Genomic DNA, 55340 nt, shown 5'->3' with positions numbered 1-55340 from the left:
GATGCCCGGCGGCTCCAGCGGCATCGGCACGACGGCGATCATGATCGCCAGGGCCATCGGCGCGGACGTCTTCGCAACCGCTGGCACTGACGAGAAATGCGCCGCCATCGCCGACCTCGGCGCGACCCGCGTCTTCAACTACAAGACGCAGGACTGGGAGAAAGAGATAAAGGACGCAGGCGGCGTCGACGTCGTGCTCGACATGGTCGGCGGCGAGAACGTCAACAGGCACCTCAACTGCCTGCGCCCCCATGGCCGCCATGTCTCCATCGCCTTTCTCGGCGGCATGCAGGCGACCATCGATATCGTCAGTATCATGAGGAAGCGGCTGACCCTCACCGGATCGACCCTGCGGGCACGCACCGCCGATGAAAAGGCAGAGGTCATCGACGGCCTGCGCGACCATGTCTGGCCGCTGACCGGCGAGCACAATCTCAAGCCGGTCATCGACAGCACCTTCCCGCTGGAGGATGCAGCAAAGGCCCATGCTCGCATGGACGAGGGCAGCCATATCGGCAAGATCGTGCTGACGGTAGACCACTAAAGTCTGCCGCTCCCCCTCTTGACGGGAGCTGCGGCGAGGCCAAGAACTGGGGACCATGAGCAATTTCATCGCCCCCGGTCTCTTCATCCTCAGCTGGTTCGCCTATGGCTGGCTGGTCGAGCGCAGCCCGTGGCGCAACCGCACCCTGTCCCATTACATGGAGCGGGAGCGCCGGTCCTGGATCGAGACCATGGCGTCGCGCGACCTGCGCATGATCGACACATCGATCATGCTCGGCCTGCAGAACGGCACCGGCTTCTTCGCCTCGACATCCCTGCTCGCCATCGGTGCCGCCTTCACGCTGCTGAACTCGACCGAGCGCTTCCTTGCCCTGTCAGACCACCTGCCCTTCATGATGGCGACGAGCGCAAGCTGGTTCGAGCTGAAAGCCATCGGCCTGTTGCTGATTTACGCCTACGCCTTCCTGAAATTCGGCTGGTCCTATCGACTGTTCAACTACACCTCGATCCTGATCGGGGCCGTGCCGATGAACAATGCCGAGGCGACGCCGGAGGAGCGTCGCCACGCGATCGAGAAATGCGTCGGCATGAACCTCGCCGCTGCGCGCGAATTCACCCGCGGCCAGCGCGCCTTCTTCCTCGCCATCGGCTATCTCGGATGGTTCCTGGGGGATGTCCTGTTCATCGCCTCCAGCCTCGTCATCTACACAATGATGGCCGCCCGTCAGTTCGCCTCCCCGGCCCGCACCGCCCTGATGGCCCCACCGCCGGCCAGCGCCAAACCGCAATCTCCTGAAAAGCCTGACTGAAAACCGCTTGGCATCGCGGCCAAGGCCGATTATATCAGGCTTGCTGCTGTCGCAGCGCTTTCCCCCTGATCGCTGGAGGTAAGCATGGCCGGAGAAAACCCTCCGGCCAGAGCAATTTCTGTTATCTGCGCCGCAGATCATCAACCCGGCGCCCCGACCCTGTAAGGAGACCCGACATGTCCGATACCCCGCTGATGCCGAAAGCGACTGCCGTCTGGCTGATCGATAACACCAGCCTGTCCTTCGATCAGATCGCCGCCTTCTGCGGCCTGCATCCGCTGGAAGTCAAAGGCATCGCCGATGGCGACGTCGCTGGCGGCGTGCGCGGCATCGACCCGGTCTCGGCCAACCAGCTGACCCGCGAGGAAATCGAGAAAGGCGAGGCTGACACCAAATACCGCCTGAAGCTGTCGCGTCCCAAGACGGTCGTGCCGAACAAGAGCAAGAAATCGCCGCGCTATACGCCGGTCTCCAAGCGCCAGAACCGTCCTGACGCCATCGCGTGGATGGTGCGCAACCACCCGGAAGTTTCCGACGCCCAGATCGGCAAGCTGCTCGGCACGACGAAAGCGACGATCCAGTCCGTCCGCGACCGCACCCACTGGAACTCGGCCAACCTGACCCCGCAGGACCCGGTCGGCCTGGGCCTGTGCTCGCAGATCGATCTCGACATGGTCGTGAAGAAAGCCGCCTCGAAGAAAGCCAGGATGGACGAGGCCAATGGTGTCGTGCCAGAAGACGAAACACTGAAACCGGCTGACGAGACCGTTCAGTACGAGCCTGAAGAGCGTGAGAAGAAGATCGACCCGAGCCAGGTCTTCGCCAACTTCACCGGATCGTCGAAGGACGATGACGACGAGGACGACGACAACTACTAGGCCGCCGAATCAGGCTTCAGCCATTGCGGTCGCCGCGGCGATATTGCGCCAGGCGGCCGCCATCCACATAGATCGACTGGCCGGTTATGTAGGACGCCTCGCGCGAGGCGAGGAAGTAGATCGTATTGGCCACCTCCTCCGGCTCGCCCTTTCGCGCCAGTGGCGTCGATGGCGAGGATTTCTCGCGCGACTTGCTTTCCTCGACCTCATCGAGTTCTTCCCGGATCGCGGCGATGCCGACGGCATTGGCGCGGGCGCCATAGGGCGCAAGCGTCATAGAGACGGCCTTGGTAAGCTGCGTCACCGCGCCCTGCGTCGCGGCAAAAACAGCATGGTCGGCGCTCGCCGTCACTGACTCGGTTGTCGTCAGGTTGATGATCGCACTGCCGCGCGCCTGATCGACCCCGCCATCATCCGTCTCGCCTGCCTGCTTTATGATCTGCTTGCAGACGGCCTGGTTCAGCAGGAAGGTCGAGCGCAGGTTTGCATCGATCAGCGCGTCGAACTGGTCCTCGCCGGTCTCAAGGAAAGGTGCAGACTGAAACAGGCCATCGCAATGGGCCAGCACATCAACCCGGCCATAGGCCTCAAGCGCTTCTGCGATGATATTGTGTACGGACAGCTTCCTGGCGGTCTTGGCCTGGATGAATACCGCCTCGCCGCCCTGGCTGCGGATGACTTCCGCCAGCGCACGTCCCTTTTCCTCCGACTTGCAGACGAGGACGACACGCTCGCCCGCCCCGGCGAAGCGCATGGCGGTGGCCCGGCCTATACCTGTAGCGACGCCGGTTACGATCACTGACCTGCCTGCCATGGATGCTCCTTCGCGGCTCAAGTGGCGTTCGTTAGATCATGATATAGGGCAAAAGTAAAAGCGCCCCGTCTCCGGAGCGCTTTGACACTGTTTCGTTGCTGAATGGCTAATGCCGCGTTCGGGACTGGAGCGTTCGTATCTCATCCTTGATCGCGAGCTTTCGTCGCTTCAGCTCATTGATGCGCAGATCGTCGCTTGAGGGCTGCTTCAACTCGGTGGAAAGCGCTGTTTCGAGTTCCTGGTGGCGTTGGTCCAGTTTTTCGAGTCTTGCATCGATCGACATATGTGATCTCCCGGTTTGAGTTGACAACAGTATGGATTGAACATCAAAAGAGGGAGCTTGTCACGACGCCCCGCGCCTTAATTAGCAGTAAGCTTTAAGTTTATGAAAATATTAGCATATAATATCACATTCGCAGGTGATGTGGATAAATGAGCAGCCCGGACAGACTGATTATCGGCATCACCGGCGCTTCCGGTGTCGTTTATGCCCACCGTATGCTGGAGGTCCTGCGGGACACGCCCGTGGAGACCCATCTGGTTGTCTCGAAGGCGGCGGAGATGACCATCTCCTATGAACTGGAAATGAAGGCCGCCGAAATCAAGGCGCAGGCTGACAAGACCTATGCGATTGCCGATGTGGGCGCCGCCATCTCGTCGGGCTCGTTCAAGACGCTTGGCATGGTAATCGTCCCCTGTTCCGTACGAACCATGTCGGAGATCGCGAGCGGCGTTACCTCCAGCCTGCTGACCCGCGCCGCCGACGTCGTTTTGAAGGAAAAGCGCCGCCTGACCCTGATGGTGCGCGAGACGCCGTTTCATCTGGGGCACCTGCGCACCATGACGGCGCTGGCCGAGATGGGCGCGATCATCGCCCCGCCGCTGCCCGCCTTCTATGCCGAGCCGAAAACCATCAGTGAGCTGATTGACCAGTCGGTCGGGCGCGTGCTCGACCTCTATGATATCGAGACCCCGCTGACCAAGCGTTGGGGCGAAGACCTGGAAAAAGGACGCCGCTGAAAATCGTGACTGATGTAGAGACCGACAGGACACCCGCACAAATCCCTACCTTCTGGGACTGGTCGATGGAGGCTTATGGCAGGCCCGGCGCGGCAGAGCGCCTCTTGCGAATGCAGGACGACCACGATCTCGACGTCAATCTCGTGCTCTGGTGCCTGTGGGCTGGCACTCACTTCCCGCCAATATCTGACAAGGAAACCCTATCCCTGTTCCGCCAGACGGCGGAATGGGCAAAACGCGTCACCATTCCCCTGCGCGGCGTGCGGCGTTGGCTGAAGGGGCGCGACCTGCCCGCCTCGACCGAGGCGGTCAATACACTCCGCAACGAGATCAAGTCACAGGAACTGGCCGGCGAACGCATCAGCCAGGAGATGCTGGAGGGGATGACGCGTCTCGCCGCTGGCGATGGCGCCCCCACGCCGGACGGTGCCGACAGCCTTTTCGGTCTCTATTTGGAACATGCACGCTCTCTTGAAAACGGGGCGGAAGTGAGCGAAGATTCTCTCGGCGAAAAACCGGAAAGCCTTTTCCGGGAAGTCACAAAAATCATCGCCGCCGAGGAATAAGCCGCTCCCATGACAGACACGCCGGACCATCCGACAGACACGCCCGCCAATGCGGCGGGCAAACCGCGCTTCAAGGTCATCGACACCGCCGAGGACGCGGCCCGCAAGGCAGCGGCTACCGAGCAGGAAGTCGATGAACTGCTGGAGGACGGCGTCAATGACGAGGCGGTGCAGATGAAACTGCACGAGCTGGAGCAGGAGCATCGCGACCTTGACCACGCCATCGCGACCCTGGAAGAACGCCTGCCATATGACCGGCTGACGCTGCAGCGGATGAAGAAACGCAAACTGATGCTGAAGGACAAGATCTTCCAGCTGAAAGACAAGCTGGAGCCGGACATCATCGCGTGATGCCCGGCTTCCCTGAAGGCGGCTAACGGCATGGGAGGGTGGTCAGTGCCGCGTGCCGGCCTTCAAGCTCTGTTTGTGGTCGTACATTTCCCGGTCGGCCTCCTGCAGCACCGTTTCGGCTTTCTGGCCAGGCTGCAGCTCGAACACGCCCCAGGCGAAGCTGACAGGCAGCTGGTGGCCCTGCCAAAGCAGCGGCACTTTCTCCAGACCGCGTGACAGGCGCTCCATCGCGGCCACTGCCGTTTGCGGGTCGGTATGGGACAGGATAATGCCGAACTCGTCCCCGCCTAGGCGGCCCATCGTGTCGGAATCCCGGATCAGGTGGGACAGTGTATGGGCCAGGTGGCAAAGCACGGCATCGCCCGCCGCATGCCCGAAACTGTCATTGACCGGCTTCAGGCCATTAAGGTCGATATAGGCAAGATGCGCCTCCAGCCCGTAGCGTCCGACCTCGGCTATGGTGCGGGTCAGTTCGCGCATGAAGGCGCGCCGGTTGATCAGGCCGAGCAGCGGGTCTGTATCGGCCAAGTCAGCCAGTTCGCGGATTTTTGCATTGGCCTCCTCCAGCTGCTGCTGCAGGCTCCTGACCTGAGAGGCCAGCACCGCAGCAGGCGGATCGCCAGCTTCGGGCAGTGTTGAATTAAAGTTTATAATATTTTTTCTATAATTTGCATCGCATTGATTTAAAGTTTGCATCTCTACTGACTCCTTTCACTGCACTTGTTACTCACGCTACACAGTAATTATTGATCTAATACTTACGTCTCAAACAATATTTGAGATGAATTTAGTTCAAGTACCTGCTGGAGTCAGCGATATTTTTCCGTTGTATGCCCACCCCGGTTTGCTATAAACCGCGCTTTCCCCGCCTCCCCGAGAGAATGGGGTGAGCGCCGACTTCAAAGGATGAGAGACTATGGCCGGCAGCGCAAAAATCGGGATCATCATGGGCAGCCAGTCCGACTGGCCGACGATGAAGCACGCCGCCTATGTGCTGGCCGAGCTGGGCGTCGAGCATGAGACGAAAATCGTCTCCGCCCACCGCACACCCAAACGGCTCTATGACTATGCAGAGACGGCGCGCGAGCGCGGCCTGAAGGTCATCATTGCCGGTGCCGGTGGCGCAGCCCATCTGCCGGGCATGGTCGCGGCGATGACCTCCCTGCCCGTCTTCGGCGTGCCGGTGAAATCATCTTCCCTGTCCGGGCTCGACAGCCTGCTTTCCATTGTGCAGATGCCTGGCGGCGTGCCCGTCGGCACGCTGGCGATCGGCGACGCCGGTGCGAAAAACGCAGGCCTACTCGCCGCCTCCGTCCTTGCCGCTTTCGATGAAGACCTTGCGAAAAAGCTCGATGACTGGCGCGCCGCGCAGACTGCGAAAATCGACGAAAACCCGAAAGACTGATTCATGAGCACCACGTCCGCGCCCCTGCCCCCCGGATCGACCATCGGCATCCTCGGTGGTGGCCAGCTGGGCAGGATGCTGGCGGTCGCGGCAGCAAAGCTCGGCTTTCACGTACATATCTACTGCCCTGACGAGAAGAGCCCGGCCGCCGAGGTCGCCCGCGATTTCACGAAGGCCGGTTACGACGACGATGCGGCGCTGGAGAGATTCGCGGCCTCGGTCGACGTCGTCACCTATGAGTTCGAAAACGTGCCCGCCTCAGCCGCCGAGGCCATCGCCCGCACTGGCACGCCGCTACGCCCCGGGGCGCGAGCACTGGAAGTCAGCCAGGACCGGTTGACGGAAAAGAAATTTCTCAAGGACCTCGGCATTGACACTGCCCCGTTCATGCCGGTCGCGAGCGAAGCGGCTTTGGGCGTGGCGACAGAAGTCACAGGCATCCCGGCGATCCTGAAGACCCGCCGCTTTGGCTATGACGGAAAAGGCCAGGCTGTCATCCATGACGAGGATGAAGTCGCCGAGGCTTATGCCTCCCTGAAGGGCGCCCCGGCAATCATGGAAGGCTTCGTGCCGTTCGAGCGGGAGATTTCCGTCATCGCCGCCCGCGAGCTTAACGGCACCATGATGGCCTATGACCCGGCAGAGAATGTCCACCGCGACGGCATATTGCGCACGTCCACCGTGCCCGCCGAGATCAGCGAAGAGACATGGGACAGGGCAACCGACATCGCCTGCGATATTCTGACGGAGCTCGACTATGTCGGCGTCATCGGGGTTGAATTTTTCGTGGAAAAATCAGGCCATCTGCGCGTCAACGAGATGGCGCCGCGCGTCCACAATTCGGGTCACTGGACGGTCGAGGCCTGCCATGTCAGCCAGTTCGAGCAGCATATCCGCGCTATCGCCGGCTGGTCGCTTGCCGACCCTGTCCGCCATTCTGACTGCGTGATGGAAAACCTGATCGGCAAGGACGTCGACGACTGGCAGACCATCGGCAGCGAACGCGATGCCTACCTTACCCTCTATGGCAAGAAGGAAGCGCGTAACGGCCGCAAGATGGGCCATGTCACCCGTCTGAAGCCACGCAGTTAGGCTGGCACACCGGATCACTACAAAAAAAAGGGCCGACGCAGTTTGCGTCAGCCCAGTCTCGATACATTGCCGCAGCAAAAACTAGTTGCGCGAGGGATAGACACCATACAGAGCAACACACCATTGCATAGCGATATACGGTCCACGGTGTTTTACTTCCTCATTGCCACCTGTCGGGCTAAGCATGCCTGCAGCCATCGTACGGGTCGGCGGACCATCATGATAGTAATCGTCATCCCCCATCCCGGCGCCGAGATAGCGATCCTGCGGGCCGCCTTTGTCGGCTAGCTGGTTGGTCGCATTTACAGTATGGGTATGGGACGGCAGTTGCGGAATGGTCAGCGTAAAGCCGGTTTGACCACCCTTCTCGCCCAGATTATAGTATTGCAGGCCCGGGCCTTGGCCATAATGTATCGGCGCCCGGCCACGCAGGTCCGGAATGCCAAAAGTCGTCCGACCGTCACCGCCATAAATCGTTCCGTACAGCGAGAATAGCGCTGTGTTCTGCGCAATGGACATCAGCTGCCCTTCCGCGGGAATAAAGTTCCGCGGGCAGAAATTATACCCTGTAAGGATCACCTGGCCGATGAACGGATCGGCTTGAGCCGCTGCCGGCGCTATGGACGACATCGCTCCAGCGACGAGGCCCGAAACAGCCGCAGCTGCAGTTAGTAGTTTACGCATCTTCACTCTCCTTATTCTTATGCGAGACTGTCAGAAAACCACCCTAGTTGCGCGACGGATAGACGCCTTGAAGCGCGACACACCATTGCATGGCGAGATACGGCCCGCGATGATAGACGGGCTGGCTACCACCGGTATGGCTTAGCATGTTCGCAGCCATCGTGCGGGTCGGCGGACCGTCGTGATAGTAATCATCATCCCCCATCCCGGCGCCGAGATAGCGATCCTGCGGGCCACCCTTGTCGGCCAGCTGGTTGGTCGCATTTACCGTGTGCGTATGGGAGGGCATTTGCGGGATGGTCAGCGTGAAGCTGGTATAGCCACCCTTTTCGCCAAGGCTGTAAGCTTGCAAGCCCGGGCCCTGACCGTAGTGAATCGGTGCACGACCGCGAAGATCCGGCAAGGCAAACGTCGTACGCCCGTCCCCACCATAGGTCGTTCCGTACAGGGAAAAGAGTGCCTGGTACTGATTGATGGGAAGAATCTGCCCTTCCGCAGGCGCCCATCCACGCGGACAGAAGTTATAGCCGGTCAGTGTCAGCTGGCCTAGAAATGGGTCCAGCTGCGCCGCAGCCGGCGTCACGGAAGACAGGCCGCCAAGGACCAGCCCTGATACAGCCGCCGTCGCGGCAAGAATTTTACGCATTTTTTATCTCCTTTTACAGTGTCCATCGGTTAGGGACGATTGATTAGTTTCGCGGTGGAAAAATGTCCTGAAGAGAGACGCACCACTGCATGGCAGTATAGGGTCCACGATGATCGACCGGCTCATTGTCACCAGCCTGGCCGACCATGTCGGCTGCCATCTCACGGTTCGGCGGACCATCATGATACATGTCGTCATCGCCGACCCCTCCAGCCAGATAGCGGTTGTCCGGATCTTCCTGATCCGCTGTCTGATTGGTCGTGTTGACCCTGTGATCGTGAGACGGCATTTGCGGAATTGTCAGCGTGAAGCTGGTAGTGCCGCCCGCCTCCCCCAACTGATAGGTCGGCAGGCCTGGCCCGGTACCATAGTGGATCGGCACCCTGCCCCGCAGGTCCGGAAGGCCGAAAGTGGTCTGGCCGTTTCCGCCATAATATGTTCCGTATAGGGAGAACAGTGCCGGATTTTCGCTGATGGCAATCAACTGCCCTTCGGCAGGCGCCCACCCTTGAGGACAGAAATTATATCCCGTGAGCATCAATTGACCGGTAAACGATTCCGGCTGCGCCGCCGCTGGGGCGATGGACGAAAGCCCGCCAATGGCAATAGCCATAGCACCCGTAACGGCTGCGGCTTTAATGCGCATGATTTCTCCCCACTGAACATCGCACAAACGCAATATCCGATTGATGCCCCTGCAGCCAGTGACATTATTAAACGTTTGTTAACACAAAATTTCGGGAGAGTACAGGAAAATAAGGGCTGTAAAATTCAGACTATAACTGTAAATCCGATCAAAAATCAGGGCACGGATTGCAAAACCATCAACAACTTAAAGAGCTTTAAACAAGCTCTTCAAGTTGAATGATTCCTTAATGATACAGGCATTCCAGATGATCAGGCAGTCTGGTCGTCCACCGCCGCGTCAGGGGCGTTCTTCATCACTGACTCGACCCCGCCATCGCGGCTCGATGCAGACGCATAACTTTGGGAAGTACCGACGACCTGGCCGTTGGACGATTTCAGGTTGAACATGAACTTGCCTGCAGCCGTTTCCTTTTTCTCGTAGCGTGCTTCATCTGTGGAGTTCTTCTTCACCGATTCAATGCCGTTCTCGGCACTGGACTTCTGCTTGTAGCCTTCACTGGCGAGGATGTTCTCGCCATTGCCGGCCTTCAGCCGAAAGCGGAACTCGCCTGCGTTGTCCTTATAGAGTTCGAATTTACCAGCCATGATCTCCTCCCTGAGGTTTGCTCTGGTTTAAAATATCTGCCCTCAAAATAAACGGCATTCAGCCCGGATTCGCAAGGTTGTGCGGCAGACCGCTACGATCACTCTTCTCCAACAACTCTGCTGACATCCAGCACGAAAACGACACCGCTCGTATCGTTCACAGCCAACAATGAGCCATCTGCCGAAAGGGCAATATCCACTGCGCCCAAGCCTTCAGGCAGTCGTTGTTCCAGAGGAACGCTGGAAAGCACAGATCCCGTACGCGTTTCATACAGCATCAGCCGGCGGGCATCGTGATCCGCATCGACGGTCCTGTATTCAACGGTTGCCGTTATGCCCGCTTCGCTGGCCGTGGATTTTTGAATGACCCAAGGCTGTTGATTGTTCACTGCCTGCTGCACTCCGTCACCCAACATCCGATAATCGCTTTGAAAATATGAAAGGCAATCAACCGCAAATCGCCTTCCGGCCAGCCTGAGGCTTCGACACTCTACCGGCTCTGATAATGCGGTACCCGTTCGCATATCGAACAACCGCATCTGCCCTTTGTCTCGCAGCGCCAGAACACGATCATCAGGCGTAACAGCCATCGCCCCGATCAATGACTCAATGGAGTGTGGCGCTGCGAGAGCGATCTCTCGAGACCATTCGATGGCCTGCCCCCGAAAGGAAGCCATCCGGAATGCTTCGGGACGCCCCATCACCCAGATAGCCTTACTGCCATCCGATGTGATGGCAACCGGACCAATCCAGACGTCTTCTCCATTGGCCCATGTGCCGAACAGCTTGCTGCCATGAGGCCCGGCGATTTCAAAGTCATCCGCGTCTTGTCTGCGCGACAGAGTTCGCAGCCATTCTGATGTCAATCGCGACGGCACAGGCGTATAACTTGCCGTGGCCGATGTCATTTCAACGACCTTGCCGTCGCGCAGATCCACCATGATATCGTCACGATATCCGTAAGTATCCAGCAACAGATATTTGCCCGTCAGATCGACCTGCCCGGGTATGTACCCCACAGGTAAATCCCCGCGGGAGACTTCCCATATTATTTTGTCCCCTTGCGGATCATATATGTAAACAGACTGCCTATCCTCAAGAAGCAGACCTTTATCGACAAAGTCGATACGTATCTGGCATCTCTCCTCGATAGTGTTACTGCCATCAGGAGAGCCCGGTATGAAGACCTCTTCGCAATACTCATCGAGTGTTACCGACCCGACCGAATAGGGCTCAAATACACTCGCCAAAGGAACCGGCGGGGGCAGCTCGTATCGTGTCGCACACGACGCCAGAAGCATGCTTGCCACAATCGCAACACATCTCATTGCGTCTGCCCCGGCCATATCACTTCACCGCGCGCGCCAAGGCCCGCAGCACTGCTGTCGTTTCCGACCGGCGCGGGATCTGGTCGATATCGGCGCCGGTCTTGACCACGACGACATTGTTCGCCGGGTCGATGAATACGCTCTGGCCGTTATAGCCATTGGCAAAATATTCTCCCGCCGGATCTTCCGGCACCCAGAAATGCAGGCCATAGCCGCGTTCGCCATATTGCGTGCTGCCCGCCTCATGCACTTCTGTTGGCGGCACGCTGACGAGATCGGTCCAGCCGACCGGCAATAGCCGCTGGCCCTGCCACATCCCATCCTGCAGGTAGAGCTGCCCGAAGCGGGCATAATCCTCTGCCCGCGTTTGCAGGCAGCAATAGCCGATCTCCTTGCCGTCCGGCGCATTGCGATCAATCAGCCAGGTGCCATCGGCCATGCCGAGCGGCTTGAAGATTTTCTCCGACGCGATCTCGGCCAGCGGCTTGTCATAGGCCTTGCGCAGCACCATCGACAGAACGTGAGAGTTCGGCGACAGGTAATCGAGGTCCGTCCCCGCCGGGCGGTTGCGGCGATAGGGCTTCACGAATTCATCGACATCGACATTCATGATGAAGACGTCGAAGAAAAGCTTGCGCATGTCCGATCCGCGGCTCTCATAATCCTCGATGAAGTCGATGCCCGACGACATCATCAACAAGTGCCGCAGACTGGTGCTGCCATAATCCGTGCCCTCGAAGTCCGGCACGTATTTCGACACAGGGTCATCAAGCGAGCTTATCGTCCCATCCATCAGGGCCATACCGATCAGTGTCGCAACATAGCTCTTGGCGACAGACCACGACGTGTGACGGCTCTCCGCATCCTCCCCCTGGTAATACCGCTCGAACACAACACGACCGTCCTTGACCACCATCAGCGCCGTCGTGTCGCTTTCCGCTGCATATTCATCGATCGTTTTTCTCTCACCCTGCCAGTCGTAAGATTCATCAATCGCCTTGATCGACCGTGGCAATGGTTCGGCCTTTTCCTCACCTTCAACAATTCGGTGCGGAAAAAGCTCATCCATGCGTCGATAGAGCTCGACCCTATCGCCGGTCTCTCGGTTCCAGATTATATTGAACGGCGAATACTCCGCCCATGGGCGAAAAAACCAGGCGGCAAAAACGACGAGACCCAAAACAGCCGTTCCGCCAGCCAGAAAAGCGACCTTTTTCATCCTAACCTACCCTATCCGTTTATGATTTCAGTATTGCGTAGCTTCGGCACCATTGTTAAGCAAAGTCAACGAGCTGGTGTAGGGACGGTATAACCGCAGGCGTCAATTCCCTCTGCCACAGGACATGTGGAGTGTTTTAATGTCGTTTGATATCGTAACGCTTGTATACTCTAAGGATGTGCCTTTACTCAAATTTCAGGCTCGCTCAACACGAAAATTTCTGCATCATGAAAGCATCAACCGCATCCTGATCATCGCCAATGATCCTGATAATGACGCTGTAGTCAGGGACGTAAGTGAAACGGTCATGCCAGAATATGGCGAGCTCGCTGACAAGGTCCATATACTCACCAGCGACGATTTCGGTATGCCCGGGGATATGGACAAATACCTTACTCAACAGATGCTAAAGCTTTATGTGGCGAAAAGGGTGGAAACCGAAACTTACCTCGTACTCGACGCGAAAAATCACTTCCTTCGCCCACTGACATTCGATGATTTTGTGAGCGCGGAAGGCAAGCCAATGACCTATCTACGCGCCAAGTATCGTCATTTTCTCAAAAGAGTGAAGAAGTCATTTGAATGTTTTGGCATTGACGAACCACCCGAAGAAACCATGCCGACGACAACACCTTTTGTAATGCTGCGCGAGGCCACTTGTGAAATGATCGACGAACTTGACGCGCGCCAGCCTGAAGGGTTTGTCCGGTATTTTGAAAGGACTCATGCTTGGTATACGGAATTCTTTCTTTACCAAGCCTATATTGTAAAGAAGTATGGGTCTTTCCAGGCTGTATATGTTCCCAAGCCGAACAATTGCATCACGCTTTTCACAAACTGGCCAACCGACGAGCAAGCTCTGAAGGGTGAAATGCGCAAGGTGCACTGGAAGATAACCTATATGTTCGGTATACACGCTGCACGTATACCAGAGCTGTCAACCGAGTTGCGCAGGCAGATTATCGATATGTGGGAAACCAAGAAGCTCATCGCTCCGGGCGAAGATATAAGCTGGTTGATGCCGCCTGCAAAATCGCCAGAAAACTGATCAGCCTTTAGCTTTCGAGGGACTCATTTGCCCGGATAGCGCATCCGCCCGAGAAACTCCGTGAAGGCGGTCAGGTCCGGCATGCGTTTCTGCGCCTCGCCTTTGAACTTCTCGAACTGCATCACGTTCTCGATCCGCTCATCGAGAAACTTCCATGTTTTCTCGTATGTCGGATTGGCGATCTCGTCGTCATCATCGCCGAACCATGCCGCCAGCGTCGACAGATACACGCCGGACAGGGTCGTGCGCTTCGTATAGAAATTGAAATCGGTGGAAGTGTCGCCCAGCGCCCTCCAGACCGCGTCCGCCGTGCGCCATGACAGGCGCGTTGCCAACGGCATGTAATAGGGCAGCGCCAGGGTCGCCGAGGCGCGCCGCGCCGCCTCGCGATGCTCGCTCAGCCCCTCGATGCGCGTACGCACAAGGAACCGCACCTTGTCGCGGATCTTTTCCGGCGCCGGGTCGGCCGCCTCGAACCCCGCGACCATCTTCTCGTCTTCCCGCTCTGACCAGAAATCGAGCACGTCGGCGATGCCTTTCGGAAACGCCCGCTTCAGATCGCCGCGCTCATAAGCTATTGAGTCCATGCCAGCAGCTTTCGCGGCGACCACAAGGGTCGACTCGGTCCAGCCATCGAAGGCCGCCTCGATGAGCATTTCATCGAGGATCGCGAGGCGCATCTCTTCCAGGTCATCCAAGTTACTGTTTTTCCTTGATTTTTCCGTGGCGCTCATGGGCTCTGTCCTTGAAGTATCTCTTTTGCGATCCTATATCTTTCAATGTGGACAAGAAACCGTCCCAATGCTAGAGAGCGCGCTCTGGAAATCCGCAAGAATTCTGCCGGAGCTTCTGGAAGCAACATTCGCCTGCCAGTCAGGCAACCGTTCCTGGCAAACGCCAAGCTAGACTGAACCGAATATAGGAGGGCCCTGGCCATCGTTAATATCGTCGTCCGTGAGAACAATGTGGAACAGGCCCTGCGCGCCCTGAAGAAGAAAATGCAGCGCGAGGGTACGTTTCGTGAAATGAAACGCCGCAAGTTCTATGAAAAACCGTCCGAGAAAAAGGCCCGCCAGAAAGCGGAAGCCGTTCGCCGCGCCCGCAAGCTGCAGCGCAAGCGGATGCAGCGCGAAGGCGTCATCTAGCCTTCTCGTCGACATCGACACCGAATTCAAAAAAGCCGTATCGTCCGATACGGCTTTTTGTTTGCCCGCTCTTCCCTCGCACGCGTTTCCCACTTTGAGACCGGCCCGTTTCGGCATATCTTGGGCCGAGTGGAGACAGAGAGGATTTTCCAATGCTTCGTATTCTTGCCGCCCTCGTGGCCCTGACCATGTTCATGTCTGCCTGCGAAACCGTGAAGGGCGTAGGCCGCGACATCACCAATGCCGGCGAAGCCATCGACGACGCGGTCGATTGATCGGCTTTGTTGCCAAACCGGCAATGATGAGTGCCATTTTCGGCTCTTAATATACGGGCGGCTGCCTCTTACCTTTTGCTCAACAGGGCACGGATCGCGTGCCCGCAATTGGAGGTGAGTTATGTCTACCCAAACCATGACCCCGAACACGCCAACCCCGGTGCCTACAAGCGCACTGCGCTTGCGCCCGGCTGAAGCGCGCGGCAAGGCCGACCATGGCTGGCTGCGGTCTGCCCACACATTCTCGTTCGCCAACTATTACGACCCGCAGCACATGCATTTCGATACGCTGCGCGTCATCAATGACGACTATGTCGCCGGCGGCGGCGGCTTTCCGCCCCACCCGCACCAGGACGCGGAAATCTTCTCCTACGTCCTCGAGGGCGCGCTGGAGCACAAGGACACGATGGGCAATGGCTCCATCGTCAAGGCTGGCGGCGTGCAATATATGAGCGCCGGGTCGGGCGTGCGCCATTCGGAGTTCAACCCGTCCCGCGACGAGGCTGTCCGCTTCCTGCAGATCTGGCTGTTGCCGACAGAGCGCGGCGCCAGACCGCGGTATGAGACGAAGGACATTCCGGCCGCCGACAAGGACGGCAAGCTGGCCCTGTTCCTCTCGCCGGAAGGCCGTGACGGCTCCATGGCGATCCGCTCCAACGCCGACATCTATGCGGCAACGCTGAACGGTGACCAGTCGATAACGTTTGACCTCGCCCCCAACCACAAGGGCTGGGTCCAGGTCGCAAGGGGCTCGCTGACCGTCAACGGCCAGGACCTGCGTCGCGGCGATGGTCTCGCCATCGAAAAAAGCGGTACGCTGACCTTTGAGAAAGGCGACGACGCCGAAATCGTCTTTTTCGATTTTATTCACTAGAGAAAAGCCCCGCGAAAGCGGGGCTTTTTTACTTATCCCCGCTCCTCCGTAGCCGTTTATTCTGCCACCAAGCCCGGTGAGAACCGGGCGGAGGTCTCTGGCCTTGCGGGCGATCTACCCGCCGGTCAGCGGCAACAGGCATCCCTGCCGCCGGGAGGGGCGAGCGCGCGTCGGCGCCCGTGGCAGGGATCGGCATTCCGTCCAGACGGACGGACGCGAGAGCTCCCTCAGGGCCGCGGACCAGAATGCCGCCGTGGAGAGTGAACAGCTTTTCCGAAGCTCAAAGCTCTCAAAGCTACATACGCTCTGGATACTATTCTCCACGGGCCTTCCTTCTGTTTTCAACCACCGCAGCGATAGCTGACGGTGCTTTTAATGCTGCCTCTCTTGTCATCCCGGCCAAGCGCAGCGCGAGCCGGGACCCATTTTCCAGAGGCCTTGCCGCTGCTGTACCAAGCCGCCTCACCGTCTCTGGCAAATGGGTCCCGGGTTGATGCTGACGCATCCCCCGGGATGACAAGAGAGGATGTTAGGAGAAGAATTTCTGGCGTATATCGCGCTGAAGTTTGGCTATTGTGGTCAGCCAAGGCCTTTTAAGGCATTCCTTGCCTTAAAAGGCATGGCTGCTAATCGTTTTACCGATCAGGATTTGTCAAGGACGCGCCAGAGGCGCGCCGGCGAAGCCGGGCTACGCTCCTTGACTAATCATGACCGTTGAAACACCCGGGAGAATTATCGAAATCTACCACGACTATAAAGCGGGTCCGCTACCACAAGCTTGATTTCTCTCAGTTCTTCCGCAGAAATCATGGTCGAGAAGACATCGAAATAACCGTCTTCGTCATAGAAAAAAGCTTCACAGGTACACAGAAAAAAATCTTCATCCTCATCCAGAATGAAGAGCATCTTGCTGCCGACTTCGGGATATATGCCGCAACTGGTTTGAAGCATCGCGAATGCAACGGAGACCACCTGACCTGTCGCAACGCCCTTCACGGCGACATCAACCCTGACATCTGCATGGGCGACCATACCCATAAGATAGTCCCGATCAGGGTCCCGATATTTTTCGCCCAGCTCGGCGGACAGTATCGAGCCAAGAAAAACCTTTGGCGACTTTTCTATGTGTTCCTGCGGAGTGCCATTACTCTGGCAATCACATGCGTGCGCAAAGATACCAAAAGAGAGCGAGGCTATCAAAACCAGAACTGTCGATAGCCACTTGATCACGCCCCTACTCCATCGCCTTGATGATGTCTTCGCACATCTTCTTGGCATCGCCGAACAGCATCATCGTGTTGTCGCGGAAGAACAGCTCGTTCTGTACACCCGCATAACCCGACGACATGCCGCGCTTGACGAACAGCACCGTGCCGGAATTCTCGACGTCGAGGATCGGCATGCCGTAGATCGGCGAGGACTTGTCGGTCTTGGCCGCCGGGTTGGTCACGTCGTTGGCACCGATGACGAAGGCGACGTCGGCGGTGGAGAATTCGGAGTTGATATCCTCCAGCTCGAACACCTCGTCATAAGGCACGCTCGCCTCGGCCAGCAGCACGTTCATGTGCCCTGGCATGCGGCCCGCGACCGGGTGGATGGCGTATTTCACATCGACGCCCTCTTCCTTCAGCATGTCGCACATTTCGCGCAAGGAATGCTGCGCCTGGGCGACTGCCATGCCATAGCCCGGCACGATGATGACCTTGCCGGCGTTCTTCATGATGAAGGCGGCGTCGTCAGGCGAGCCCTGCTTGACCGGGCGTTCCTCGCCGCCATCACCACCGGCGGGGCCTGAATCCTCGCCGCCGAAGCCGCCAAGGATGACCGAGATAAACGAGCGGTTCATGCCCTTGCACATGATGTAGGACAGGATCGCACCGGACGAGCCGACCAGCGCGCCGGTGATGATCAGCGCCATGTTCTCCAGCGTGAAGCCGATGCCAGCTGCCGCCCAGCCTGAATAGGAGTTCAGCATGGAGACGACGACCGGCATGTCGGCCCCGCCGATCGGCACGATCAGCAGGAAACCGAGCGCAAAGGCGACGATTGTCAGCAGGAAGAACAGGAAGGCGCTCTGCACGCCCGTGCACAACAGGATGATCAGCAACAGCGCCACTGCGCCCAGCGCGATGTTGATGATGTGCCGCGCCGGCAGAATGATCGGCTTGCCTGACATGCGCCCGTCGAGCTTGGCGAAGGCGATCAAGGAGCCCGAGAAGGTGATCGCACCGATGGCAACGCCAATCGCCATCTCGATGATCGATTGGACCTTGATCGCACCCGGCTCACCGATGCCATAGGCAACGGGGGCAAGGAACGCCGACCACGCAATCAGCACGGCGGCGAGGCCGACCAGCGCGTGGAAGAACGCGACCAGCTGCGGCATTGATGTCATCGGCACTTTCTTGGCGATTAGCGCACCGGGGATGGCACCGGCGGCGATGGCCAGCACGATCCAGATCCACGAGGTCCACTCGGCCCCTTCGAGGAAGCGGGCTGAGAACAGCGTCGCGGCGACGGCGAGTGCCATGCCGATCATGCCGAACTGGTTGCCCCGGCGCGAGGTCTCTGGCGAGGACAGCCCGCGCAGCGCCATGATGAACAGGATGCCTGCGGCGATGTAGAGGATAGCGGTAAGGTTATTGTTCATGTCGTGCCCCTCTTAGCCCTGCGCCTTCGGCGCCGGCTTTTCCTTCTTCTTGTACATCGCCAGCATGCGCTGGGTGACCATGAAGCCGCCGAAGATATTCACGCTGGCAAGCGCTACGGCGATTACGCCAAGCGCCATGGACCAGCCGCCTGCGGCGGTGTCGGCGACCTCGGCCCCGACGGCGATCAGCGCGCCCACGATGACCACGGAGGAAATCGCATTGGTAACCGACATCAGCGGCGTGTGTAGCGCCGCGGTCACCGACCAGACGACGTAATAGCCAACGAAGATCGCCAGGATGAAAATCGCGAACAGGTAGATGAACTCGTTCACATGGGCCGTGTCGGTCAGCGCCTGCAGCGCGCCGATCTGGCCGTTCAGCGCATCGGCCGACGCATCGAGATTGTCAGCTGCCTGACGGGCGGCTTCCGCCGTCTCGCGGATTTCCTCGACGGTCCGCTCGGCTTCCTCGGCTGTCTGTGCAGCCATTTCCTTGTCGGAGTCCTGCATGAAGAACATCATTGGTTTGTCTCCTTATTGCCGTCTCCATCAGCGTCGATGATGTCGTCGGTGATGGATGTGTCCCCGCTCACCGTCTCAGTATTATCATTCTCGACGATTTCCGGCTCTGCCGGCTGCGATGGCGCGGGTGGTGCCTCGGCGAAATTCGGGTGGATGATCTGGCCGTCGCGGGTCAGGGCCACGCCCTTGACGATATCGTCGTCCCAGTCAATGGCGAGCTTGCCGGTTTCCTTGTCCGTCAGCAGCGTGACGAAGTTCAGGAGGTTCTTGGCATAAAGCGCCGACGCATCGGTCGGCAGGCGGCCCGGCACGTTGCGGTGGCCGATGATCTTCACGCCGTTCTTGTCGACCGTCTCGCCGGGGATGGACCCCTCGACATTGCCACCCTGCTCGACCGCTAGATCGACCAGGATCGAGCCCGGCTTCATCGAGGCGACCATGTCGGCATTGACCAGCAGCGGCGCCGGGCGGCCCGGGATCAGCGCTGTGGTGATGACGATATCCTGCTTGGCGATATGCTTGGCAACGAATTCGGCCTGGCGCTCCTGGAAGTCTTTCGACATTTCCTTGGCATAACCGCCCTCGGTCTCTGATTCCTTCATCGCCTCTTCATCGACGACGACGAATTTCGCGCCAAGGCTTTCGACCTGTTCTTTCGCGGCATAGCGCACATCGGTCGCAGTCACTACACCGCCGAGACGGCGCGCTGTTGCGATCGCCTGCAGCCCGGCAACGCCTGCGCCCATGACGAAGACCTTGGCCGGGGAAACCGTGCCCGCGGCGGTCATCATCATCGGAAGTGCCTTGCCAAAGGCACCGGCGGCATCGACCACGGCCTTGTAGCCGGCAAGGTTCGACTGGGACGAGAGCACGTCCATCGACTGCGCGCGCGTGATCCGCGGCATCAGGTCCATGGCAAAGGCATCAACCCCGGCGCTGGCATAGGCCGACAGGCTGTCCTTGTCGGCGTGCGGCGCGAGGATCGCGGCCAGCTTGGCGCCATTGGCAAAATTGGAAAGCTCGCCCGCATCGGGCTTGCGCACCTTCAGGATCAGCTCGGCATTCTGGCAGGCATCGGATGCGGAATGGGCGATCTGCGCGCCTGCCTCCTCATATTGGGCATCGGTAAAGGAGGCCGTGATACCGGCACCGGTCTCGACGCAGACATCGCAGCCAAGAGCCTTGAATTTCTTGACTGTTTCCGGCGTGGCGGCAACGCGGGTCTCGCCGTCTTGGCGTTCTTTCAGAACGGCTATTTTCATCTTATCCCCCCGTTTCGGGCGTGTGATACGAAAAGGGCGGCATTGGTGCCGCCCCTATGACCTAATGAGACAGGAAGGTTTTGACAAACAAATGGCAGCCGATCAGCACTGCGGGGAAGATGATAAGCAGGGTGAGAAAGAAATTCGCACCGACCAGCAGCGCGGTAAAAAACGTCGCCAGAGCCAGGGAAAACGGGGCGCCCCACTCCATCCCGTACTTCATCACTGCGTGATAGGTGGATTTCTGGTCGCTGACATCCATGCTGCCGCGGACGTAATCATTCTCAGCCATCGGTTTTCACTCCTTTGAGTATCGCTGTCGGTGCGGTCACCCGCAAATTCGGCTTTTCATAGCGTGACTTATCACTTCTGGCCAAGCCAATAAACACCATTCGCCCGAGAATTTCGCAAAAATGCCACCGGGGGCATAACGCGCCTCAAATCGGCACAGCTTAAACCCCCTGTTTACCTGACTTCGCCTATTGTGACGCCATAACACTGTTTCTGAAGGGTGAATGGGCCTGATGGCAAAAACAATCATGATCGTCGATGACGACCCGACCCAGCGCCGGCTGATGCAGGCGGTGTGCGAACGTGCCGGATATTTCGTCATGCATGCCGACGATGGCCAGAAAGCCGTCGATATCCTGCGCTCGCCGGAGGGCCAGGCCGTCTCCCTGATGATGCTCGACCTCATGATGCCCGGCCTCGATGGCATGGACACGCTGGAACAGGTGCGCAAGATCCGCGACAACCTGCCGGTGATCATCCTCACCGCTCGCGGCGGCATCGATACGGTGGTCAAAGCCATGCAGAAGGGCGCGGTCGATTTCTTCGTCAAGCCGGTCTCGCCGGAACGCGTCATCGTCTCGATCAACAACGCGCTGAACATGAAAACGCTTAAGAGCGAGGTCTCCCGCCTCCAGCGCAAGCAGGTCAATGCCCTGTCCTTCGAGGACCTGATCGGCAATGGCGGCACCATGCGCCGGGTCTTCTCCATGGCCGAGCGCGCCGCGAAATCCTCCATCCCGGTGCTGATCACCGGTGAGAGCGGTACGGGCAAGGAAATGATCGCCCGCGCCATCCAGGGCACCTCGGAACGCTCCGGCGCAGCCTTCGTCACCGTCAACTGCGGCGCCCTGCCGGAAAATCTCGTCGAATCCATCCTGTTCGGTCATGAGAAAGGCTCCTTCACCGGGGCCCATGCCAAGCATGTCGGCAAGTTCCAAGAGGCCGATGGCGGCACCATCTTCCTCGACGAGGTAGGCGAGCTGCCGCTCGACGCCCAGGTCAAGCTGCTCCGTGTGCTGCAGGAATCAGAGGTCGACCCGATCGGCTCCAAGGCGCCGGTCAAGGTCGATGTGCGCATCGTTTCCGCCACCAACCGCGACCTGTCGGAAGAAGTCGCCCGCGGCACCTTCCGCGAGGACCTGTTCTATCGCCTCAATGTCTTCCCGATGGAAGTCCCGCCCCTGCGCGAGCGCAAGGAAGACATCCCGGAACTCATCACGCACTTCATCAATCGCTATAATGCCGAGGAAGGCCGTGATGTTCAGGGCGTCCAGCACGAGGTGATGGATGTACTCGTCGAACAGCCATGGCCGGGCAACGTCCGCCAGCTGGAAAACGCGATCTTCCGCGCCGTCGTCCTGTGCGAAGGCAGCTATCTGACCGCCGCCGACTTCCCGTTCCTCGCCCATGAGTTCGAGGCCGCAGACATCCATTCCGGTCCGCCGGTCCATGTCGATGAAAAGGCAAGCGAGCTGCCACGCATCAATACCGGCACGGAAGATATGACCGCCAATGGCGACGCCGCCACGGTAACGCTTGAGGAAGGCGACCTGACGGTCTTCGACCGCGAAGGTCACCTGCGCTCGCTCTACGACATCGAGAAGGACCTGATCACGCTGGCCCTCGATACTTACAATGGTCAGATGTCGGAAGTCGCCCGACGCCTCGGCATCGGTCGCTCGACCCTCTACCGCAAGGTCCGCGAACAGGGGCTGGATGTAAAACGGACGGGGTAAAAACTGTTAAAGCCTCTTTTCCATACAGTATTTGCAAAACGACAGTCTTCACGACACTCTTTGCGCCCGCATCGACCCTGATGCGGGCGTCGACATTATGTGCAAGGCGGTTGTCAACTGTCTTGGTGTTGCGCTTTAATGACTGTAGCGTCATTCGAATTCGAGGTGGCGCTTGAAGTTGACATCAGCTTGGGGGAGCACATGAAACATCTTGTCACCGGACTTTTTGCCGCCATCATGGCGCTGGGCAGCGCGCACGCGCAGGGCACTGTCAAAAACGAATGCCGCAACGTTTTGATGCATCTGGAAGATACGGCGCATAATCCGGACTATTATCGTGAAACGACAGCGAGCGTACAGACACCGTCAATTTGCTCGACTGACAAAGGCGAAACGACGTGTCAGACGGGTCCTGAGTCAGCCGCGGACTTTTTCGATGCAATCGAAAATATGAGAATCCGACGCATTTATGTATCCCGGATTGCGTTCTATCCTCCTGTCCTGGACAATCCCGCGGGTGAGCAGATTGCCCCTGGCTGCTACCGCGATGGCGACAATCGCTATACGGTTGGCCTTGCCCTGGAACGATTTCTCGAGGCGGGGACACAGGTCTTGAATTTGTGGGACATTGGAACGTACACGGTGGAAATCAACCCCCATCCCACAGCACAGACTGTGCCCAATGGCACCATGCGCTATATTGCGAGCAGCTCTGAAAACCTCGTTCCGGCTACGGTCGATCAATACAATCTGTTCTCAAACCCGGCCCTCGTGATCGACCGTCGTGAGCGCCCCCGCTATACCGGTGCGCGCGCGCCGATGGGCGGTAGACCCGAGAACGGCATTACCACGATCTGGGAAGACTATCAGAAAGGCATGAGGCCCGCCGGTAATACCGGGCCCGGCTCGGTTCCCGCGCCCTCGACCTCCGGCGCATCGTCTGCTGCGCAGCCCAATATCGTCACCATCACCCGCAGTGCCACATCGGGCCTCACCGCTTCTGCCTCGTCCGCCTCCAGCCAGGCCCGAAGCGCTGCAGAAGGTGCCGCGCGCACCGCCTGCCAGAACCAGGGTGGCACCGTCGTCGGCCTGACCTCGCGCCCTGACGGGGCAGCCCAAAAAGTCACGGACACGACCTATCGTGCCAGCTATTCGGCGACTGCCCGCTGTCGTATGTGATAAACGGTTTCGGATTCTGGAAAAGGGCAAATAGTGGCGAACAGCAGTCACGATAATCCGGAGACCGACAAAAAAGGCGGGCCGCATCGCGTCTTTAGTGTCGGCGCCTTCCTTCTGGTAACGCTGTTCGTCTGGTTGATCTTCGACAATCTCGCCCTCGGCATCCTTTTCGGGCTCATGGCGGCCGGCGGATTGGAAGTCGCGCAGAGAACAACTGATAAAAAGACTAAATTTTTACTCCGCACACAGATCGGATTTGATTTCGCAGGCCCTCGCCTTAGCCGCAGCCACATTCGCCTCATCAGGCAGCGGGCCGTCCTCGGCGTGCAGGCGGGTCATTGACTGGCAGGCTCCGGCATTACCCAGCCTGCAACCCCAGTCGTAATAGCCTGAGGCCCGCTCGATGCTTTGCGGCGCGAAGTTTCCGTATTCATACATGGCGCCGACATTGGCGCAGCCCGCCGCGCTCGACAGATCGCAAGCCTTCATGAAGGCTGCAAAGGTCAGCATGGGATCAACTTCCATGCCGACGCCCTGGCTCGCATACAGACCATAATAGGTGCACGAGTTTTCATCATCCAGCATGCAACCCTTTTTTGCCATCGATGCCCTGTGCTCTGCCGGAACCCCCAGCGCGGCCCTGTCGCCATAATAGGCGACCGCGCCGCAACCCGCTGCAAAATCGAGATCGCAGGCTTTCTGGTAATAGTCATTGGCGGCCTTGATATCCGGCTGGCGGCCGGCGAGTGGCGGGTCGGTATAGAGTGTACCCAGAAGATAGCAGCTGCGCCCGTCGCCATAATCGCAGGCAGCGGCCCCGCTTAGCAGCGCTGCCATGTCGTACTGCCCGCCGGAGTATAGCCCCGCGCCGCCCCCACTTTCTTCCAGCTGGGTGATCGCGGCCATGAACTGCTCAACGCAGATCTCGACGCTGTTCTCGCTGCACCCTTCTTTCGGCTGGGCCGTTGAAGCATCGGCAGGCACCTTGCCCGCACCGAACACCATGTCGGCCATTTTCGCGCCGAGCTCTTTGGGTGTTGGCTCATCCTGCGCAATGGCAGCAGAAATAACACCTGTCAGCGCAAACGCGCCAAACAGAATGGATCTGATAATTGAATTTTTCACGGCGGCTCCCCTCTTTCTCGAAAAGCCTACCCAGCATCGCTGGCAGGATCAAGAATTCAGGCGTTGCCGCGAGCGAGCCCTCACTCAGGGCAGGAACCTATTCCCCCAGTGCGGAGAGATACAGGTCGAGGATCGCTTCCTGCTCCTGACGCTCGGCCCGGTCCATCTTCCGGATACGGATCACTTGGCGCAGGATCTTGGTGTCATAGCCCTCGCCCTTGGCTTCGGCATAGACTTCCTTGATGTCTTCCATGATCGCGGCCTTGTCTTCTTCAAGGCGCTCGACCCGCTCGATGAAGGAGCGCAGGCGTTCGGCGGCGACCCCGCCGGAGCCCTCAGCCAGTGTTTCCATATTTGCTGAACCGTCGGCCATGGTCTGATCCTCTTCGAGACTGAAACGTGTGGATTTTTCGCGAAGTCCTAATACACCCGCCGCCCCCGCCTTGGACAAGGCGATGTTTTCCACAAGGTGCAGATGGGCGATCCGCCGCAGCGGGGAACCCCTTTATCCTCCCCGCCGTTCGTCAACTGCAATCTCACTGGAGGACATCATGCCAAAGGGAAATCACGGCCCCCAGGTCAAGGATGACGAGCTGTATGACAAGCTGCGCGAGGAAGGCAATTCCAAGGAAAAGGCCGCTCGCATTGCCAATGCACAGGCCAATAACGACCAGCATCCGTCGAAAAAAGGCGGCGAGGCGAACGCTTACGAAGACTGGACCAAGGATGAGCTCTATGACCGGGCCCAGGAGATCGGCATCGATGGCCGCTCCGACATGGACAAGGACGAGCTGATCGAGGCGCTCCGGAATCACTGACGGGCGCAAGAAGAGGGCTCATGACTGAATTTATTGAAGGGCAGGCCGCATGAGCGCGACCGTCGCCCTTTCCATATTTGCATTCGCGACGCTGGTCATTCTCGCTGCCGGGTCCCGCCTCGCCGGTGTCGCCGACAGGCTCGCCGACCGTACGGGTCTCGGCGAGGCGCTGGTCGGTGCCGTGCTTCTCGGCGCGGCAACATCCCTGTCCGGCCTGACGACCTCTGTCGTCGCCGCCTCACGCGGCCTGCCGGAACTTGCCGTCAGCAACGCCGTCGGCGGCATCGCTGCGCAGACGGTGTTTCTCGTTGCGGCGGACTTCTTTCACAAGCGCGTCAATCTCGAGCACGCCGCAGCCTCCATAGAAAACCTGCTCTACGGCATCATGCTGGCCGGCATGCTCGCCGTGCCGCTAATCGCCATGGGCGGGCCCGACTGGACCGTCCATGGCATCCACCCGGCCAGCCTGTTCCTCGTCGGCTTCTACGTCTTGGGCCTGCGACTGTCGCGCAAGACACGGCATTTCCCGCAATGGCAGCCAGAGCAGACACGCGAAACCCGTATGGACGAACCTGACGAGGCCAATGCCGACATGTCCCTGTCGAGCCTGATCATCCAGTTCTGCATTCTTGCCGGCATCACCGGCATCGCAGGCTGGGCCATCGCCCTGAGTGGCGAGACACTGATGACGACCTTCTCGCTGTCCGAGAGCGTTACCGGCGCGCTGTTGACCGCCATCGCCACGTCGACGCCGGAGCTTGTCACCACCATCGCCGCCGTGCGCCGCGGCGCACTGACACTGGCGGTCGGCGGCATCATGGGCGGGAACCTTTTCGACGTGCTGTTCCTCGCCGGTGCCGATGCGGCCTATCGTGAAGGCTCGATCTATCACGCCATTTCCGGCCAGCAATCCTTCCTTCTCGCCCTGACGATCCTGATGACCGCAGTGCTCATCGCCGGGCTGATCGTGCGCGAAAAGCGCGGCTTTGCCCGCATAGGCTTCGAAAGCAGCCTCGTTCTGGTTCTGTATCTCGGCGGGATGGCCCTGCTGGCGGCAGGATAAGGTCTGGATGTCTGCTTAAATCTCTTGCCCGGTAAGGACCTGCCGCAGGCGGGCGGAGGCATCGCGCGCAGGCGCATAATGCGGGTTCCACTGCAACGCCTGCTGGTAGAGATCGAACGCCGCCCGGTCCTCGCCATTGGCATTCAGGATATCGGCCAGCTGGCTGGAGGCGATGAAATGGCGCGGCTCCAGTTCCAGCGCCTCGCGATAGGCATCGAGCGCCCGCTGGCGGTCGTTCAGCGCAATCTTGATATTGGCCTGCAGCACCCAGCCCTGCGCGAAATGCGGCGCCAGCCCGGTGATGTGGTTGGCCAGCTCGTCCGCGAGATCATACTCGTCATTGTACATCGCCTCGGTCGCCCGCTCATACAGGATGTTGACGGTCGGGCTCGGCGCGGTCGCCCATACCTCGACGATGCGATCGGTCGTCGCCTGCGCGTCGATCACCGTGCCGTCGCGCAGTTCGGCGAACAGCGCCTCCAGCGACGGATCGGTCTGGTCAGCGGCGGCTGGCGCAAGACCTGCAGACAGCCCAAAAACCAGGAAGGCAATAGCGGAAAAGTAAAAAGCAAAAAAGCGCATGCCTCGACTGTAGAGGGCGCTGCGCTTTTCGGCAATTGAGGTTTTTGTCAGAATCGTCGCGGTCACGGGACCGAAAGACCCGGCCTTAGCCCTGGCGGGCTTTGTAACGGCGCTGGGTCTTGTTGATCACGTAGATGCGTCCCTTGCGGCGCACGACGCGGCAATCGCGGTGACGGTTCTTCAGGGATTTAAGCGAGCTTCTTACTTTCATGGCCTTGGCGCCCTTGATTAGTGCGTTCGTGTTCAGGAATTCCGTGAGGCTGCGCCGGGGGCGCCGCCGTGAGCGGTGGGAGGTAGCGGACAGCCCCCTGACTGTCAAGGCCCAACTCTACGGGAACAGCTTGTCCCGGTATTACCGGTATCCGCTATCTTAACCTTCCTGTCTGCTTCGTCACTGGACGGGGAAGCGGAATTTTGCCTAGAATCGCGGGTAGTTAACCAGAATAGACGGAGTGCCGACCCATGACGCTACGCCCCCTCGCCTTCCTCGCCGCTGCTGGCGCACTTTCCTTCAGCGGCCTTGCCGCAGCTCAGGATGACGGCGAAACGGGCTTCAACGCCTGGAAAGACGAGTTTCGCGCCACCGCCATCGAGAAAGGCATCCCCGCCAGCATCTATGACGAGGAAATGGAGAGCGTCTCTCGCATCCCCCGAGTTATGGAGCTGAACGCCGACCAGCCTGAATTTACCAAGGCGATCTGGGAATATCTCGACATCGCCGTTTCCGACACCCGCGTCTCCAACGGCCTCAACAACTATAACGCCAACCGCGAACTGCTAGCCGAGATCGAGGCCGCCTATGGCGTCGATGCGGAAATCATCACCGCCATCTGGGGGCTTGAATCCGCCTATGGCGCGATCCTCGGCAATTATGATGTCCTGTCTGCCCTTGCAACCCTTGGCTATGAAGGCCGCCGCACCAGCTTCGGCCGCGAACAGCTGCTCGCTGCGCTGGAGATCATCACCAAGGACTTCGCCGACCGCGACCAGTTGAAAGGCTCCTGGGCCGGCGCCATGGGCCAGACCCAGTTCATCCCGACGACCTATCTCGCCTATGCCGTCGACCAGAATGCCGATGGCCGCCGCAATCTCTGGGCCGACCTGCCGGACGTGTTCGGGTCCACCGCCAACTACCTGCGCAAGTCGGGCTATACCGCCGACCAGCCATGGGGCTTCGAGGTCTCCCTGCCGGACAATTTCGATTATTCCTCCGCTGACCGATCGATCCGCAAGAGCGCCGCGACATGGTCGCAAGCGGGCGTCACGAAAGCTGACGGCACCGCGCTGGGTGATCATATCGACCTGAACGAGGAAGGCTTTATCTTCGTGCCCGCCGGTTCCGCCGGCCCTGCCTTCATCGCCTTTTCCAACTTCAACGCGATCCTGCGCTATAACAACTCCACGTCCTACGCCCTGGGCATCGGCCTCCTCAGCGACCACATCGCCGGTCGCGCGACAGGCTTTTCCAAGGACTGGCCGCGTAATGACCGCCCACTGTCGCTCAGCGAACGCAAGGCACTGCAGCAGGCCCTCGCCGATGCCGGTTTCGATCCGGGCCCGGTCGACGGCATCATCGGTGCCGGCACCCGAGCCGCCCTGCGCAAATGGCAAGAGGCCAACGGCATGGAGCCGGATGGTTACGCTTCCGATGCCGTGCTGGAAGCGCTGAAGGGGTAAATGCCTGCAGTTGCCTGACGCCTGCGACGGGCTTATTCAGCCCTCATGAGCAAGGCCCCCCCCTTTAACGACACCCTTCCCACTGCCGACCTCGACTGGTCGGCGGGCGATTCGGTCCGGTCCACCGCGTTCGGGGACGTCTATTTCTCCGATCTCGGCGGACTGGAGGAAACGCAGCATGTCTTTCTGGCGGGCAATGACCTGCCCACCCGCTTCGCCACCCTTAATGAAGGCAATATCTTCACCATTGCCGAAATGGGCTTCGGCACCGGGCTGAACATTCTCGCTGCATGGCAGGCATGGAACGAGCGAGGCCATGACCAGGGCCACCTCCACATCTTCTCCGTCGAAGGCTTTCCACTAACCCCGAATGACTTCCATGCGGCGCAGGATCATGTGGCCAAACGCTGGCCCGATCTTGCTCCCTATGCGGAGCGCCTCGCCGCCGCCTATCCCGCATTGACCCCCGGCTTCCACACGCTCTATCTGGCACCTGATGTCACGCTGACCCTCGCCCTTGGCGAAGCTGGCAGCATGCTGACGAATGCCGACTTCAAGGCTGATGCCTGGTTTCTCGACGGCTTCTCCCCTGCCCTCAACGAAGGCATGTGGCGCGAGGAGCTCTTCACAGAAATCGGCAGGCTCAGCGCCTCCGGTGCGACAGCTGCCACCTTCACCGTTGCCGGGGCCGTGCGCCGTCGCCTGCAGGCGAACGGCTTTGAAATCGAAAAGACACCTGGCTTCGGCCGCAAGCGGGAGATGCTGATCGCAAGGCGTCAGGTCACTGATGATTTCATGGACGCTCCCCCGAACGACCCCGCCCCATGGTTCAGCCTGTCAAACCTGCACCGGCCATCACGAAATGAGACCATACACATCGCCGGCGCCGGCATCGCCGGGGCCAGCATTGCCTGGGCATTGCGACGCGCAGGCCGCGAAGCCATCGTCCATGATCCCTCCGGCATGGCGGCAGGTGCCTCGGGCAATCCGGCGGGCCTCATCATGCCGCGGCTCGACCTCGGCGATACATCTGCACGGCAATTCTACCGTCAGGCCTGGCTGCACACGGTTCGCCTGATCGAGCAGCTGGAGAAAGAGACGGACACGGAGATCTTCGCTTCCCGCAGCGGGCTCATTCTTGCCCTAACGCTGGAAGATACAGGCCGCCATCGCGCTCTCGCCGAAAGCGGCATCCTGCCGCCTGGCTGGCTTGAGCTGGTCGATAGCGATCGCGCCCGACAGATCGCCGCAACCGATATGATCCTGCCGGACGACGCCTTGCACCTATACCTGCCGCAGGCAGGCACGATCCGCCCCGCCCGTTTCGTCGAAGCTCTGTTGCAGGGCATCATTATCCGTAATGAGCCGGCACCCGAAACAGCTGCGGTCCGCATCGAAGCCACAGGCGCAAATAGCATTGGCCTATTTGGAGACGGTCATCTCTCCGCATCCCTCGGCCAGATCGATATTCTCGACATGGCCCCACCCGCCTGCGCCGTCACCTTCGGCAATTACATAGCCCCGCTGGGCGACAGGCTCGTCACCGGCGCTACCTATGACAAGGCTCCGCAAGGCGCCCTCCCGACCCCGGCGCCGGACGAGGTAAGAAGCCTGCGCAATGTCGATGCCGCATCGGCCGTTCTTCCCGGCCTGTACACGGCACAAGTGAATGCGTCCCGTGCCGCATGGCGGTGCGTTACCGCAGACCGTCACCCGGTCGCAGGGCCGATGCCGGATACGGGCCGGTTCCTGTCTGACTATGATGGTTTGCGCACAGGCGTGAAAGGCCCATACCCACTCGCCACATGGCAAGAAAGTACCTACGCGCTAACCGGCCTCGGCTCGCGCGGACTCGTCACCGCGCCCCTCTGTGCCGCTATCATTACTTCAATGATCACCGGCATCCCCATGCCCGTCAGCCCGGACGTCATGGCGATGCTGTCACCGGCACGGTTCATCGTACGGGACCTGAAAAGAAACGTTCACTGATCGATTGAAGCAAGGCGGGGGCCGGCACCCTAAGGAACCGACCCCCTGATCCTGCCAGCAGGGGGAGAGAGAGCTGACAGGATGTCCACTGGTCCGAAGGACCTGACCAAGAGCCCGCAAGGGCCGAAAACAAAAGGCCCGCTTGGGGCCTGAAAGTAGAGAGGGCGTTGCCGATACGCTGACAACGCCCTCGGATGTTTCGCCGGTCAGGGGGGAGAGAGAGAAACCGACGAAAATCAAATCTGGCTTGCAACGGAACAGTGTTCCTTTGGCTGATCCGGCTCGTACTCAAACTTACGCAACTCTCGAGCCAGACGCCGGAGTCGACGCGCCAAGCACCTCAACTCGTTGCTAGTAGCACACATATATTTTGTAACATCACAAGGGTCAAGAAATTTCATTGCTACTAGCATTGTTTTTTTGTAACGTCCTTCTGCGCCAGCAAAAACAACGTGTTAGCTGGCGTCTCATTTGGGGGAGTGAATGAGCGAGGAAAGAGACATCACACCGGACCGCAAAGCCCGCGGTATAGCGCTCCTGCTGGAACAGACTGCCCGCCTCGTCTACGACGAGAAGCAGCCTAAGGCGCTGCACGCCGTGCAATGGTCGGCCCTGCGCTATCTGGAACGGGCAGGCGCCAACAGCCGTAATGTCGCGGGCCTTGCAAAATATCTCGGTGTTACAAGCGGACCGGCGTCGCGCACGACCGCCTCCCTCGTCAGCCGCGGCCTCGCCGAAGTAACCGACTCACCAACCGACTCTCGCACCAAGATCATCAACCTGACCGAAGCAGGCCATGCCGTCCTGGAACATGATCCGCTCAATCGCTGCGCGCGTATCGTCCATGAACTTGATGAAGACGAATTGTCGACCCTTGCCCTTGCGCTGAACAAGCTGCATTCAAGATTGTCCAAACCGCCGGTCGAGTGACCACCCTCTTCCTGGCGGCATCCGGGACCGCGGAACTAGAGGCAAGTGCAATGGAACCACTCCACAAGGACATTCTGGACGCCATCGACCGGTCCATGATCGGCTACGCGATTTTCGATCGCAACGCCCATATCGTCCATGCCTCCTCCAGCGCCCGGCATCTGCTCGGTTTTTCTGCTCAGGCGGATGTCATCGGAAAGCCGTGGCATATGCTCGATCACGATACGGAGGAAATGCAGGCGCTACGCTGGAAGGAATATGAAGCCTTCCTTGCCTCCAGCAAACCCTGGCAGGGTGTCCTGCGCTGGGTCTGGCCCGATGGCTCAAGGCGTTACTATGACTGCACAGCCAGTTCCTGTTCAGATGACGAGATCATTATCGTCATCAATGACCGTACGGAGCAGGTTCTCTCCCAGCGAAGAATGGCTGAACGCGATCGCCGGACCTCCAATATTCTTGATCGCCTGCCTATGGGGGTCATGGTCCAGGATCGCGAGGGAGCGGTTCTTTATATCAACAGGGAACTGACAGAGAGCTATGGCGTGACGGCGCAAGACGTCATCGGCCAGAAGCAGCAGGCAGTCGAGGGGCTCAGGCACCGCCACCATATCGAGCCTTTGTTGAAAGAGGTGATGGACTGCCCTGAACCGATTATCGGCCGCCCTCTCAGGGTCAATGCCGGGCCGTTGAAAGGTACTCACTGGCTTGTGTACGTCTACCCCCTGACTGGCGACAATGGCGAAATAGATCGTATCCTGACGGTAGAGTTCGACCGCACCGAGCGTGTCAGGCTGTCCGAAGAAAAAGGCGTCTACCAGAAGAAACTCTATGAACTGCAGAAAATCGAAGCCCTGAACCGGTTCGCCGGCGGCCTTGCCCATGAGCTTTCCAACATCCTGCACCCTGCGGGTGTCTATGCCCGTGCCCTCAAGGCACAGCCGGACCAGCCCGACCGGGAGAAGCTGCTGGAGCGCATCAACACCGCCGTATTGCAGGCCGGCGATATATTGCGCCAGACCCTGTCCATGGCACGTGGCGGCACCAGTGGCCTGCAACCACTGGATCTGGGCATGTTCCTGCGCGAACTACTCTCCTATTCCCAGGATGTTGCCCCGACTGGCCTCGTCTACCATCTGGACGCGCCGGGCGCAGGCCTTTTCGCGATGGCAGATGATGTGGAGCTGAGACAGGTGATGCTCAATCTGCTGGTAAACGCATCTGATGCGCAGAAGGCCACAGGGGACATTTTCATATCCGCCGGCCGGGGCGGCATCCCGCCCGCAGACCTCGATGTCGTCCCGTCCTCCTCCGGGCCATTTGTCTGGATCGATGTAATGGACGAAGGCAGTGGCATCTCGCCGGAGACCCGTTCCCATATCTTCGAACCCTTTTTCACCACGAAAAAACGCGGCAAGGGCATCGGTCTCGGGCTTGCCGTGGTACAGGGTATGGTGACAGGATGGGGCGGGATTGTCAGCGTGCGAAACAGTGCGCAGGGTGGCGCAATATTCAGGGTCTGGATACCTGAAAGCAGGACAGCACCAAAAGAAAAGGCCAGGACAGGGCAACATGCCGGGATGGCGAACAATGGGGATGCCAGGTGAAGTCAATCCTGATCATTGAAGACGACGCCACCGTGGCAGAGGCCGTCTCCTTCGTGCTGGAGCGCAATGGCTATGAAACGACCCATGTCGAAACCGGCAGCCGCGCTTCCGAATTGCTGAAAAAACAGCATTTCTGCGGTGCCCTCATCGATGTCTGGCTGGGCAGTGAGGACGGGCTCGATGTCCTCGCCCGCCTGCGGGCCGATGGCAACACGCTGCCGGTGGTCATCATGTCAGGCGGTGGGCCCGGCCACACGCTGGAATCCGTCTCCACGCGCGCCGATGTGCTCGATGCCTGCGCCGTGCTGTTCAAGCCCTTCACCGATGAAGAACTGCTCGACGCAGTTAACCGGTCCTGCCCGGACGACAGCTGTGCCGCGGATTGACCGCACTGCCCTTTCCGCCAAATCGAGCCTCTCTATATCACCGCTCATGAAACGCAACGGTAAGACGGTGAGTAAGGCAGACCTGCCGCAGAAGACCTGCGCAGGCTGTGGCCTGCCGTTCAGCTGGCGCAAGAAATGGGCGCGTGACTGGGACAGTGTGCGCTATTGCTCCCAGCGATGCCGCCAGTCCAGACCAAACGAGGCGAAACCGGATGAGAGGGACTGACATGGCGATCGACCTGTCGAGTTTTGGCGACAATATCACTGCTGTTGTATTCGGTGCCGGTGGCGGCATCGGCTCGGCTTTCGTCAGACATCTCGCAGCAGCCGGGAATGTCGCCACGGTTCACGCCTTTTCGCGTCGCCCGGCCGCCAGCTCGGGCAAGGTCCGCTTTACCGGGTGCGATATCACGGACGAGGAACAGGTCAGCGCGGCGGCGAAGGCAATCGACGGACCGATACAGCTTTGCATCATCGCGACAGGCATTCTTCATGATGACGATATCGCGCCGGAGAAATCCAACAGCGCTCTCGATGCAACCATGATGGCCGAAGTCCTGCGCATCAACACCATCGCCCCGGCCATTGCCGCCAGGCATTTTCTGCCGCTGCTGGACCGTGACCGGAAATCCGCCATCGCTGCGTTGTCGGCGAGGGTCGGGTCCATCGGCGACAACAGGATCGGCGGCTGGCACAGCTATCGAGCCTCGAAAGCCGCGCTGAACCAGGTCATCCGCACAATGTCGATCGAACTGGCGCGCAAGAACAGGAAGGCGCTGATCGTCGGCCTGCATCCCGGCACGGTCGATACCGGACTGTCGGAGCCTTTCCAGAAGAACGTGCCGGAAGGCAAGCTGTTCTCGCCGGACTATTCGACCGGCGAGATGCTCAATGTCCTGAACGGGCTGGGTCCCGATGACAGCGGCTGGTGCTTCGACTATGCCGGCCAGCGCATAGAGCCTTGAAGCCGGATCCGTTTACTGATCTTCGTATTCTGTTTCCTCGGCATAGTCCGGCCAGATATCGGCAACGATGGCGTCTACGGCGGACAGGAAATTATCGTAGTTGATCTTGATGTTTTCCATCGTCTGGCCACCATCGAGGATAAGGTACCGGCTGATGCCGAGCTGGCCTTCCTCCTGCCAGACGCTCGTCACGAAGGTGCGCTTGCTGGCCGTGTTGACGACCATGTCATTTACCCGATCGCTGACGGCATACGTGACTACCATGTGGATGCCCTTGCAGCTGGGAACAGCCTCTTCGGAACAGACCGTGCCGATCATGCGATAGCTGAGCCCTTCCGGGGTTGTGGCATTGACCGAGACGACGCCATTCTCACCCGTGGACACCAGCTGATCGCCCTTGATGGCGACAATCGCCTCCAGCTCTGCCAGCGTAACCGACCGGATCAGGCGCGAATCGTCTGCCAAGGTCAGATCCTGAGCCACCGCCGACCCGGTGACCCCTGTCGCCGCAACCGCGCCGAGCATCAGCATCAAAACACTTTTCTTCATGAAAATCTCCCTCATACTCTCCCTTGGTGCAGCCTAGGCCCGTTGGCATACCCGAATCAAGACGGGTGACAGGCTGGACTATCAAAGCCGCCTCAACTGCACCGCTGGCGCGCCAAAAGGCCTGCTTGACGCGCCCTACGGTCTGCTTACCTTTGCTCACAGGTTTTAACGGGTTGGGTCGAGGAGCCATTAAATGACCAGCAAGGGACAGTCTGAAAATTCGCCAGCAAGGAACGACACTCAGAATGGTGAGCTGCGCCGCGATTTCCTGCGCAAGGCCACGCTGGGTGCCCTGACGGTTCCCCTCGTCAGTGCGTGCTCGCAACAATCATCTCAAGGATCATCACAGGGAGAAACCGGGATGCAGGGTGTACCGCAAGGGCTGACCGGGAACGAGGCAGAGGGTAGCGGACTGACGGTCGATACCCTGTCCGAGGCCGAAAAGATCCTCGGTCTCGATTACACCGGCGCCGAACGCGAACAGATGCTCTCCTTCGTGGAAAGCCAACTGGAATCAATCGCCAGCATCCGCGCCCAGGCGATGCCGAACGATCTCGCCCCCGCCCTGACTTTCGACCCGCGCCTGCCTGAAAGCCCCGAGCCACCTGTACAGGAAGTCTTCGCCCCGTCCGGTGATAGTGGCAGCCTTCCGTCTACGGATACACAGATCGCCTTTTCGTCGGCGGTCTCCTTGGGTCGCTGGCTGCGCGATGGTTCGATCACCTCCCGCCGCCTGACGGAAATCTATCTCGACCGGATCGAGCGCTTCGGTGGCCAGCTGGAATGCTTCGTGACCGTCACACCAGAGCTTGCCCTGCAACAGGCCGACGAAGCGGACCGGCTGCTCGCAGCCGGTACCGACAAGGGGCCGCTCCACGGCATTCCCTACGTGATGAAGGATATTATCGACACAGCCGGCATACGCACCAGCTGGGGCGCTGAACCATACAAGGACCGGATCGCCGAAAACGACGCAACGGTCACCCGCCTGCTCAACGAAGGCGGCGCGGTACATCTGGCAAAATCCACGGCCGGGGCCATCGCCTATGGCGACATCTGGTTCGGCGGCGTGACCCGCAACCCGTGGAACCCGAATGAAGGCTCCTCCGGCTCCTCTGCAGGCTCTGCCTCGGCGACGGCTGCGGGCCTGTGCGCCTTCTCCATCGGTACCGAGACGCTGGGCTCCATCGTCTCCCCGTCGGAGCGCTGCGGCACGACCGGCCTGCGCCCCACCTTCGGGCGCGTCTCGCGCAGCGGTGCCATGGCGCTGTGCTGGTCGCTCGACAAGATCGGCCCGATCTGTCGCTATGCGGAGGATACTGCCGCGGTGATGAGCGTCATCAACGGCTATGACGCATCCGACCCGTCCAGCCTGCGCAGCAATTTCGCCTATGATGGCACGGCTGACCTTGCCGGCATGACCATCGGCTATGTGCCCGGCTGGTATGAAGAGGCCGACGATGTCGACAAGGCAGCACTGGAAGCGGCCCGCAGCCTCGGCGCGACCATGCGCGAGGTCGCCTGGCCCGACCTGCCCTATGGCGACCTGACCACCATCGTGCTTGCCGAAGCCGCCGCCGCCTTCGCCGAGCTGACGCTGGAAAACCGCGACGACGAGCTGACCTGGCAGGACGACAATGCCTGGCCGAACTCTTGGCGCGGTGTGCGCTTCTATTCCGCCGTCGATTACATCCAGCTCGACCGCCTGCGCCGCCGGGTGATGGCCGAGGTTGGCGCGGTGTTTGAGGATATAGACGTGCTGATCGGCCCGAACTTTGCCGGTGGCGCGCTGGTGGCAACGAACTTCACTGGCCATCCCTGCCTGGCGCTGAAAGCCGGCTTTGCCGACCGCCCCACACGGACGATCTTCGGCCAACCAGCCGATGAAAGCGTGGAAACCTTCCGCGTGCCCCGTGCCACCTCCATCTGGGGGCCTCTCTTTGGCGAAAACGCCGTCGTCCGCGTCGGCACAGCTTTGGAACGCGCACTGGGCGTTTCCGACGAGCATCCGTCGGCCTTCAGTCAGTAGCAACGTAAATCTCTGGCATGGCAACCCGGGTTCTGTCCCGGTGGTTGCCAGAGCCGGACACACGGCCTACCTATCCGGCACGAGACGCAACAGCTTCAAGGAGCTCTCATGCCGGAAAAACTCATCATCTCCAGCAATTTCGACGGCGGCAACATCATCTGCAATGCCTGTGACGACGCCAGCGATATTCGCCTTGAAATCCGCAAGGACCATCAGTCCGATTTCTACCAGTGGTTCTATTTCCGGCTGAGCGGCGCCGAGGCCGTACCCGTTACGATGACCATCGAAAATGCGGCGAGCGCCGCCTATCCGCAGGGTTGGCCGGATTACCGCGCCGTCGCTTCTTACGATCGCGAGACGTGGTTCCGCGTCGACACGACGTATAAGGACGGCAAGCTGGTCATCAATCATACGCCGGGCCTGAACTCGGTCTATTATGCTTACTTTGCACCTTATTCCATGGAGCGCCATGCCGACCTCATCGCGTCGGCCGCCCTGTCCGACCGCTGTCATGTCTCCGTCCTCGGCCATACTCTCGACGGGCAGGACATGGACCTGCTCACCATCGGCGAGCCCGGCGAGGGAAAAAAAGTGTTCTGGGTCGATGCCCGCCAGCATCCGGGCGAGACAATGGCCGAATGGTGGATGGAAGGCTTCCTCGACCGTCTGCTCGACGAGGACGATCCCGTCGCCCGCACCCTGCTCGATCAGGTCGTCTTCCATGTGGTGCCGAACATGAACCCGGACGGCTCCCGCCGCGGGCACCTGCGCACCAACGCCGTCGGCACCAATCTCAACCGCGAATGGGACAAGGCGAGTCTCGAGAAAAGCCCCGAAGTCTATCACGTGCTGGAAAAGATGAAGGAAACCGGTGTCGATCTCTCTTTAGATGTCCACGGGGATGAAGCCCTGCCTTATAACTTCATTGCAGGCGCTGAAGGCATCGAGGGCTGGAGCAATCGCGACCAGATGCTGCTCGACCATTTCAAGAACGCCTATGTCGCGGCCAGCCCGGATTTCCAGACGAAGGTCGGCTATCCGGTGGGCGCACCGGGCAGTGCGGACCTGTCGATCTGCACGAATTATATGGCCAGGACCTTCGGCTGCCTCGCCATGACGCTGGAAATGCCGTTCAAGGACACGGTCGAAACGCCGGACACGGAGTATGGCTGGTCCCCGGCCCGTTGCGCCCGCCTCGGCGGCGCGGTCCTCGACGCCATGCTGTCGACCCTGAGGCAAATGTAGGTCGAAAGGGGCTTGCCCTTCCCCGTGGCACTGTTGGCGATGGCGTGATATGTTAGCGCTCACCAAAACATAATAAACTGCCACAGGGAAGGAAAATACAATGACCATCAAGGGGTTACGCCTGTTTGCCTGCGCTGCTGCCTATGCCGCCGCCGGGGTTCTCGCTACCGCCGGCGCGCAGGACATGGAACTGACGGAGGACGGCTATTACGCCAAGCCGGGCGCCAATGTCCTCGTCTTCTCCAACTATTATGACAGCCTGTTTTCCGACTCCAAGATTTCCGGCGTCGAGATCGTGCAGCACGGAATCCGCACCGCGACCAATGGCGATGTGCGCCTGTCGGCGACCCCCGGCCAATGGGACCCGATCGGACTGTTCGTCGAGCGCGAGGTCAGCGAGGAAGACGGCGTCATCACCGCGACCCTGAATTATGACGAGTACGACTTTTCCTACACCATCCGCTCTGAGACGAAGGGCGACCAGGTCGTCGTCAGTGTCAACCTGCCAAAGGCCCTGCCCAGGGAACTGGAAGGCAAGGCCGGGTTCAACCTCGAGTTCATCCCGTCGCAATACTGGGACAAGCCGTATCTCGCCGATGGCAGACCGGGCCTGTTCCCGCCTTATGCGTCGAGCGCCATGGAAATGCCGTATCAGGACGAGGCCTGGGGCACGCGCGCTGAGGCCAAAGCCATCGCAAGCGCCAAGACCTTCGTGCTCGCCCCCGGCGATGACAGCCATCAGATAACCCTCAGTGCCGGGAACACCGACATCTCCCTCTATGACGGCCGCAACCAGGCCCAGAATGGCTGGTATGTGTTCCGCTCCCTCCTGCCCGCTGGCAAGGAAGGCAAGGTCCTCGAATGGACCATCGATGTCGACAGCGACCCGAACTTCGTACGCGAACCGGTCGTCTCCTTCTCGCAGGTCGGCTATACGCCGGAGCGTTCCAAGATTGCCGTCGTCGAGCTTGACGATAACGACACCGCGCCAGCCACCGCGAATATCCTGAAGATGGATGCCGACGGCACCGTCTCCACCGTGCTGGAACCGGCGGTCGAACCGTGGGGCGACTATCTGCGCTATGACTATGCGACCATCGACTTCAGCAGCATCACCGAGCCCGGGCTTTATGCCATCGAGTATGATGGCGAGCGCACGGTCACCTTCCCCATCGCCGAGGATGTCTACGACACGACATGGCACGCGACGCTGGACGTCTTCTTCCCGGCGCAGATGGACCATATGTTCGTCAATGAGGGTTATCGCGTCTGGCATGGGGCCTCCCATCTCGATGATGCGCTGCAGGCACCGGTCGACCATGTCCACCACGATCTCTATGCGCAGGGACCGACCACCGACACGGCGTTCGAGCCGCTGGAACACATCCCCGGCCTGAACATTGGCGGCTGGTACGATGCCGGCGACTATGACATCCGTACACAGAGCCAGTATGGCACGATCCGCACTCTCGTTGCAGCCTGGGACAAGTTCGGGATCACCCGTGACCAGACGCAGGTCCAGCAAGACATCCGCCATGTGGAAATGCATATCCCCGACGGCAAGGCCGACCTGCTGCAACAAATCGAGCACGGCACGCTGCAGCTGGTCGCGCAGTTCGATGCCGTCGGCCACGCCATCCACGGCATCGTCGAGCCCGACCTTGGTCAGTACACCCATCTCGGCGATGGCGTGACCAAGACCGACAATCTCGTCTATGACGCCAGCCTCGGCGAACACGAGGTTGCCGGTGAAGTCGGCAGCGGCCGCTCCGGCAAGCTTGATGACCGCTGGGCGTTCACGTCCAAGTCAAGCGCGCTGAACTATGGCTCCCTCGCCGGGCTCGCCGCCGCTGCACGGGCCCTGGAAGGGTATAATGACGAATTGGCCGACAAGGCCCTCTCCATTGCGGTCGAGACCTTCGCCGAGGAGGAAGGCAAGGAGCCCGATCTCTATCGCCATGGCAACACCACCGGCGGGCCGGTGGAGGTCGAGCGCTTCCGCGCCGCTGCCGAGCTGCTGCTGACGACCGGCGACGACACCTACGCCGAAGCGGCTGGCCGGTACTGGGACGAGGCCAAAGAGCAGTTCTTCCCCTTCATCGGCACATCCGCCCTCGCCATCGTGCCGATGATGCCGCAGGCGTATTCAGAAGAGGTGCGCGCGGCATCCGAAAGCTGGCTTGTCCAGCGCGAGGAGAGCGCGGCCGACAATCCGTTCGGTGTGCTGATCACCCGCGGCGGCTGGGCTGGCAGCGGCACGGTCGTCAATGGTGCGATCCTGCAATATGACATCCACCGCACCTTCCCCGGCTTGGTCGATACCGCCGAGATTTATGATGCCGTCGACTTCATCTTCGGTCGTCACCCGGCGCATAACCTGTCGCTGGTCTCCGGCGTCGGCGCACAGTCGAAGAAGGTCTCCTACGGCACCAACCGGGCTGACTTCTCCTACATTGCCGGCGGCACCGTGCCCGGCATCCTCGTGCTGAAACCGGACCTGCCGGAGAATCGCGAGGACTGGCCGTTCTTCTGGGGACAGAACGAATATGTCATCCCGAACGGCGCGTCGCACATCTATCTGATGAATGCAGTGATGGATCTGTCTGACGACTGATCATTCCAGCCGCATAAAAGTTATACCCGCGCTGTGATGGCGCGGGTATTTTCATGCGACCTTGCTTTTCCCCCGGTCAGCCTGCGTGACCAATGCCCGGTAGTCGTTCAGGTCGCCGTCGTAAACGCGCGCCCTGCCATCCTTGACCAGCCAGAGCTGGTCGGCGGTCGCCTCTGCAAGAAAGACGTCGTGGGTGATCAGCAACACCGCGCCCTTGAAATCGTTGATCGCGTAGATCAGCGCTTCGCGGCTGTCGATGTCGAGGTGGGATGTCGGCTCGTCGAGGATCAGGATATGCGGCTTGTCGAGCGACATCAGGCCCAGCAGCAGGCGCACTTTTTCGCCGCCTGACAGTTTCTCGACTTGCGTGTCTACCTTCTCGTTAGAGAACCCCATCTGCGCCGCCGTCGCACGTTGCTTGGCGCCGGGCGTCCCCTTTGGCAGCGCCTCTGCGACATGCTCGAGCACGGTATAGCCAGGGGTCAGCTCGTCGAGCTGGTCCTGCGAGAAATAGCCGACCCGCAAGGCGCTGGCCGCCGTGCATTCGCCGGCCATCAGCGGCAGGCGCCGGGCGATCGATTTGACGAGGGTCGTCTTGCCCTGCCCGTTCGTGCCAACGATTGCGATGCGATCATCCGGATCGACGCGCAGGTCGACGCCGGACAGGATCTTCGCATCGGCGCCATAGCCAAGATCCGCGTCATGCAGCTGCAGCATGGGCGGCGACATCTGGTCCTTCGGCGCAGGGAAGCTGAACGGCACGGTACGCTCTGCCAGCGGAATGGAAATGTCCTGCATCTTTTCCAGCATCTTGACCCGCGACTGGGCCTGCCGGGCCTTTGAGGCCTGCGCCTTGAACCGGTCGACGAAAGCCTGCAGGTGGGCGCGATCGGCCTCCTGCTTTGCCCGCTGGCTTTCCAGCTGAGCGACTTTCGCCGCGCGCAAATTCAGCCATGCATCATAGCCGCCCGGGCAGATAGACAATTGCCTGTGCTCCAGCGCCATGGTGTGTGTAACGCAGCGGTTCAGCAGGTCGCGGTCGTGGGAAACGATAATGACCGTATACGGATAGCGCTGGATGTAGCCTTCCAGCCATGCCGCCCCTTCCAGATCAAGATAGTTGGTCGGCTCATCAAGCAGCAGCAGGTCTGGCTGGGAAAACAACACCCCCGCCAGCGCGGCGCGCATCCGCCAACCGCCGGAGAACTCGCGCGTCGAACGGTAGAGATCGTCATTGGTGAACCCGAGACCGGTCAGAACCGAGGCGGCGCGCGCCTCCGCCGTCCACGCATCGATATCGAGAAGGCGGGTGTGGATGTCGGAAATCCGGTCGGGATCGGTCGCCGTTTCGACTTCCTGCATCAGCCGGTGGCGCTCTTCATCGGCGGCGAGAACGACGTCGAGAATGGTATCGTCGCTGGCCTCGACCTCCTGCGCGACCCAGCCGAGCCGGGCACGGTTCTGCATCTTGACGGAGCTGTCCGGCGACGGGTTGGCGATCTCCTCGCGGATGATCCTGAGCAGGGTCGACTTGCCGGTGCCGTTGCGGCCGACAAGGCCGACCTTCCAGCCCGGCGCGATATGGGCCGTGGCATTTTCAAACAGCGGGCGGGCATCGATACGATAGTCGAGATTGGTGATTTTCAGCATGGGAGAGCCTTAGACGTTGCAGTGCAACATGGCCATCTGTTTTTGATGACAACAAGAGAATGGCTGCGCCACCCGAAGCCGAAGGCCTACCAGAAGCGCTTGGCGGCAAATGCCTGCCCCGACCCAGACTTCAGATATTTTTCGAATGCCAAGGCTTTCTCCTTGGAGTCGAACGCATGGCAGCTGACAAGCTTCCAGGGGATGTATTTCGCGGTATGTTTGGACTGACCTGCATTATGGGCTTTCAGGCGCTGCTGTAAGTCCTCGGTGAACCCCACATATTTTTGATCAGGGCTCGAAGTACTGCGGATCAGATAAACGTAGTACATTCGGGAAACAGCCCCCCTTCGCCAAGGCTTCGGAGGGTACTCCTTCGCCAATATCGCCTCGGATGGCTGCGCCATCCGAAGCCGAAGGCGAAGGCCCCTGCCGGGGCATCATTTTCCTTCAAAAGCACCACTGGTGCTTTTGATTTTCCTTCGGAAAACCGGAAAAGTGATGGTGGGCGTACGTAGGATCGAACTACGGACTTCTACCATGTCAAGGTAGCGCTCTACCACTGAGCTATACGCCCCACTCACCATCGAGGGTCAGGCGGGACAGGGCCCGCCGGAGCGATGGGTATTAGCGCGGGGATTTTGCGATTGCAACCCGAAAAACGTCCCAAAACACAAAGGGCGGCAAATTCGCCGCCCTGTCTGAATTCGTGTGATTTCCAGGCCTCGTCTCAGGCAGCGATCATCCGGTCGACCTCGTTGACGAGGTCCTTCAGGTGGAACGGTTTGGACAGCACCTTGGCATCTTCCGGCGCCTTGTTGGCCGGGTTCAGCGCCACGGCGGCAAAGCCGGTGATGAACATGATTTTCATGTCAGGGTCGATTTCCGAGGCACGGCGGGCCAGTTCAATCCCGTCCATGACCGGCATGACGATATCGGTAAGCAACAGGTCGAACTCGCGCAGTTGCAATTCGGTCAGCGCCTCGTCCCCCTGGCCGGCGTCGACAACGCTATGGCCCGCTTTTTCCAGCGCTTTTTTGAGAAAAGAGCGCATGCTCTCATCGTCTTCTGCCAACAGGATCGCCGCCATACTCAAGTCACCCTCTAATGGTCGTCACACAGACATTATGATTTTTTCGCTGCCCTTCATAGACTGATCAGGCTTAACACGCCCTTAATTGCGGTCCGTTCATGGCGTCGGCAGGCAGGCTTTTTCCCACATCTATCCATCATTTTAATCCGCTTGGCGATATTGATTCGCCGGGCAAACGGGGGCCTTTATGAAACCGACGGAAAACATGCTGTCAAAACCGCACAAGGCTGCTAGATCAAAGACATGGCTTCGCGACCGACAGACAGGCTGACCGGCCAGGACATGCAGGAGCGTTTCGCACCGATCGAAATCGTGCGACCTGCCCAATGGTCCGCCCCGTTCATCTTTTCCTCACCCCATTCCGGCCGCCGCTATCCCGCCGCCTTCCTGAAAGACAGCGTGCTCGACCTGCACACGTTGCGCCGCTCCGAGGACAGCTATGTCGACCTGCTGGTCGACATGGTCCCCGGGCTCGGCGCGCCCTTCCTGAAGGCGCTGTTTCCGCGCGCCTTCGTCGATGTGAACCGGGCCGAAAACGAACTCGACCCGCTGATCTTCGCTGACCAGCTGCCAGCAAACAGCGATACCCGCTCCAATCGCGTCCTTGCCGGGTTCGGCGTCATCCCCCGCCTTGCCGCCGACGGGCTGTCGATCTATCGCAAGAAATTACCGTTCGCCGAGAGCGAGCGCAGGCTGGAGCATTATTACCGGCCCTATCATGCAGCTCTGCAAGGGATGATCGATGAATGCATGGACCGTTTCGGCTGCACCATCCTGATCGATTGCCACTCCATGCCATCGCGCCATGTCTGGAACCGCCATCGCAAATGCGACGTCGATTTCGTGCTGGGGGATCGTTATGGCGCCTCATGCTCCCCGGCTCTGGTCAGTCTCGCACAAAGCCTCCTTAACGATCAGGGTTATGCAGTAGCGCAGAACTCTCCTTATGCGGGCGGGCATGTGACCCAGTATTACGGCAATCCGTCGGGCGGCATTCATGTGTTGCAGATCGAAATCAATCGGGGCCTTTATCTCGACGAGACACGCATCACCCGGACAGCAGGATTTGCTCCATTGCGCTTGGCGCTGAATACAATCTTTGCCGATTTCCTGAAAATAGACCCTGGGGCCCTGACGGTGCGTCAGGCCGCCGAATAGACTCAGATAACTTGCCCCCTCCGCCAGAGGGAGCGCTATCATGGCGCAAAAAAAAGCCGCGGCACGAAGCCGCGGCAAGTTTAATAGGGAGGAAACGCCCAGGAAGGGCATGACGTCTAAACGTCGATTATGATATTACTCACTTTTTCTTCGCATGCGACAGGTATTTTGCGGCGCAACAGCACAAAGACATAAAGCTTCATATATTTTTAGATATTTGGCATATTTGTCCACCTTATGGCACCTAAGTAAAATAATACGCTAAATACTCAGTATGAATTCTAGACTTAAGAGATTTTGATCGAATGAAATTTGGATTTGCCGAGACCTGTTTTGACAGTACTATGCCGTAAAACGACTCATCCGGAAGGTTGGAATGACCGAAAAAAATAAAATGACAGAGGGCGAAGCAGCCACGACTACCAAGCGCAAGGGTGCCCTGAACCGTCTGGGAGCCGGCGTCGCCCGCCTGACACGGGCAAAACAGAAATTCACGATGCCAAATCCGGAAAGCGGACTGAAGATCGTGATTGTGACCGATGCCTGGAAGCCGCAGTTGAACGGGGTGGTGACAACGCTGGATACCCTCGGCCGCATCCTGACCGACAAGGGCAACAAGGTGATGTACATCACCCCGCTCGATTTCAAGTCGATGCCCATGCCGACCTATCCGGAGATCCGTCTGTCGCTGTTCCCCAACCGCAAGGTTGCCAAGATGATCAACGACTTCAAGCCGGATGCGGTGCACATCGCCACAGAGGGGCCCCTTGGCCGGGCCGCACGCCGGTTCTGCCGCCGCCGGTCCTATCCCTATACGACCAGCTTCCACACCCGATTTGCCGAGTACACATATGAGCGCTTCCGCTTTCCGGTCGAGTGGGGATATGCCCTGCTCAAGGACTTCCACAAGCATGGCGAGACGATGATGGTCGCCACGCCGGGCCTGATGGATGAACTGACGGAGCGCGGCTTCACCAACATGAAGCTGTGGGCGCGCGGCGTCGACACCAAGGTGTTCAAGCCCATGGAGACCGACGTGCTGCAGGACTTGCCCCGCCCGATCTTCATGTATGCGGGTCGGCTGGCCGTGGAAAAGACGCTGGAGGATTTCCTCGATCTCGACCTGCCCGGCACCAAGGTGCTGGTCGGCCACGGTCCGCAGGAGGCTGAGCTGCGCGTGAAGTACAAGGGCAAGAATGTCCACTTCGCCGGTGCGCATTTTGGCGAGGATCTCGTCAAGCACTACAATGCCGCCGATGTCTTCGTCTTCCCGTCGCGCACCGACACGTTCGGCCTCGTCAATGTCGAGGCATTGGCATGCGGCGTGCCCGTCGCCGCCTTCCCCGTACGTGGCCCGGCCGAGATCATGGCCGACGCTCCCCCGGGCGCAGGCTGTATCGATGAGGACCTGCACAAGGCCTGCATGACCGCGCTGGAGAACCGCGACCCGGAAGCCTGCCGCGAGCATTCGATGAAGTTCAACTGGGAAGCCGGTGCCCGCCAGTTCATCGCCAACCTGGAAATTCCGGGCTTCGACGAGGAATTCTGGCTGCGCTCGGCCCAGATGATCGAGGACCCCTTCCTGCCCTGAGCCATGTCAAGGCAGCCCTCGTCAGCCGGTCGGGTAAAGCTCGCTGTAGCAGACCGACCGGCCATTGCCCTGAACGATCCTGACATGGCGCCGCTGCAGTGCCCGCGGGTGCGACACCCCGCATGAATGGGCGATGGTCGAGACGTCCTTGTTCATACGATCGACATAGTTGGCCACGCGCACGGACTTGCTGGCAGGGTTCAGCCCGTCCTGAAGGTGCTTTTTGTGTGTGGTCACGCCTGTCGGGCACGTGTTGGTGTGGCAGCGCATTGCCTGAATACAGCCAATGGAGAACATGAAGCCGCGTGCCGTGTTGACCGCATCGGCACCCGCGCAATAGGCCCACGCAACCTCAGCCGGGGTAATCAGCTTGCCAGCGCAGATCACCTTGATGCGCTCACGCAAGCCATTGCGGATCAGGCCATCGACAAGCATCGGCAGGGATTCGCGCAAGGGCAGGCCGACATTGTCGAGCAAGGGCTGCGGGGCTGCGCCGGTGCCACCATCGCCGCCATCCAGGGTGATGAAATCCGGCGCATCGGCAGCGCCGCGACGGGTGATCGCCTCACAAAGCTCGCCTACCCAGCTGTCATCACCCAGAACCGTCTTGACGCCGACCGGCTTGCCACTCAGTTTTCTCAGCCTGCCGATGAAATCCAGGAGGTCATCGTAACTGTCTATTTCCGGGTGGCGATTGGGCGAAATCGACGCCTTGCCCACTGGAATGCCACGAATGGCCGCGATCTCTTCCGTCACCTTTTCCGCCGGCAGGATACCACCCTTGCCCGGCTTTGCCCCTTGCGAAAGTTTCAGCTCGATCATCTTAACCTGCGGGCGAAGGGCGTTCTCGCGAAACTTCTCTTCGGAAAAATTGCCGTCATGGTCCCGGGCGCCATACTTTGCCGTGCCGATCTGGAAGATGATGTCGCACCCGCCTTTCAGGTGGTAAGGCGACAAGCCGCCCTCGCCGGTATTCATCCAGCAACCGGCCTTTGCCGCACCATGGGACAAGGCCTCGATCGCCGGGGCCGAAAGTGAGCCGAAGCTCATCCCCGAAATATTCACAATGGACTTTCCCTCATAGGGATTGTCCGTATCCGGGCCAAAAATGACAGGCGGACATTCCTCCGCGTCCCGATCCAGCATTGCAAATCCGGCAGGCACGAACATCAGCGTGCCTGCTATGCGCAGATTGAGCGTGGAACCGAAAGGCGCGGTGTTGCTGATGCCCTTAGCAGACTTGTAGACCCAGTCCCGCTCGGACCGGTTGAACGGCATTTCCTCCCGATCGAGGGCGAAGAAATACTGCCGGAAGAATTCACCCAGATGGCTGAACAGATACCGGAACCGGCCGAAGACGGGAAAATTGTGACGGATGGAATCCTTCGACTGGAACTTGTCGAGGAAGAACATGATGATGACGACAAGGACGCCGGTACCGACGGCGAGCACGAAGAGGGAGGAAATAATATTCAGTCCGCGTACGGTAAAGTCAGCCAGCCAGTCCATTCTCTCTCCCGCAACCCGTCAGGGCTGCCAAATCATCGTGAATTCCTCGAAGATACATAAATCGGTCTCGCGGAAAGCAAAGCCGTTTTCCAGCGCCTCGCGATGAAAGAAATGGCGGTGTCCCCGCTTCCAGTCCGACAGCATGCGACTGCCCTCGCCCTCCCGCCAGGCAAAGGCAACTGTCACATCCCTGAAGGGCTTGATCGTGACCTTCTCCGTGCGGATCACACAGGCGGGGTTGTTTGCGGCGTCGGTAACAATCGCCAGGCCGCCGCGACGCGGCATTGGCATGAAGCCTTTTTTTACCCAGCAGGCATTGGAGCAGGTCGCCCGCTTTCGGCCCGACAGGACGAGCATCAGCAGTTCGTCGGCAATGTCAGGTCCGCCAAAGCTGTCGCAATCGAGCGGCTGGCCGCGATGGCTCGTCGCATCGCAGAAGCGTTGCCAGAAGGCGGCCTGCTCATCCGTCAGCATGACCGCCCCCTTCGCCATGACCTATTCCGCTGCCATGCTTTCGTCGTTTGACGGCTCCCAGCGCAGCACCGGCTTGCGAGCGGCGGCGGTCTCGTCGAGTCGGCGGCGGGGCGAGAGCACCGGCGCGGCCTTGAACTTGTCGGCCTTGCCGGCCTTGGCCTCTTTGGCGAGTGACAGTAGCGCATCGCAGAAAAGGTCGAGCTCGTGCCTGGACTCCGTCTCCGTCGGCTCGATCAGCATGGCGCCGTGGACGACCAGCGGAAAATACATCGTCATCGGATGATAGCCCTCGTCGATCATCGCCTTCGCGAAGTCGAGCGTGCCGACGCCGGTATCTTTCAGGAAGTCGTCATTGAACAGCGCCTCGTGCATGCAGGTGCCCTCGAAAGCCGGGGTCATCTCGGCTGACAGGCGGGCGAGCACATAGTTGGCGTTGAGAACGGCGTCTTCGGCAGCCTGGCGCAGTCCGTCCCCGCCATGGGACAGCATATAGGTCAGCGCGCGGACGAACATGCCCATCTGGCCGTGGAAGGCAGTCATGCGGCCGAAGCTGTGATGGTCGCCCTCTTCCTGACTGCGCTTCTCGATGAGGTGGAAGCCGTCAGCATCGCTGACCACATAAGGGATCGGCGCAAAAGGCGCGAGCGCTTCGGACAGCACCGTCGGGCCGGAGCCCGGGCCGCCGCCGCCATGGGGCGTAGAGAATGTCTTGTGCAGGTTGATATGCATGGCGTCGATGCCGAGATCGCCCGGCTTCACCTTGCCGACGATGGCGTTGAAGTTCGCCCCGTCGCAATAGAAATAGCCACCGGCTTCGTGCACGGCATCGGCCATTTCGCGGATGTCGCGCTCGAACAGGCCGCAGGTGTTCGGGTTGGTCACCATGATCGCGGCGACATCGTCCCCCAGCTTGGCCTTGAACGCCTCGATATCGACGCGGCCCGTGTCATCGGCCGGGATCGCATCGACGGTGAAGCCGCACTGGGCCGCCGTTGCCGGATTCGTTCCGTGGGCGGATTCAGGCGCGAGCACACGGGTACGCGTCTCGGCTTCGCCGCGCGCTTCCAGTGCTGCCTTGATCGTGACCATGCCGCACAGCTCGCCATGGGCACCGGCCTTCGGCGACATGGCGACGGCTGGCATGCCGGTCAGCTCCTTCAGCCAGCCGGCGAGCGTGTCGATCAGCTCCAGCGCGCCCTGCACGGTGGAGACCGGCTGCAGCGGGTGGATCTCGGCAAAGCCCGGCAGGCGCGCCATCTTCTCGTTGAGGCGCGGATTGTGCTTCATCGTGCACGAGCCGAGCGGGAACGGGCCCATGTCGATGGCATAATTCTTCTGACTGAGGCGCACGAAATGACGCATCGCTTCGGGCTCGGCGAGGCCCGGCAGGTTCATAGTGCCTTTGCGCTCCAGCCCGCCAAGGCGCGACCTGGTGCCTTTCGGCTCTGGCAGGTCGACGCCAGTCGCGGCCATGTGCCCAGTCTCGAAGATCAGCGCCTCTTCGATCTGCAGCGCACGGTTGCCAGTGAAGGTCTCGACCGACTGGACCTCGATGTCTTCGGGACGGGAGGGACGGCCCTGATTGTTCATGGACATTACAGCACCTCTTTCAGGGCGTTGGCGAACGCCTCGATATCTTTGTCTTGGGTCAGTTCCGTGGCGGCGACGATGAGGAGGTTGTGCTTGCTCTCATCCTCCGGCCACAGACGGCTTCCGGGCACGCCAGCGAGGATGTCCTTCGCGGCGAGGGCTTCGACGACCTCGGCTGCATCCTTCGGCAGGCGCAGGGTGAACTCGTTGAAGAAGGCGTCATTGACCAGCTCGACACCATCGATGGCGGACAGCGCATCGGCGGTGGCGCAGGCAGCCTCGTGGTTCAGCGTCGCCAGCTTGCGCAGGCCTGTCTCGCCCAGCAGGGTCATGTGGATCGTGAAGGCGAGCGCGCACAGGCCGGAGTTCGTGCAGATGTTCGACGTCGCCTTGTCGCGGCGGATATGCTGCTCGCGGGTCGACAGGGTGAGGACGAAACCGCGCTTGCCACCGGCATCGACGGTCTCGCCACACAGGCGCCCCGGCATGTTGCGCATGAATTTCTGGCGCGTCGCGAACAGGCCGACATACGGCCCGCCGAAATTCAGCGCATTGCCGATGGACTGGCCCTCGCCGACGACGATGTCCGCGCCCATCTCGCCCGGGCTTTTCAGCGCACCGAGGGAGACGGCTTCGGTGACCACGGCGACGAGCAGCGCGCCCTTGTCATGGGCAGCCTTGGCGATGGGTTCGAGATCGACGACATTGCCGAAAACATCCGGGGTCTGAACGATGACGCAGGCGGTCTCGTCACTGATCAGGTCGATGACATTGTCCGCGCCGTCCGGCGATGCCTCGGAAACGGTCGCCTTGCCGCCGACGAGCCCGCCATTCATGCGCGTGACCGATTCATAATGCGGGTGCAGCGAGCCGGACATGAGAATGCCATCGCGGCGGGTGACGCGGCGGGCCATCAGCGCGGCCTCGGCACAGGCGGTCGAGCCGTCATACATGGAGGCGTTGGCGACATCCATGCCGGTCAGGGACGCGACCTGGGTCTGGAACTCGAACAGATATTGCAGCGTGCCCTGCGCGATTTCCGGCTGGTAGGGTGTGTAGGACGTCAGGAATTCAGAGCGCTGAATGATATGGTCGACCGTTGCCGGCACATGGTGCCTGTAGGCCCCTGCCCCGACGAAGAACGGCCCTGCCCCGGCGGCGCGGTTCTTTCCCGCCATTGCCGCCATCTGCCGTTCCACCGCGAACTCGCCGGCATGATCCGGCAGATCGAGTGGCGGGTTCAGCGCATCGGCGGGCACATCGGCGAACAGCTCGTCGATGGCCTTTGCGCCGACCACGTCCAGCATGGCGCGGCGGTCTTCTGTGTCGAGGGGTAGGTAACGCATATCAGCTTTGCTTCCTTCAGCCGGTCTTTATTTGGCAAACTCTTTATACGCCGCTTCGTCCATCAGCTTGTCGAGCTCGGAGGCATCTGACAGCTTGATCTTGACAAACCAGGCGGCACCATCAGGGTCTTCATTGACCTTGGCAGGCTCGTCGACGATGTCGTTGTTGATCTCGACGATCTCCCCGGAGATCGGGGCATAGACGTCGGATGCGGCCTTGACGGATTCGACAACGGCCATCTCGTCTTTCTGGCCGAAGCTCTTGCCTACATCCGGCAGTTCGACGAAGACGACATCGCCCAGCTGCTCGGCGGCGTGCGCCGTGATACCGATGGTCGCGATATCGCCGTCAACGCTGACCCATTCATGGTCTTCAGTAAATTTCTTCATTGCTCGCTCCTCTTGATCAAACTCTTATTTCTTGCCGCGGTAATAGCGCTGGGGCACGAACGGCGTCGGGACTACGCTCGCTGGCACCGGCTTGCCACGCACGATCAGCATGACGCCCGCGCCCTCTTCGGCGAATGCCGCATCGACATAACCCATGGCAAGCGGGCCGCCATAGGTCGGGCCGAACCCGCCAGAGGTCACCGTGCCGATGGTCTTTCCGTCAGGGGACTGAATTTCCGTTCCTTCGCGGGCGGGCGCGCGGCCCTCAGGTTTCAGCCCGACTCGAAGGCGGCCCGTGCCTTCTTTCAGGTCTTTCAGGATGCGCTCGGCCCCGGGGAAGTCGCCTTCCTCGCGGCGGCGCTTGCCGATGGAGAAGTTGAGGTTCGCCTCGACCGGCGAGGTGGCCGTATCCATGTCATGGCCATAAAGGCAGAGCCCTGCTTCCAGCCGCAGGCTGTCGCGGGCACCAAGGCCGATGGGCTCGACAGCAACATGATCGATCAGGCGGCGGGCGACCAGCTCGGCTTCCTCCGCTGGCACCGAAAGCTCATAGCCGTCCTCGCCCGTATAGCCGCAGCGGCTGAGGCCGATGGGCATGCCGTCAAAGAACGTGTCGATGGAGGACATGAAGGGCATGCTCTCCGCCTCCGGAATGAATGTTGACAGAATCTCTGCCGCCAGCGGCCCCTGCAGGGCGAGCAGCGCGCGGTCTTCCATCACGTCGAGAATGGCGATGTGACCTAGCTTTTCGCGGATCAGGGCGAAGTCCTGGTCTTTCACAGCCGCGTTGACCACGAGGAAAAGACGACCCTGGTCTTCTTCGGTCGAGGGGCGCGTGATCATCAGGTCGTCGAGCACGCCGCCTTCCTCGTTCAGCAGAACGGTGTAGCGGATACGCCCTGTCGCAAGTTTCTGGATCTCGCCCGGCACCAGCTGCTCGATCGTCTCGGCGATCGCCTTGTGTGCCTCTGCCGTGCCGAGCGGGCCTGCCTTAGTCGTCAGCCACGCCTGGCCCATGTGGGAGACATCGAACAGCCCCGCCTTCTCGCGGACATGGAGGTGCTCCTTCATCACGCCGAGCGGATATTGCACCGGCATTTCATAGCCGGCGAAGGGCACCATCTTGCCGCCAAGCTCGCGATGGATGGCGTCGAGGGGCAGTTTCTTCAAGGTTTCATCAGTCATCAGTGTCAGTTCCGGGATGGCTGCCTTCAAGCAGCGCCCCGGCTGTCACGGGACCTGAGAGATTCCGCGAGACCCTGAGTGAGGCTCGCTTGCTCCTTCGGTAGGATCGTCCGATCCTTTTCCAGCCTTTGTCGCGTCGGCGGTCCCTTGTACCTGAGAGTTTCCGGGGCGGTTGCTCCTTCGGTGCCGGCCAGTCGTAACGGCCGGGCTCTCCCGCCAAACGCGAAGCCCGGCGGAATCACCGGGCTCAGGCGGGAGAATAGGCGCTGGCGGGGTTGAGTCAATCGCTCATTAAGTCACGCTCGAAAAAGGCTGCAACTAGAATTTTCGTACCAGACCCAGGGCGATGAATAGCTGGTCTTCCCGCTCCACGATGGGGCTATCGGCAGCATCACCTGTCAGTGTATCACTGGCGATGATGCCGGTCGCAAACAGCCGGTCGGTGATGTCATAGAAACCGACGAGCTGGACACCATAGGAGGTGACCCCGCCATCGGGATCGTAGGGCGTGTAGATGCTTGCCGCCGCCTGATCCGGCATAACACCGAAGAATGCATCGTGCCGCTCGTCATTGCCGATGGTAGCCCTGACGGACGGAATAATCGTCAGGCGTTCTCCAGCTGGCAGGCGCGTGCCAGCGTTAAGCACCAATTCCGTGCCGGTATCACCGCCGAGGGACTGCATCAGCGTCGCACCGAGAGATATGTAACCAAGTCGATAATCGCCGGCGATGCGTAAGGCAGGGCCACCATCCAGATCGCCGAGTCCGCGCAGGGCAGCGCTGTCATCCTCATCGCGACCGAAATCCCACGCAATCCCTGCCTGAAGGGAGTATGGAACGTCTCGCCCACCACCCCACTGGACACCGATACCGCGGATTGGGTCGATAAAATATCTATCCCGCCAGCTTACATCGAAATAGGGCACTACCATCCCCTGGATGGCGTCAGCACCGGGATAATCATTGCCAGCGATCGCGATCGCCCCGGCCTGGATGTCCCAGTCCCCGCTGTCGACACCGTTCTGATCGGCCGACATGCCCTGTGCTTCCTGTGCAGCGACACTGGCAAGTCCAGTCATACAGACACAGGCCATCGAGATGATGGCCGACCCGAAAATACGCATGATACCTCTCTTATGCCCAATCCTTGTGACCGCGATCAATGTAAGGCAGTCTTCTCGCCAGTCGAGCGCTGTTGCACGGCGGGCGGTTCCAGCCTATCTCGGTTGCCATGACAAAGATTTCCCCTGAAGACGCGCTTGGCCTGCTCATCGAGGATGCGATGAAGGCCGGTGCCGATGCCGCCGACGCCCTGATGTATGAAAGCGTCTCGAATGCCGTTTCCGTCCGCCTCGGCGAGGTCGAGGATGTCGAGCGGTCTGAGAGCCGCGACCTTGGCCTGCGGGTCATCTATGGCAAGCGGCAGGCGAGTGTCTCGACCACAGATTTCACGCCGGAATCCCTGAAGGAGACGGCAGAGCGCTGCGTTTCCATGGCAAAGGCAGCGCCGGAAGACCCCTATTGCGGGCTTGCCCCGGAAGACCGGCTGGCGAAAGCCCCCTTTGCCGATCTCGACCTGTTCGACGGCGTCGAGCCGACGACCGAGCAACTGAAGGAACGCGCCCTCGCCTGCGAGGAAGCGGCCCGCGCCGTGGATGGCGTGACCAATTCCGGCGGCGCCGATGCGGGCTTCGGTTCCGGCACATCGTGGTTCGCGACAAGCCACGGCTTTTTCGGCGCGTCAGCCGGTGGCAGCCACTCCGTCTCGGTTTCGGTCCTCGCCGGTGAAGGTCTCGGCATGGAGCGCGACTATGACTATGACAGCGCAACCCATCTGGAAGCATTGCGCGATGCAGGCTCCGTCGGCACCCGCGCCGGGGAACGGGCGGTCAGGCGCCTGAACCCGCAGCGCCTGTCGAGCCGTCAGGCCCCGGTGATCTTCGAACAGCGCCTCGCCAAGTCACTGATCGGAAAACTCGCCACAGCGATCAATGGCGCATCTATCGCCCGCGGCGTCAGCTTCCTGAAGACCAAGATGGACGAGCAGATCTTCCCCGAGTCGATCACCATCATCGACGACCCGCTGGTCAAGCGCGGTTTCGGCTCCAGCCATTTCGATGGCGAAGGCGTCGTCAATGAGCGCCTGACCGTGATTGACAAGGGCGTGCTGACGACCTGGATGCTCAACTCCTCTCAGGCGCGCCAGCTGGGCCTTGAAACCAATGGCCGGGCGACGCGCGGCACTGGCG

At 60.1% G+C, this 55340-nt stretch carries 59 protein-coding genes, 1 tRNA gene and 1 riboswitch (2 of these 61 only partly in view); of the genes, 29 read left to right on the top strand and 31 right to left on the bottom strand.

Going from position 1 to position 55340, the window contains the following annotated elements:
- From FF098_RS02315 to FF098_RS02305, 3 genes are all read left to right on the top strand, one after another.
- On the top strand, window positions 1-544 hold the 3' portion of the coding sequence (locus FF098_RS02315; protein WP_155139330.1) for an NAD(P)H-quinone oxidoreductase. 431 nt of this gene lie to the left of the window's left edge; only the last 544 of its 975 coding nucleotides appear in the window; its start codon lies beyond the left edge, outside the window; it ends in the stop codon at window positions 542-544.
- Window positions 545-599: 55 nt separating this feature from the next.
- Window positions 600-1313, top strand: coding sequence for a DUF599 domain-containing protein (locus FF098_RS02310; RefSeq protein WP_155136810.1), 714 nt, complete (start codon window positions 600-602; stop codon window positions 1311-1313).
- Between the two features lie 176 nt (window positions 1314-1489).
- On the top strand, window positions 1490-2191 hold the full coding sequence (locus FF098_RS02305) for a DUF1013 domain-containing protein (RefSeq protein ID WP_155136807.1): 702 nt from the start codon (window positions 1490-1492) through the stop codon (window positions 2189-2191).
- A 16-nt stretch (window positions 2192-2207) separates the two neighbouring features.
- On the opposite strand, the gene FF098_RS02300 is transcribed toward FF098_RS02305, so the two are convergent.
- Together FF098_RS02300 and FF098_RS02295 are read right to left on the bottom strand one after the other, a co-directional pair.
- Window positions 2208-3005 (bottom strand): SDR family NAD(P)-dependent oxidoreductase, encoded by a 798-nt coding sequence (locus FF098_RS02300; protein WP_155136804.1) that lies wholly within the window; start codon window positions 3003-3005, stop codon window positions 2208-2210.
- A gap of 106 nt (window positions 3006-3111) precedes the next feature.
- On the bottom strand, window positions 3112-3288 hold the full coding sequence (locus FF098_RS02295) for a YdcH family protein (protein ID WP_155136801.1): 177 nt from the start codon (window positions 3286-3288) through the stop codon (window positions 3112-3114).
- Between the two features lie 149 nt (window positions 3289-3437).
- Between FF098_RS02295 and FF098_RS02290 the strand changes: the two genes are divergently transcribed.
- From FF098_RS02290 to FF098_RS17485, 3 genes are read left to right on the top strand one after another with little or no spacing between them, the layout of a single operon-like run.
- Entirely contained in the window at window positions 3438-4025 is a 588-nt protein-coding gene (locus tag FF098_RS02290; protein ID WP_155136797.1) for a UbiX family flavin prenyltransferase, read from the top strand.
- A gap of 5 nt (window positions 4026-4030) precedes the next feature.
- Window positions 4031-4591, top strand: a complete 561-nt coding sequence (locus FF098_RS02285; RefSeq protein WP_155136794.1) for a TIGR02444 family protein — start codon at window positions 4031-4033, stop codon at window positions 4589-4591.
- Window positions 4592-4600: 9 nt separating this feature from the next.
- Window positions 4601-4942 (top strand): YdcH family protein, encoded by a 342-nt coding sequence (locus tag FF098_RS17485; protein WP_205967343.1) that lies wholly within the window; start codon window positions 4601-4603, stop codon window positions 4940-4942.
- 42 nt (window positions 4943-4984) lie between these two features.
- Here the strand turns inward: FF098_RS17485 and FF098_RS02275 are convergent, their stop codons facing one another.
- Window positions 4985-5545, bottom strand: coding sequence for a GGDEF domain-containing protein (locus tag FF098_RS02275; protein ID WP_166426274.1), 561 nt, complete (start codon window positions 5543-5545; stop codon window positions 4985-4987).
- Between the two features lie 313 nt (window positions 5546-5858).
- On the opposite strand from FF098_RS02275, the gene purE reads away from it, so the two are divergent.
- Together purE and FF098_RS02265 are read left to right on the top strand one after the other, a co-directional pair.
- Window positions 5859-6347 carry a 5-(carboxyamino)imidazole ribonucleotide mutase gene (purE, locus tag FF098_RS02270; protein WP_155136788.1) on the top strand — a complete coding sequence of 163 codons (489 nt, stop codon included), beginning with the start codon at window positions 5859-5861 and terminating at the stop codon, window positions 6345-6347.
- Between the two features lie 3 nt (window positions 6348-6350).
- Window positions 6351-7439: a 5-(carboxyamino)imidazole ribonucleotide synthase gene (locus FF098_RS02265; RefSeq protein WP_155136785.1), complete on the top strand. Its 1089-nt coding sequence runs from the start codon at window positions 6351-6353 to the stop codon at window positions 7437-7439.
- 81 nt (window positions 7440-7520) lie between these two features.
- Here FF098_RS02265 and FF098_RS02260 read toward each other — a convergent pair whose 3' ends face one another.
- From FF098_RS02260 to FF098_RS02235, 6 genes are all read right to left on the bottom strand, one after another.
- Window positions 7521-8123, bottom strand: a complete 603-nt coding sequence (locus FF098_RS02260) for a phage tail protein (RefSeq protein WP_205967342.1) — start codon at window positions 8121-8123, stop codon at window positions 7521-7523.
- Between the two features lie 43 nt (window positions 8124-8166).
- Complete coding sequence (locus tag FF098_RS02255; RefSeq protein ID WP_155136782.1) at window positions 8167-8769, bottom strand: phage tail protein; 603 nt, start codon at window positions 8767-8769, stop codon at window positions 8167-8169.
- 43 nt (window positions 8770-8812) lie between these two features.
- Entirely contained in the window at window positions 8813-9415 is a 603-nt protein-coding gene (locus FF098_RS02250) for a phage tail protein (protein ID WP_155136779.1), read from the bottom strand.
- A gap of 251 nt (window positions 9416-9666) precedes the next feature.
- Window positions 9667-10002, bottom strand: coding sequence for a YegP family protein (locus tag FF098_RS02245; protein WP_155136776.1), 336 nt, complete (start codon window positions 10000-10002; stop codon window positions 9667-9669).
- Window positions 10003-10100: 98 nt separating this feature from the next.
- Complete coding sequence (locus FF098_RS02240) at window positions 10101-11348, bottom strand: hypothetical protein (protein ID WP_155136773.1); 1248 nt, start codon at window positions 11346-11348, stop codon at window positions 10101-10103.
- 1 nt (window position 11349) lies between these two features.
- Window positions 11350-12549, bottom strand: coding sequence for a serine hydrolase domain-containing protein (locus tag FF098_RS02235; RefSeq protein ID WP_155136770.1), 1200 nt, complete (start codon window positions 12547-12549; stop codon window positions 11350-11352).
- 139 nt (window positions 12550-12688) lie between these two features.
- Here FF098_RS02235 and FF098_RS02230 point away from each other — a divergent pair, with 139 nt between their 5' ends.
- The gene (locus tag FF098_RS02230) at window positions 12689-13597 is read left to right on the top strand and encodes a DUF6492 family protein (RefSeq protein WP_155136767.1); all 909 of its coding nucleotides are present in this window, start codon (window positions 12689-12691) and stop codon (window positions 13595-13597) included.
- Between the two features lie 23 nt (window positions 13598-13620).
- On the opposite strand, the gene FF098_RS02225 is transcribed toward FF098_RS02230, so the two are convergent.
- A complete protein-coding gene (locus FF098_RS02225) occupies window positions 13621-14331 on the bottom strand; it encodes a COQ9 family protein (protein ID WP_155136763.1) in 711 nt (236 codons plus the stop codon).
- A 195-nt stretch (window positions 14332-14526) separates the two neighbouring features.
- Here FF098_RS02225 and rpsU point away from each other — a divergent pair, with 195 nt between their 5' ends.
- From rpsU to FF098_RS02210, 3 genes are all read left to right on the top strand, one after another.
- Complete coding sequence (rpsU, locus tag FF098_RS02220; protein ID WP_155136760.1) at window positions 14527-14742, top strand: 30S ribosomal protein S21; 216 nt, start codon at window positions 14527-14529, stop codon at window positions 14740-14742.
- A 152-nt stretch (window positions 14743-14894) separates the two neighbouring features.
- Entirely contained in the window at window positions 14895-15017 is a 123-nt protein-coding gene (locus tag FF098_RS02215) for an entericidin A/B family lipoprotein (protein ID WP_155136757.1), read from the top strand.
- Between the two features lie 121 nt (window positions 15018-15138).
- Window positions 15139-15891 (top strand): pirin family protein, encoded by a 753-nt coding sequence (locus FF098_RS02210; protein WP_229714499.1) that lies wholly within the window; start codon window positions 15139-15141, stop codon window positions 15889-15891.
- Window positions 15892-16623: 732 nt separating this feature from the next.
- Here the strand turns inward: FF098_RS02210 and FF098_RS02205 are convergent.
- From FF098_RS02205 to FF098_RS02185, 5 genes are all read right to left on the bottom strand, one after another.
- On the bottom strand, window positions 16624-17121 hold the full coding sequence (locus FF098_RS02205) for a hypothetical protein (protein WP_155136754.1): 498 nt from the start codon (window positions 17119-17121) through the stop codon (window positions 16624-16626).
- A 4-nt stretch (window positions 17122-17125) separates the two neighbouring features.
- Window positions 17126-18541, bottom strand: a complete 1416-nt coding sequence (locus tag FF098_RS02200) for an NAD(P)(+) transhydrogenase (Re/Si-specific) subunit beta (RefSeq protein ID WP_155136752.1) — start codon at window positions 18539-18541, stop codon at window positions 17126-17128.
- Between the two features lie 12 nt (window positions 18542-18553).
- Entirely contained in the window at window positions 18554-19030 is a 477-nt protein-coding gene (locus FF098_RS17990) for an NAD(P) transhydrogenase subunit alpha part 2 (RefSeq protein WP_155139321.1), read from the bottom strand.
- A 29-nt stretch (window positions 19031-19059) separates the two neighbouring features.
- A complete protein-coding gene (locus FF098_RS02190; RefSeq protein WP_155136749.1) occupies window positions 19060-20325 on the bottom strand; it encodes a Re/Si-specific NAD(P)(+) transhydrogenase subunit alpha in 1266 nt (421 codons plus the stop codon).
- Between the two features lie 61 nt (window positions 20326-20386).
- On the bottom strand, window positions 20387-20617 hold the full coding sequence (locus tag FF098_RS02185; RefSeq protein WP_155136746.1) for an aa3-type cytochrome c oxidase subunit IV: 231 nt from the start codon (window positions 20615-20617) through the stop codon (window positions 20387-20389).
- 232 nt (window positions 20618-20849) lie between these two features.
- Here FF098_RS02185 and FF098_RS02180 point away from each other — a divergent pair, with 232 nt between their 5' ends.
- A complete protein-coding gene (locus FF098_RS02180; RefSeq protein WP_155136743.1) occupies window positions 20850-22352 on the top strand; it encodes a sigma-54-dependent transcriptional regulator in 1503 nt (500 codons plus the stop codon).
- A 201-nt stretch (window positions 22353-22553) separates the two neighbouring features.
- Complete coding sequence (locus FF098_RS02175) at window positions 22554-23531, top strand: hypothetical protein (protein WP_155136740.1); 978 nt, start codon at window positions 22554-22556, stop codon at window positions 23529-23531.
- Between the two features lie 234 nt (window positions 23532-23765).
- On the opposite strand, the gene FF098_RS02170 is transcribed toward FF098_RS02175, so the two are convergent.
- The gene (locus FF098_RS02170; protein ID WP_155136737.1) at window positions 23766-24656 is read right to left on the bottom strand and encodes a tetratricopeptide repeat protein; all 891 of its coding nucleotides are present in this window, start codon (window positions 24654-24656) and stop codon (window positions 23766-23768) included.
- 97 nt (window positions 24657-24753) lie between these two features.
- Window positions 24754-25029 carry a DUF2312 domain-containing protein gene (locus tag FF098_RS02165; RefSeq protein ID WP_188544048.1) on the bottom strand — a complete coding sequence of 92 codons (276 nt, stop codon included), beginning with the start codon at window positions 25027-25029 and terminating at the stop codon, window positions 24754-24756.
- Window positions 25030-25207: 178 nt separating this feature from the next.
- On the opposite strand from FF098_RS02165, the gene FF098_RS02160 reads away from it, so the two are divergent.
- Window positions 25208-25474, top strand: coding sequence for a DUF7218 family protein (locus FF098_RS02160; protein WP_155136734.1), 267 nt, complete (start codon window positions 25208-25210; stop codon window positions 25472-25474).
- 49 nt (window positions 25475-25523) lie between these two features.
- Window positions 25524-26537: a sodium:calcium antiporter gene (locus tag FF098_RS02155; RefSeq protein WP_155136731.1), complete on the top strand. Its 1014-nt coding sequence runs from the start codon at window positions 25524-25526 to the stop codon at window positions 26535-26537.
- Window positions 26538-26552: 15 nt separating this feature from the next.
- Here FF098_RS02155 and FF098_RS02150 read toward each other — a convergent pair whose 3' ends face one another.
- Both FF098_RS02150 and ykgO read right to left on the bottom strand, forming a co-directional pair.
- A complete protein-coding gene (locus tag FF098_RS02150) occupies window positions 26553-27119 on the bottom strand; it encodes a tetratricopeptide repeat protein (protein WP_155136728.1) in 567 nt (188 codons plus the stop codon).
- Between the two features lie 85 nt (window positions 27120-27204).
- Window positions 27205-27330 (bottom strand): type B 50S ribosomal protein L36, encoded by a 126-nt coding sequence (gene ykgO / locus FF098_RS02145; RefSeq protein WP_155136725.1) that lies wholly within the window; start codon window positions 27328-27330, stop codon window positions 27205-27207.
- 251 nt (window positions 27331-27581) lie between these two features.
- On the opposite strand from ykgO, the gene FF098_RS02140 reads away from it, so the two are divergent.
- The 7 genes from FF098_RS02140 to FF098_RS02110 all read left to right on the top strand — a co-directional run bounded on the left by FF098_RS02140 (window position 27582) and on the right by FF098_RS02110 (window position 34670).
- On the top strand, window positions 27582-28796 hold the full coding sequence (locus FF098_RS02140) for a lytic murein transglycosylase (protein WP_155136722.1): 1215 nt from the start codon (window positions 27582-27584) through the stop codon (window positions 28794-28796).
- Window positions 28797-28841: 45 nt separating this feature from the next.
- Window positions 28842-30785 carry a tRNA (5-methylaminomethyl-2-thiouridine)(34)-methyltransferase MnmC2 gene (mnmC2, locus tag FF098_RS02135; RefSeq protein ID WP_155136719.1) on the top strand — a complete coding sequence of 648 codons (1944 nt, stop codon included), beginning with the start codon at window positions 28842-28844 and terminating at the stop codon, window positions 30783-30785.
- Between the two features lie 483 nt (window positions 30786-31268).
- The gene (locus FF098_RS02130; RefSeq protein WP_155136716.1) at window positions 31269-31715 is read left to right on the top strand and encodes a MarR family winged helix-turn-helix transcriptional regulator; all 447 of its coding nucleotides are present in this window, start codon (window positions 31269-31271) and stop codon (window positions 31713-31715) included.
- Window positions 31716-31765: 50 nt separating this feature from the next.
- Window positions 31766-33319: a PAS domain-containing sensor histidine kinase gene (locus tag FF098_RS02125; protein WP_155136713.1), complete on the top strand. Its 1554-nt coding sequence runs from the start codon at window positions 31766-31768 to the stop codon at window positions 33317-33319.
- A complete protein-coding gene (locus FF098_RS02120; RefSeq protein ID WP_155136711.1) occupies window positions 33316-33705 on the top strand; it encodes a response regulator in 390 nt (129 codons plus the stop codon). The genes FF098_RS02125 and FF098_RS02120 overlap by 4 nt, the downstream gene beginning before the upstream one ends.
- Before the next feature lie 46 nt (window positions 33706-33751).
- Entirely contained in the window at window positions 33752-33931 is a 180-nt protein-coding gene (locus FF098_RS02115) for a DUF2256 domain-containing protein (protein WP_155136707.1), read from the top strand.
- Complete coding sequence (locus FF098_RS02110; protein WP_205967341.1) at window positions 33918-34670, top strand: SDR family NAD(P)-dependent oxidoreductase; 753 nt, start codon at window positions 33918-33920, stop codon at window positions 34668-34670. The genes FF098_RS02115 and FF098_RS02110 overlap by 14 nt, the downstream gene beginning before the upstream one ends.
- A 12-nt stretch (window positions 34671-34682) precedes the next feature.
- On the opposite strand, the gene FF098_RS02105 is transcribed toward FF098_RS02110, so the two are convergent.
- Window positions 34683-35219 (bottom strand): type III secretion system chaperone family protein, encoded by a 537-nt coding sequence (locus tag FF098_RS02105; protein ID WP_155136704.1) that lies wholly within the window; start codon window positions 35217-35219, stop codon window positions 34683-34685.
- A gap of 193 nt (window positions 35220-35412) precedes the next feature.
- Between FF098_RS02105 and FF098_RS02100 the strand changes: the two genes are divergently transcribed.
- From FF098_RS02100 to FF098_RS02090, 3 genes are all read left to right on the top strand, one after another.
- Window positions 35413-37248 (top strand): amidase, encoded by a 1836-nt coding sequence (locus tag FF098_RS02100; protein WP_205967340.1) that lies wholly within the window; start codon window positions 35413-35415, stop codon window positions 37246-37248.
- A 108-nt stretch (window positions 37249-37356) separates the two neighbouring features.
- Window positions 37357-38493 carry a M14 family metallopeptidase gene (locus FF098_RS02095; protein WP_155136701.1) on the top strand — a complete coding sequence of 379 codons (1137 nt, stop codon included), beginning with the start codon at window positions 37357-37359 and terminating at the stop codon, window positions 38491-38493.
- Between the two features lie 100 nt (window positions 38494-38593).
- Window positions 38594-41107, top strand: coding sequence for a glycoside hydrolase family 9 protein (locus FF098_RS02090; protein ID WP_155136698.1), 2514 nt, complete (start codon window positions 38594-38596; stop codon window positions 41105-41107).
- 51 nt (window positions 41108-41158) lie between these two features.
- Here FF098_RS02090 and FF098_RS02085 read toward each other — a convergent pair whose 3' ends face one another.
- From FF098_RS02085 to cpdR, 4 genes are all read right to left on the bottom strand, one after another.
- Window positions 41159-42757 carry an ABC-F family ATP-binding cassette domain-containing protein gene (locus FF098_RS02085; protein WP_155136695.1) on the bottom strand — a complete coding sequence of 533 codons (1599 nt, stop codon included), beginning with the start codon at window positions 42755-42757 and terminating at the stop codon, window positions 41159-41161.
- 86 nt (window positions 42758-42843) lie between these two features.
- The gene (locus tag FF098_RS02080) at window positions 42844-43086 is read right to left on the bottom strand and encodes a GIY-YIG nuclease family protein (RefSeq protein WP_155136692.1); all 243 of its coding nucleotides are present in this window, start codon (window positions 43084-43086) and stop codon (window positions 42844-42846) included.
- Between the two features lie 170 nt (window positions 43087-43256).
- Window positions 43257-43331, bottom strand: a tRNA-Val gene (locus tag FF098_RS02075).
- A 153-nt stretch (window positions 43332-43484) separates the two neighbouring features.
- A complete protein-coding gene (gene cpdR, locus FF098_RS02070) occupies window positions 43485-43844 on the bottom strand; it encodes a cell cycle two-component system response regulator CpdR (RefSeq protein ID WP_155136689.1) in 360 nt (119 codons plus the stop codon).
- A gap of 285 nt (window positions 43845-44129) precedes the next feature.
- Here cpdR and FF098_RS02065 point away from each other — a divergent pair, with 285 nt between their 5' ends.
- Entirely contained in the window at window positions 44130-45005 is an 876-nt protein-coding gene (locus FF098_RS02065; RefSeq protein WP_155139313.1) for an N-formylglutamate amidohydrolase, read from the top strand.
- Window positions 45006-45381: 376 nt separating this feature from the next.
- On the top strand, window positions 45382-46596 hold the full coding sequence (locus FF098_RS02060) for a glycosyltransferase family 4 protein (protein ID WP_229714497.1): 1215 nt from the start codon (window positions 45382-45384) through the stop codon (window positions 46594-46596).
- A gap of 21 nt (window positions 46597-46617) precedes the next feature.
- On the opposite strand, the gene FF098_RS02055 is transcribed toward FF098_RS02060, so the two are convergent.
- The 7 genes from FF098_RS02055 to FF098_RS02025 all read right to left on the bottom strand — a co-directional run bounded on the left by FF098_RS02055 (window position 46618) and on the right by FF098_RS02025 (window position 54215).
- On the bottom strand, window positions 46618-48105 hold the full coding sequence (locus FF098_RS02055) for an FMN-binding glutamate synthase family protein (RefSeq protein ID WP_155136686.1): 1488 nt from the start codon (window positions 48103-48105) through the stop codon (window positions 46618-46620).
- Between the two features lie 18 nt (window positions 48106-48123).
- On the bottom strand, window positions 48124-48597 hold the full coding sequence (locus FF098_RS02050) for an ASCH domain-containing protein (protein ID WP_205967338.1): 474 nt from the start codon (window positions 48595-48597) through the stop codon (window positions 48124-48126).
- Between the two features lie 3 nt (window positions 48598-48600).
- Window positions 48601-50175 carry an aminomethyl-transferring glycine dehydrogenase subunit GcvPB gene (gcvPB, locus tag FF098_RS02045; RefSeq protein WP_155136682.1) on the bottom strand — a complete coding sequence of 525 codons (1575 nt, stop codon included), beginning with the start codon at window positions 50173-50175 and terminating at the stop codon, window positions 48601-48603.
- Window positions 50175-51515, bottom strand: a complete 1341-nt coding sequence (gene gcvPA / locus FF098_RS02040; protein ID WP_155136679.1) for an aminomethyl-transferring glycine dehydrogenase subunit GcvPA — start codon at window positions 51513-51515, stop codon at window positions 50175-50177. Before gcvPA ends, gcvPB begins: the two co-directional genes overlap by 1 nt.
- Before the next feature lie 27 nt (window positions 51516-51542).
- Entirely contained in the window at window positions 51543-51905 is a 363-nt protein-coding gene (gene gcvH, locus FF098_RS02035; protein WP_155136676.1) for a glycine cleavage system protein GcvH, read from the bottom strand.
- A gap of 24 nt (window positions 51906-51929) precedes the next feature.
- The gene (gene gcvT / locus FF098_RS02030; RefSeq protein ID WP_155136673.1) at window positions 51930-53090 is read right to left on the bottom strand and encodes a glycine cleavage system aminomethyltransferase GcvT; all 1161 of its coding nucleotides are present in this window, start codon (window positions 53088-53090) and stop codon (window positions 51930-51932) included.
- 130 nt (window positions 53091-53220) lie between these two features.
- A riboswitch (glycine riboswitch) is annotated at window positions 53221-53316 on the bottom strand.
- Window positions 53317-53408: 92 nt separating this feature from the next.
- Complete coding sequence (locus tag FF098_RS02025) at window positions 53409-54215, bottom strand: MipA/OmpV family protein (protein ID WP_155136670.1); 807 nt, start codon at window positions 54213-54215, stop codon at window positions 53409-53411.
- Between the two features lie 107 nt (window positions 54216-54322).
- Here FF098_RS02025 and FF098_RS02020 point away from each other — a divergent pair, with 107 nt between their 5' ends.
- Window positions 54323-55340 carry the 5' portion of a TldD/PmbA family protein gene (locus FF098_RS02020; RefSeq protein WP_155136667.1) on the top strand. It continues 326 nt past the right edge of the window, so only the first 1018 of its 1344 coding nucleotides appear in the window; it begins with the start codon at window positions 54323-54325; the stop codon falls past the right edge of the window.

The organism is Aquisalinus luteolus (assembly GCF_009712425.2).
GTDB lineage: Bacteria > Pseudomonadota > Alphaproteobacteria > Caulobacterales > Parvularculaceae > Aquisalinus > Aquisalinus luteolus.
Note: the sequence above shows the minus strand (reverse complement) of the source record. Positions and strands in the feature narration are given on the sequence as shown.

Excerpts from the sequence above, each read along its gene's own strand:
- FF098_RS02310 (WP_155136810.1), top strand. The coding sequence starts at position 600 with ATGAGCAATTTCATCGCCCCCGGTCTCTTCATCCTCAGCTGGTTCGCC.
- FF098_RS02305 (WP_155136807.1), top strand. The coding sequence starts at position 1,490 with ATGTCCGATACCCCGCTGATGCCGAAAGCGACTGCCGTCTGGCTGATC.
- FF098_RS02300 (WP_155136804.1), bottom strand. The coding sequence starts at position 3,005 with ATGGCAGGCAGGTCAGTGATCGTAACCGGCGTCGCTACAGGTATAGGC.
- FF098_RS02295 (WP_155136801.1), bottom strand. The coding sequence starts at position 3,288 with ATGTCGATCGATGCAAGACTCGAAAAACTGGACCAACGCCACCAGGAA.
- FF098_RS02290 (WP_155136797.1), top strand. The coding sequence starts at position 3,438 with ATGAGCAGCCCGGACAGACTGATTATCGGCATCACCGGCGCTTCCGGT.
- FF098_RS17485 (WP_205967343.1), top strand. The coding sequence starts at position 4,601 with ATGACAGACACGCCGGACCATCCGACAGACACGCCCGCCAATGCGGCG.
- purE (WP_155136788.1), top strand. The coding sequence starts at position 5,859 with ATGGCCGGCAGCGCAAAAATCGGGATCATCATGGGCAGCCAGTCCGAC.
- FF098_RS02265 (WP_155136785.1), top strand. The coding sequence starts at position 6,351 with ATGAGCACCACGTCCGCGCCCCTGCCCCCCGGATCGACCATCGGCATC.
- FF098_RS02260 (WP_205967342.1), bottom strand. The coding sequence starts at position 8,123 with ATGCGTAAACTACTAACTGCAGCTGCGGCTGTTTCGGGCCTCGTCGCT.
- FF098_RS02255 (WP_155136782.1), bottom strand. The coding sequence starts at position 8,769 with ATGCGTAAAATTCTTGCCGCGACGGCGGCTGTATCAGGGCTGGTCCTT.
- FF098_RS02250 (WP_155136779.1), bottom strand. The coding sequence starts at position 9,415 with ATGCGCATTAAAGCCGCAGCCGTTACGGGTGCTATGGCTATTGCCATT.
- FF098_RS02245 (WP_155136776.1), bottom strand. The coding sequence starts at position 10,002 with ATGGCTGGTAAATTCGAACTCTATAAGGACAACGCAGGCGAGTTCCGC.
- FF098_RS02240 (WP_155136773.1), bottom strand. The coding sequence starts at position 11,348 with ATGGCCGGGGCAGACGCAATGAGATGTGTTGCGATTGTGGCAAGCATG.
- FF098_RS02235 (WP_155136770.1), bottom strand. The coding sequence starts at position 12,549 with ATGAAAAAGGTCGCTTTTCTGGCTGGCGGAACGGCTGTTTTGGGTCTC.
- FF098_RS02230 (WP_155136767.1), top strand. The coding sequence starts at position 12,689 with ATGTCGTTTGATATCGTAACGCTTGTATACTCTAAGGATGTGCCTTTA.
- FF098_RS02225 (WP_155136763.1), bottom strand. The coding sequence starts at position 14,331 with ATGAGCGCCACGGAAAAATCAAGGAAAAACAGTAACTTGGATGACCTG.
- FF098_RS02215 (WP_155136757.1), top strand. The coding sequence starts at position 14,895 with ATGCTTCGTATTCTTGCCGCCCTCGTGGCCCTGACCATGTTCATGTCT.
- FF098_RS02210 (WP_229714499.1), top strand. The coding sequence starts at position 15,139 with ATGTCTACCCAAACCATGACCCCGAACACGCCAACCCCGGTGCCTACA.
- FF098_RS02200 (WP_155136752.1), bottom strand. The coding sequence starts at position 18,541 with ATGAACAATAACCTTACCGCTATCCTCTACATCGCCGCAGGCATCCTG.
- FF098_RS17990 (WP_155139321.1), bottom strand. The coding sequence starts at position 19,030 with ATGGCTGCACAGACAGCCGAGGAAGCCGAGCGGACCGTCGAGGAAATC.
- FF098_RS02190 (WP_155136749.1), bottom strand. The coding sequence starts at position 20,325 with ATGAAAATAGCCGTTCTGAAAGAACGCCAAGACGGCGAGACCCGCGTT.
- FF098_RS02185 (WP_155136746.1), bottom strand. The coding sequence starts at position 20,617 with ATGGCTGAGAATGATTACGTCCGCGGCAGCATGGATGTCAGCGACCAG.
- FF098_RS02180 (WP_155136743.1), top strand. The coding sequence starts at position 20,850 with ATGGCAAAAACAATCATGATCGTCGATGACGACCCGACCCAGCGCCGG.
- FF098_RS02175 (WP_155136740.1), top strand. The coding sequence starts at position 22,554 with ATGAAACATCTTGTCACCGGACTTTTTGCCGCCATCATGGCGCTGGGC.
- FF098_RS02165 (WP_188544048.1), bottom strand. The coding sequence starts at position 25,029 with ATGGCCGACGGTTCAGCAAATATGGAAACACTGGCTGAGGGCTCCGGC.
- FF098_RS02160 (WP_155136734.1), top strand. The coding sequence starts at position 25,208 with ATGCCAAAGGGAAATCACGGCCCCCAGGTCAAGGATGACGAGCTGTAT.
- FF098_RS02155 (WP_155136731.1), top strand. The coding sequence starts at position 25,524 with ATGAGCGCGACCGTCGCCCTTTCCATATTTGCATTCGCGACGCTGGTC.
- FF098_RS02150 (WP_155136728.1), bottom strand. The coding sequence starts at position 27,119 with ATGCGCTTTTTTGCTTTTTACTTTTCCGCTATTGCCTTCCTGGTTTTT.
- ykgO (WP_155136725.1), bottom strand. The coding sequence starts at position 27,330 with ATGAAAGTAAGAAGCTCGCTTAAATCCCTGAAGAACCGTCACCGCGAT.
- FF098_RS02140 (WP_155136722.1), top strand. The coding sequence starts at position 27,582 with ATGACGCTACGCCCCCTCGCCTTCCTCGCCGCTGCTGGCGCACTTTCC.
- mnmC2 (WP_155136719.1), top strand. The coding sequence starts at position 28,842 with ATGAGCAAGGCCCCCCCCTTTAACGACACCCTTCCCACTGCCGACCTC.
- FF098_RS02130 (WP_155136716.1), top strand. The coding sequence starts at position 31,269 with ATGAGCGAGGAAAGAGACATCACACCGGACCGCAAAGCCCGCGGTATA.
- FF098_RS02125 (WP_155136713.1), top strand. The coding sequence starts at position 31,766 with ATGGAACCACTCCACAAGGACATTCTGGACGCCATCGACCGGTCCATG.
- FF098_RS02115 (WP_155136707.1), top strand. The coding sequence starts at position 33,752 with ATGAAACGCAACGGTAAGACGGTGAGTAAGGCAGACCTGCCGCAGAAG.
- FF098_RS02110 (WP_205967341.1), top strand. The coding sequence starts at position 33,918 with ATGAGAGGGACTGACATGGCGATCGACCTGTCGAGTTTTGGCGACAAT.
- FF098_RS02105 (WP_155136704.1), bottom strand. The coding sequence starts at position 35,219 with ATGAAGAAAAGTGTTTTGATGCTGATGCTCGGCGCGGTTGCGGCGACA.
- FF098_RS02100 (WP_205967340.1), top strand. The coding sequence starts at position 35,413 with ATGACCAGCAAGGGACAGTCTGAAAATTCGCCAGCAAGGAACGACACT.
- FF098_RS02095 (WP_155136701.1), top strand. The coding sequence starts at position 37,357 with ATGCCGGAAAAACTCATCATCTCCAGCAATTTCGACGGCGGCAACATC.
- FF098_RS02090 (WP_155136698.1), top strand. The coding sequence starts at position 38,594 with ATGACCATCAAGGGGTTACGCCTGTTTGCCTGCGCTGCTGCCTATGCC.
- FF098_RS02085 (WP_155136695.1), bottom strand. The coding sequence starts at position 42,757 with ATGCTGAAAATCACCAATCTCGACTATCGTATCGATGCCCGCCCGCTG.
- FF098_RS02080 (WP_155136692.1), bottom strand. The coding sequence starts at position 43,086 with ATGTACTACGTTTATCTGATCCGCAGTACTTCGAGCCCTGATCAAAAA.
- cpdR (WP_155136689.1), bottom strand. The coding sequence starts at position 43,844 with ATGGCGGCGATCCTGTTGGCAGAAGACGATGAGAGCATGCGCTCTTTT.
- FF098_RS02065 (WP_155139313.1), top strand. The coding sequence starts at position 44,130 with ATGCAGGAGCGTTTCGCACCGATCGAAATCGTGCGACCTGCCCAATGG.
- FF098_RS02060 (WP_229714497.1), top strand. The coding sequence starts at position 45,382 with ATGACCGAAAAAAATAAAATGACAGAGGGCGAAGCAGCCACGACTACC.
- FF098_RS02055 (WP_155136686.1), bottom strand. The coding sequence starts at position 48,105 with ATGGACTGGCTGGCTGACTTTACCGTACGCGGACTGAATATTATTTCC.
- FF098_RS02050 (WP_205967338.1), bottom strand. The coding sequence starts at position 48,597 with ATGGCGAAGGGGGCGGTCATGCTGACGGATGAGCAGGCCGCCTTCTGG.
- gcvPB (WP_155136682.1), bottom strand. The coding sequence starts at position 50,175 with ATGTCCATGAACAATCAGGGCCGTCCCTCCCGTCCCGAAGACATCGAG.
- gcvPA (WP_155136679.1), bottom strand. The coding sequence starts at position 51,515 with ATGCGTTACCTACCCCTCGACACAGAAGACCGCCGCGCCATGCTGGAC.
- gcvH (WP_155136676.1), bottom strand. The coding sequence starts at position 51,905 with ATGAAGAAATTTACTGAAGACCATGAATGGGTCAGCGTTGACGGCGAT.
- gcvT (WP_155136673.1), bottom strand. The coding sequence starts at position 53,090 with ATGACTGATGAAACCTTGAAGAAACTGCCCCTCGACGCCATCCATCGC.
- FF098_RS02025 (WP_155136670.1), bottom strand. The coding sequence starts at position 54,215 with ATGCGTATTTTCGGGTCGGCCATCATCTCGATGGCCTGTGTCTGTATG.